The following is a 56,554-nucleotide window of genomic DNA, read 5'->3' on the forward strand; positions in this document are numbered from 1 at the left end:
GCGGCTGACCTCGGCCACCGGCTCGGCGCTGGAGGTACGCGACATCTTCGACCGGCCCTCGGTCGCCGAGCTGGCCGAACTGCTGGCTCCGTCCGGCCCCGCCGAGGCGGACGGCGCCGCGCCTGACGCCGGGCGGGACGAGGCGCCCCTGTCGCCCGCCCAGCGGCGGTTGTGGTTCCTGGACCGGCTGGAGGGATCGTCCAGCGCCTACAACACCGGCGTCATGCTGGAGCTGAGCGGCGGGCCCGTCGACCCCGAGCCGTTCCGGCTGGCGCTGCTCGACGTCGCCGCGCGGCACGCGATCCTGCGCACGGTCTACCCGCTGCGCGCGGACGGGCCGGTCCAGCACGTCCTGCCGGAGCGGGCGCTCGCCGCGCACCTGCGGGCCGACCTGGTGGACCTGCGCCCCGTCCCGGAGGCCGACCGCGAGGAGACCATCCGCGCCACCGTCAACCGGGCCTTCGACCTGGAGTCGGAGCCGCCGCTGCGGCTGACGTTCTTCAGGACCGCCGACGACACGCACCTCATGCACGTCGGCACCCACCACATCGCCTTCGACGGCACCTCGGCACAGATCCTGCTGCGCGACCTCACCGCCGCCCACGCCGCCCGCGTCCGGGGTGACGCCCCCGAGCCGGCGGCGCCCGCGCTGAGCTACGCCGACTATGCGCGGCTGCTGAACGACACGCTGGGCGACGCCGCCGACCCCGGCTCGCGCGTCTCGGCCGACCTGGCCTTCTGGTCGCGCCGGCTGGCCGCCGCGCCCCGGCGCCTCGCGCTGCCCCTCGACCGGCCGCGTTCCGAGGCCGGGGACCATGAGGGCCGGGTGCTGCGGCAGCCGCTCGACGCCGGGCTGTCGCAGTCGCTGCGCGAGCTGGCCAGGTCGCGGCGGGTGAGCGTGCTGACCGTGTTCCAGGCGGCGGTGGCCGTGCAGTTGTCCAAGGCGGGCGCGGGGGAGCTGATCCCGCTCGGCTCGCCCATGGACGTGCGTACCGAGGAACGGCTGGCCGAGGTCGTCGGCCTGTTCGTCAACACGCTCGTGTTCACCGCGGACCTGTCCGGCGACCCGCGCGTCGGCGACCTGCTGGAGCGGATGCGGGAGGGCAACCTGTCGGCGATGGAGCACGCGCGGGTGCCGTTCGAGCAGGTGGTCGAGCACCTCAACCCGCCGCGGGCGGCCACGCTGAACCCGCTCTTCCAGGTCCTGGTCTCCTACGGGACCGCGCCCGCCGTCGCCCTCGCCTTCGACGGCCTGCGCGTCACGCCCCGCCCGGTCGAGACCAGGACCACCAAGTTCGACCTGGTCTTCCACGTGTTCGACGGCGGCGCGAAGCAGGCGCTGGAGCTGTCGGTGGTCTACGCGACCGCCCTGTTCGACGAGGGTACGGCCCGCCAGTTGCTGTCCGGGGTCGCCGCCGTGCTGGCCCAGGCCGCGGCGCACGCCGCCACCCGCCTGTCGGACCTGGTCACCCCCGACACCCTCACCCCGGCACCGGCCCCGCTCACCCCCGCCCAACGCTGGCTCCTCGACAACGGCCTCGGTGAGGCGGGCACGCTGAGCACGCGCCGGGTCACCCTGCCGCCCGGCACCGGCGACTCGGCCGTCATCGGGGCGTTGCGCGGCTGTGTGCTGCGGCACGACGCCCTGCGCACCCGCGTGTGGCGCGACGGGGCGGGCCTGTGGCGGACGAGTGTCGTTGACCCGCTCCAGGCGCTGGCCCGCCCGGTGCTCGTCCCCGCGGACACCAGTCTCGACCTCACCACCGGCCACGTCTTCCACGCGACCCGCACCGGCCGGGACGAGCTCCTCCTCAGCGCCCATCCCGCCCTGGTCGACGAGCGCTCCTGGGACCTCATCCTCGAAGACCTCCCCGGCGGACAGCCCGCAGCGGCCCCGACGTCCTTCGCCGACTACGCCAGGACCCTGGCCGCCGCGCCCGGCCCCGGCGACCCCGCGGAGGCCTGGCTCGACCTGGCCGACCGCATCGCCGAGTCCGGCCCCCTGTGGCGACCGGAGGCCACCGGCCCGATCACCCGCAGCCGCGTCGAGCTGACCCAGCACCTGGACGGCGAGCCCTGGCGTCCCGTCGCCCTGGCCGCCCTGGCCACGGCACTGGCGGAGGCGGGCGTCACCGGCCCGATCCTGCTGGACGTGTACGAACCCGACCGCGAGCACGCCCCCGCCACGGTGGGCCTGCTGACCAGGGTCTTCCCGGTCCTGCTCGACGCCGACCTCATGCGACGCGACCCGGAACACCTCCTGCACGCCCTGACCACCCTGCTGCCCGCCGACCGGGAAACGGCCGTCGCCTACGGAACGGCCCGCTACGACCGCCCCGACACCGCCGAGTTCCTGGAGCAGGCGCCCCGGGCCCGGATCCTGCTCAGCCTCGGCCAGAACCCGCCCCCCGGCTACGACGTGACCTTCACCGTCCACCGCCGCCCCCAGGACACGCTCCTGGAGGCGGCCTGGACGGCCGGGCCCGCGGGCGACGTCCTGCGCGCCTGGGCCGACCGGCTGGCGGCCTGGGCGCCGGAGCACCTGCACGCCACCGGTGACGACGGCCGGGAGACGGCCGCCCCGCCCATGCTCGCCCTGTCGCCGTTCCGCCGCCGGTGGCTGGAGAACAAGACCGGCCCGCTGCGCGACGTGCTCCCGCTCTCCCCGCTCCAAGAGGGCCTGCTGTTCCACCTGATGCTGGCCGACACCACCGGCGAGGTCTACCTCACCGAGAACACGCTGCGCTTGCGCGGCCCCCTCGACCCCGCCCGCCTGGCCGGGGCCGTGCGGGCGGCGCTGGCGAAGTTCCCCAACCTGAACACCGGCTTCTACGACGTCGGCGACGCCACCGTCCAGGCGATCCCGGCCCACGTCCCGTTCTCCTGGACGGCGGCCGACCTGAGCGGCGCGCCCCGGCCCGAGGAGGCGTTCGGGGAGTTCCGCGAACGCGGCGCCGCGGAGCCGTTCGACATCGCCGACCCGCCGCTGATCAGGTTCGGGCTCGCCAAGCTGGCGCGCGAGGAGCACCGCTTCGTCGTGTGGGCCCAGCACATCCTCATGGACGGCTGGTCGATCTCGCTGTTCCTGCTGTCCGTGCTGTCCTTCTACACCGACCCGGCCGCCGAGGAACGGCGCGAGGTCTGCGACTTCCGGACCTATCTGGAATGGCTGGCCGTCCAGGACATGTCGGCGGCGGAGGAGGCCTGGCGCGGGTTCCTGTCGGGGGTCGGCGCGGCCGGGCTCATCGCGCCCCACGCGCAGGACACCACGGCCGACGCGCGCCGCATGGACGAGCTGGAGGAGGACCTCGACGCCGATCTGGCCGACCGGCTCGGCGCGGTCAGCCGCGAACTGGGCCTGACCGCGAGCGCCCTGTTCGAGATCGCGTGGGCGGTGCTCGTGCACCAGCACACCGGCGCGGACGAGGCGGTGTTCGGCCTGCTCACCTACGGCCGCCCGCCGGAGCTGGCCGGCATCGAGAGCACGGTCGGCCTGCTGTTCAACACCGTGCCCATGCGCGTGCGCACGGCCCCCGCCGACAGCCTGCGGGCGATGGCCGCCCGGGTGCGGCGCGAGCGCATGACCGTGGTCCGCCACCCCTACGTCGGCCTGGCCCGCATCCAGGAGCTGGCGGGCCGGCGCAACCTGTTCGACACGCTGTTCGTCTTCCAGAACCAGCCGAAGGTCACCCCCGACCAGCGATGGGGCCCGGACGGCGAGCTCTGGGTCGAGGGCAGGGACCTGCGCGACGCCACCCACTACCCGCTGACCATGGTGGTCAGCCCGCCCGACGGCACCGCCAGGCTGCGCATGCTGTTCCGCACCGACGTCTTCGGCAAGCACGAGGCCACGAGGGTCATGGACGCCTACGTGCGCATCCTGACGGCCTTCGCCGACGACCCCGACCGCCCGATCGGGCGCGTGGAGGCGGTCTCGGACCTGGAGCGCGCGCACCTGCTCGACGGGCTGAACCCGGCGCCCAGGCCGGTGCCGGAACTGTCGATCGCCGACCTGCTGCACGAGCGCGCGCTGCTGGTCCCGCACGAACGCGCCCTGGTCAGCGGTACGGCGGAGCTGACCTTCGCCGAGCTGGAGGCGGCCGCAGCCCGGCTGGCCAGGCTGCTGGTGAGCCGGGGCGTCGGCGCCGAGAGCGCGGTCGCCCTGGTGCTGCCCAGGTCGGAGCTGATGGTGGTGGCGCTGTTCGCGGTGTTCGCCGCCGGGGCGGCCTACGTGCCCATCGACCCCGAGTATCCGGCCGACCGGATCGCGTACATGATCGAGGAGTCCGCGCCCGTCGTGATCCTCACCACCGAGGGCCTGCGCGACCTGCTCCCGGCCGGGCGGCCCGCCGTCGTGCTCGACGGGCCGGAGGCGACGGCCGAGCTGGCGGCGACCTCGCCCGAGCCGATCCCGGCCCGCGAACGGCATGCCCCCGCCGGGCTCGAACACCCCGCGTACCTGATCTTCACCTCGGGCTCCACCGGGCGGCCCAAGGCGGTCACCGTGCCCTACCGGGGGCTGACCACCATGTACTACAACCACCTGGAGAACATCTTCGACCACGTGACCGCCCGGCAGGACGGGCGCAAGCTGCGCATCGCGCACACGACGTCGTTCTCCTTCGACGCCTCGTGGGAGCAGTTGTTCTGGCTGCTGGCCGGGCACGAGGTGCACGTCATCGACGAGGACACGCGGCGCGATCCGGCGCTGCTGCTGGACTACTTCGACCGCGAGCGCATCGACGGCTTCGACGTGACCCCGTCGTACGGGACGTTCCTCGTCGAGGCCGGGCTGCTGGACCGGCCCCGGTGCGGCGGCGACGCCCCGCCGGACGCTCCGGGGCTGGTCTTCTTCTCGCTCGGCGGTGAGGCCGTGCCCGCCGGGCTGTGGAACAGGATCCGCGAGGCCGGGGGAGTGGAGGGCTACAACCTGTACGGGCCCACCGAGTACACCATCAACGCCCTGGGCGCGGACCTGGCCGAGAGCACGACCTCGACCGTGGGCCGGCCGATCTGGAACACCCGCGCCTACATCCTCGGTCCCGGGCTGCGGCCGGTGCCGCCCGGCGCGGTCGGCGAGCTGTACCTGGCCGGCGACGGGCTGGCCAGGGGCTACCACCGCCGCCCCGGCCTGACCTCCGGGCGCTTCGTCGCCGACCCGTTCGGCGGGCCGGGCGGGCGCATGTACCGGACGGGCGACCTGGCCCGGTGGCGGCCCGACAACCTGATCGACTTCCTGGGCCGCTCGGACGGGCAGGTCAAGATCAGGGGCTACCGCATCGAGCCGGGCGAGGTCGAGGACGTGCTCACCGGCCTGGACGGGGTCGGGCAGGCGGCCGTCGTGCCCAGGACCGACGCCCAGGGCGCCGTCCACCTGGTCGCCTACCTGGTGCCCGCGGGCGGCGCCGAGGAGGTCGACGTCGAACGGATCATCGCCGATGCCGCCGCCGTGCTGCCCGGCTACATGGTGCCCGCCGCGGTCGTCACGCTCGAGCTGCTGCCGCTCACCGTGAACGGCAAGCTCGACCAGGACGCCCTGCCCGGCCCGGTCATCACCGCGCCCGGCGCGGGCGAGCCGCCTCAGGGGCCGCAGGAGGAGGCGGTCGCGGACGCCTTCCGCGACGTGCTCGGGCTGGCCGACGTGGGCAGGAACGACGACTTCTTCGCGCTCGGCGGCCACTCGCTGCTGGTGGTGCGGCTGGTCGGCCGGCTGCGCGAGCGGATCGGCGCCGTCTCCGTCCGGGACGTCTACGACGCGCCGACACCCGCCCGGCTGGTGGCCAGGTCGGCCGACCGGCGGGGCGGCACCGGCGGGCTGCGGCCGCTGCTGGAGATCCGCTCCTCGGGGCAGGAGGCGCCGGTCTTCTGCTTCCACCCGGCCGGCGGGCTCGGGTGGTCCTACACCGGGCTGGTCTCCCACCTGCCGGGGACGAACCCGATCTACGCGCTGCAGGAGCCGCTGCTGTCCGACCCGGCCGCGCCGCGGCTCACCTTCGACCAGGCCGTCGCCGGGTACCTGGACCGGATCAGGCGGGTCGACCCGCGCGGGCCGTACCATCTGGTCGGCTGGTCCTATGGCGGGCTGGTCGCGCACCGCGTGGCCACCACGCTGCGGCGGGAGGGCCACGCGGTCGCCTCGCTGACGGTCCTCGACGCCTACATCACCGAGACCGGCGGCGGCGGGGACGGCACGGGCGCGGCGCTGCGCGCGGAGGCGATGGCCTACATCGCCTCCTCCGCCGGGCTCGACCCCGCCACGCTCGACCTCACCGACAAGCGGGACCTCTACGCCCGGGTACGGCGCACCGAGAGCGTGCTGACCTCCTTCGACGACGGCGCGCTCGACCGGATCGTGGAGTCCTACCTGCGCCACAGCGAGCAGATGGGACACGCCTCCTTCGAGGTGTTCGACGGCGACATGCTCTTCATCGGCGCCTCGGCCGGCGAGCGGGAGGAGGAGGCCGCGGCCAACCGGGCGGCCTGGCGGCGGCACGTGTCCGGGCGGCTGGTGGAGAACGCGGTGCCCGTGGACCACCACACGCTCGGGCGGGCGGCGGGCTGGGCGCTGACCGGCTCCCTCATCGCCGCCCACCTCGCGGGGGAGACGGCCGGATGAGCGTCCTGAAGAAGATCACTCTCGATCTGACGCCGCTGCGCGTCTCGCGGCCGTTCCGGCTGGTGTTCGCGGCGAGGCTGGCCTCGCTGTTCGGGATCGGGCTGCTGATGGTGGCGGTCCCCGTCCAGGTGTACGCGATCACCGGCTCGGCGCTGCACCTCGGCGCGGTCGCGACCACGGCGGGCGCGTGCGTGTTCGCCGGGGCGCTCGCCGGCGGCCTGCTCGCCGACCGTTACGACCGCCGCCGCGTCATCCTGGCCGCCCGCACCGCCGCCGGGATCGGGTTCGTGCTCCTGGCCGTCAACGCGCTGCTGCCCGACCCGCCGCTGTGGCCCATCTACGCGCTGGCCGCCTGGGACGGCCTGGCGGGCGGCATCAGCTCCACCACGCTCACGGCGCTGCTGCCCACTCTGGTCGGCCGCGAGCACCTGCCCGCCACCGGGGCGCTGCTCAGCCTCACCGCCGACCTGTCGGCGATGATCTCACCGGCGCTCGGCGGGCTGCTGATCGCGACCTGGGGCGTGGCCGCCAACTACGCCGCCGCCGCGGCGGCGACCGCCCTGACCGCGTTCAGCATCAGCCGCCTGCCCTCCTATCCCGCGCCGGGAACCGGCCGGGAGCCGCCCCTGCGCGCGATGGCGGCCGGTCTCACCTTCGCGGTGCGCCACCGCACGGTCAGGAGCGTGCTGGTCGCAGGGCTGGCCACCATGCTGCTCAGCGGCCCCGTCGTCCTGCTGCCCGCGCTGGTGAAGACCCATCTCGGTGGCGGCGAGACCGTGCTCGGCCTGCTCTACAGCGCCCCCGCGATCGGCGCCGTGGCCGGCTCGCTCACCAGCGGCTGGATCGGCGCCGCCCGCCGCCCCGGCCTCGCGCTGCTGGCGTCCCTGCTCGTGATGGGGCTCGCCGTGCTCGCCACGGGGCTGAGTCCCGTCCCGTCGGCCGCGTTCCTCGCCCTCACCGGGTACGGCGCCGGCCGCGTCCTGACCGACATCCTCCGTTTCACCCTGCTGCAGCGGCACACGCCCGACGAGTTCAGAGGCAGGGTGGCGAGCCTCTGGCAGACGCAGGTCGTGGCCGCCGCCGCGGCCGGCTCCCTCGTCGCCGGCGTGCTGGCCGAGGCGTTCAGCCCCGCGACCGCCCTGATCGTGTACGGGTCGGTGGCAGGCGTGACCGTGCTCGTCCTGGCCGCCCTGCTGCCCGCCCTGCGCGAACCCGACAGCCAACCGACACCGACGTCCTAGTCACGCCCTATGTATGGAGGTTCCATGTCCAACCCGTTCGACGATGAGAACGGCTCCTTCCTCGTCCTGGTCAACGACGAGGGCCAGCACTCGCTCTGGCCCGAGTTCGCGGACGTACCGGCCGGATGGGAGGTGGTCCACGGGCCGGGGACCCACGCCGCCGCCCTCGAGTACGTCGAGCGCCACTGGACCGACATGCGGCCGCTGAGCCTGCAGCGGGCCATGGACCGTTAGGCGCCGGTGAGCACCACGACGACCCCGCGGATCGCGGGCGGCTCCGCACGGGCCGCCCGCGAACTGCTGCGCTGGTGCCTGCGCGGCGAAGCGCGGGCGATCGCGGCCGCCGCCGCCCTCACCACGCTGTGGCAGCTCGCGCTCGTGTCGCTGCCGCTGTCGATCCAGCGCGCCCTCGACGAAGGGCTCGTCGCCGCGGACCGGGTGGCGCTGCTGCGCTGGAGCGGGGTGATCGTCGGCACCGGGCTGCTCGCCTGGCTCGCCCAGCACGCCGGCCAGCACCTCGACTACATGGCCGGCGCCAAGATCATCACCCGCCTGCGCCGGCGGCTCTCCGCCCACCTGCTCACCCTCGACACCCGTACGGCCGCCGCCTTCGGCCGGGGCGACCTTCAGGCGCGCAACTCCCACGACGTGGACCTGATCTGGATCTGGGTCGGCGGCACCACGGCCCTCCCGCACCTGGTCATCGGGCTCGTCACCGTCGTGGTGGCGGTCGCGTTCCTGCACCCGCCGCTGGCCCTGCTCTGCCTGGGCTGCGTGGCCGCCGTCCTCGGCACGAACGTCGTGTTCGGCCGGGTGCTCGGCGTACGCAGCGGCGCGCTGGCGGCGGCCCAGGGGCAACGCGCCGACGTCGTGGACGAACTGGTCGGCGCGGCCCTGACCGTCAAGGGCGCGGGCGCCGAGCAGGCCCTCGTGCGCACCCACCACGACCACAGCGCCGAGGTGAGCAGGAAGGCGATGGCCGTGACGCGGGCCGGGGCGGGCTGGTCGGCGGTGTCGTCGTTCGTGCCGCTGCTGGCCATCGCCCTGGGCGTCGCCGCGGCCGCCCCCGCCGTGGCGGCGGGCACGATGACGGTGGGCGGGCTGGCCGCGTTCGCGTCCTGGATGCTCATGCTCACCGCCACCTCGACCACGTTGTCCGTGCGCGTCTCCCAGCGGGCCCAGGCGGTCGAGGCCGCCGCGCGGATCGCCGAGGTCCTGCGCGCGGGGCCCGAGTCCATGAGGGGGAGCGCCGCTCCTCCGGAACGTCCCGGCGGCGTGATCGAGGTCCTGGACCTGAGCGTCGGGCACGAGGGGCGCACGGTGCTCGGGCCGGTCGGCTTCCGCGTGGAACCGGGCGCGTTCGCCGTCGTGACCGGTCCGGTGGCCTCGGGCAAGTCGACGCTGCTGCGGGTGCTGGTACGCCTCCAGGAACCCCGCGACGGCCAGGTCCGCTACCGCGGCGTGGACCTGCGCGACCTCGACCCGGCCATCCTGCGCGAGCTGGTCACCCTGGTGCCCCAGCGGCCGGTCCTCGTGTCGGGCACGGTCGCCGGCAACCTGACCCTCGGCCTGGACGATTCGCCGGGGCCCGCGGAACTGCGTGCCGCCCTGCGCGCCGCGGCGGTCCTGGACGAGGTCGAGGCCCTGCCGGGCGGGCTCGGCGCGCTGATCGGGGAGGGCGGCGCCACCCTGTCGGGCGGCCAGCGGCGCCGGGTCGCGCTGGCACAGGCGTTGCTGCGCCGTCCCGACGTCCTGCTGCTCGACGACGTCACCTCCGCCGTGGACGAGCCCACCGAGGAACGGGTGCTGGCGGGCGTGCGCGACTGGCTCGGCGCGGGCACCGTGATCGCCGTCAGCCACCGCCCCGCCGTTCTGCGGCACGCCGACCAGATCATCCCGATCGGCCGGGCCGATGGGTGAGGCCGGGAGGCTGCGGGAGGCGCCGTCGAAACGGGGCCTCGTCCGGGCCGCGCTGCCCTATCTCCGCCCGCACCTGGCCCGGATCGGGTGCGGCGCCGGGCTGAGCCTCGCGGCGTCGGCGGCGGTGGCGCTGGTACCGGCCGCCGTCGGCGCGATCACCACGGCCGTCCTCGACGGCGACACGGACCGGGTCACGACCGTGACGCTCGTCCTGCTCGGGCTCACCCTCGTCCACCTGGCGACGCGGCAGGGCGGCGACCTGCTGCTCGGCGCCGCGGGAGAGCGGCTGGTCCGCACGCTGCGCGAGCGGGCGGCCGAACGGCTGGCAGCGGCCCCGCTGCGGTTCGTGGAGAGCCACGCGGCGGGCGAACTGGTCGGCCGGGCCACCGCGGAGATCGCCGAGCTCGCCGTGTTCGTCCGCCTGCAGGTGCCCGCCCTGCTCGCCTCCACCGGCTACCTGCTCATCGGCGGATACGTGCTGGTGAGCAGGTCGTGGCTGCTGGCCGTGGTGCTGTTCGGCGCGTTCATGCCACCGGCGCTGTTCGTCCTGCACCGCTTCCGGGTCCGCTCGGCCGGCGCGTGGGACGTCGAGGCGGACCGGCAGGCGAAGGTGGCGGCCACCTTCGCCGAAAGCCTGGAGGCCCGCGAGACCATCCAGCTCGCCGGGGCGGCCCGGCAATGGGACCGCCGCTACGCCCGCGACAACGACCGGCTGCTGGACGGCATCGCCCAGACCACCCGCGCGCTCAACACCATGACCGCCATCCAGGCGTTCGAGTGCCTGGCCATCGCCGGGGTGATCCTGCTGGGCGGGGTCCTGCTCGGCGGCGGGCCGGGCGAGGTGGGCACCGTGGTGGTGTTCGTGCTGTCGTGCCGCGGCATGTTCGACTCCTTCATGGAGCTGACCCGCCTGGTCGGCGGCGTGCAGCGGACCAGGGTCGGGCTGGCCCGCGTTCTCGACCTGCTGACCGCCGCCGAGCCCCCGCCCGCGGCCGGCGTGGACAGGCCGGGAGCCGGGCGCGGGCCGCGCGTTGACGCGGCGGGCGTGGGCAGGCCGGGAGCCGGGTGCGGGCCGCGCGTGGACGCGGCAGGCTTGGGCAGGCCGGGAGCCGGGCGGGGGCTGCGCGTGGACGCGGCCTGCTACGCCTACGTCCCGGGCGAGGACGTCCTGCGCGAGATCACGCTCGCTTTCCCGCCCGGCGAGCGCGCCGTCGTGGTGGGCGCGACCGGCGCGGGCAAGTCCACCCTCGCCAAGCTCATGGCCGGCCTCTACACCCCCGACCGGGGGACGGTCCGCCACGACGGCGCCGACCTGGCCGCCCTCGATCCGGCCGAGCGGCGTCGGCGCGTCGCGCTGATCCCGCAGGACGTGCAGACCGTACGCGGCACGATCGCCACCAACCTCGCCCTGGGCACCGGCTCCGGCCGCGCGGACCTGCGGCGGGCGATCACGCTGCTCGGCCTGGACGGCTGGCTCGACGGCCTGCCCGCCGGGCTCGACACCGAGACCGGCGCGCGCGGCGCCCTGCTGTCGGCGGGCGAACGCCAGCTCATCGGCCTCATCCGGGCCGTTCTGCTCGGCCCCGCCGTCCTCATCCTCGACGAGGCCACCGCGGACGTCGATCCCGCCACCGCGGCCCTCATCGAGGGCGCGCTCGAACGGCAGGCGGGCGAGCGCACCCTGATCGTCATCGCGCACCGCCGCGCCACCATCGACCGCTTCACCCGCCGCGTGGAACTGCGCGGCGGCGAAGTGGCCATACACCCCACACCTGAGGAGACGACGTGAGCAGCGACCTTTTCCCGGCCGAGGTCATCGGGACCCGCCACGTGACCCCGCTGATGATCAGGGTCACGCTCGGCCTGGACGGCTACGTCAGCAGCGGCGCGGCCGACGAGTACTTCAAGATGTTCTTCCCGGCGGAAGGACAGCGCGAGCCCGTGCTGCCCGAGGTCGTCGAGGGCCGCTGGGTGTACCCGGAGGGCGTGACGGAGCCGGTGCAGCGCACGTACACGGTGCGCCGGTTCACCCCGGCCACCGGTGAGATGGACGTCGACTTCGTCGTGCACGAGGGCGGCGTGGCCGCGCCCTGGGCCATGAGGGCGCGCCCCGGCGACAAGGTCGGGGTGTCGGCGGCGCACGGACTCCACCGCCCGCCGGGCGAGGCGTCCTGGCAGCTCATCGTGGGTGACGCGACCGCGCTGCCCGCCATCGGCCGCATCGTGGAAGAGCTCCCCGCCGGGATGGGCGCGAAGGTGTACGTCCAGGTCGCCGGCCCCGCGGAACGGCAGGAGTTCGACACCCGGGGCCAGGCCGACATCACCTGGCTGTACCCGGGCGACGCCGGCCTGCCGGAGATCGTCCGGCGGCACGACGTGCGCGGCGCCTACGTCTGGGCGGCGGGCGAGGCCGCGGCCATGCGGGCCATCCGCAAGCACCTGCGCCACGAGCGGCGGCTGCCCGCTGACAGCTTCGCCACGCTCGGGTACTGGCGCCCGGCCGCCGAGGAGTGGCAGCGCCGCTTCGAGCAGGTCGCCCCCGACGTCAGGGCCAGGGTCGCGGTGACCCGGGAGCGGGGCGGAGACACCGAGCAGTGCCAGGACGAGTTCGACGCGGCCCTGGAAGCGGCCGGCCTGTGAGCCAGACCGCGGAGGACCGCTACGCCGACTTCTACGCCAGGCAGTTGTCGAGCCCGACGCTGGCGAGCATCTACCGCGAGGTCTACGGCGACGACCATCCCGAGGAACTGCGCCCGTTCGGCTTCGTCACCAGGACGGATCTGGCCCGCTTCGCCGTCCTGCTGGAGCTGCGGCCGGAGATGTCCCTCCTGGACCTGGGCTGCGGCAGGGGCGGGCCGGGGATCGCGCTGGCGCGGGCGGCCGGCGCACGGCTGCTCGGCCTGGACCCCCTGGCCGTCGCGGTCGAGGGCGCGCGCGAGCTGAGCGTGTCGCTCGGCCTGCCCGGGGCGCGCTTCGCCGTCGGCGGTTTCACCGCCACGGGCCTGGAGCCGGCGTCCTGCGACGCGGTGCTGAGCGTGGACGCGCTGTGGATGGTGTGGAACAAACGGGCCGCGTTCGCCGAGGTGGCCCGGGTGCTGCGGCCCGGCGGCAGGTTCGTGTTCAGCACCTGGGAGCCGTCCTACCTCGATCACGGCGGGCTGCTGGCCGGGGCCGGGTTCACCGTGACGGCCAAGGAGGAGGCCGAGCGGTGGCTGGAGCGGCAGCTGCGGGTGTACGAGCTGGTGCGGGCGCGGGCCACGGCGCTGGAGGCGGAGCTGGGTCCCGGGGCCTCCGTCCTGCTGGAGGAGGCCAGGGACACGCCCGCGACCCTGCCGTCCAGCCCGCGCGTGATCATGGCGGCCACGAAGGCCGGGTGAGGTCAGGAGGAGGAGGCGGGGGAGCGGCGGGCCAGCAGTGAGTCGCGGATCTCGCCGGCCCTGACCGCCACGGTGGACAGCAGCGTCGAGGTCAGGCCGTGGGTGTGCTCGGTCGCCCCCTGAAGGTAGATGCCGGCCTTGACCTGCGGGGCGAGGACGATCCTGTGGTCGCGGTGCATGCGCAGGGCGTCCTCCTCGTCGCGCAGGCAGAACTTGGCGGCCTCGCCGAGCAGCGCGGCGGGGTCGTGCGGGCGGTAGCCGGTGGCGTGCACGAGCACGTCGGCGGCCAGGATCTCGCGCCGGCCGGTCGGCAGGTCCTCGACCGTCACCTCCAGGCCGCCGGCGTGCTCGCGGACGTCGTGGACACGCGAGACGTTCAGCATGCGCAGCCGCTGCCTGCCGTGCAGCCGCTCGCGGTACATGGTCGAGGACAGCGACTGGATGAGGTCGATGTCGACGACCGAGTAGTTGGTGCCGCGGTGGTAGTCCAGGATCGAGCGTTTGACCTCGGGCGGGGCGCCGAAGAAGACGTCCACGGCCGCCGGGTCGAACACGCGGTTGGCGAACGGGCTGTCGTCGGCGGGGGTGTAGCCGAACTTGCCGAACACGCCGCAGACCTCGGCCTCGGTGAACGTGCGGTGCAGCAGGCCGACCACCTCCGCGGCGCTCTGGCCGGCGCCCAGGACGAGCGCCCGCCGTACCGGCTCGCCCGATTCGAGGCGTCGCGCGATGCGGGGGAGGACCTCGCTGGTGTGCCAGACGCGGTCGGACAGGACCGTGCCCGGCGGCAGGTGCGGTTTGAGCCCCATGGCGATGGACAGGTTGCGGGCGCGCCGCCGTACCCGGTGGCCGTCGTGGCCGGTGACCACGTCGAACGCGCGTACCTCGCCGCGCTCGTGCACCGGTTCGACGGCGACGACTTCGGCGGAGTACTGGGTCAGGTGGCTCAGCCTGCCCGCCGCCCACTCGAAGTAGTCGTGGAACTCCGCGCGTAGCGGGAACAGCGTCTTCTGGTTGACGAAGTCGACCAGGCGCCCCTTCTCCCGGAGGTAGTAGAGGAAGCTGAAGTCGCTCCTCGGGTCGCGCATGGTGACCAGGTCCTTCGGGAAGGACACCTGCATCGTCGCGTCGTCGATGAGGATCCCCCGGTGCCAGCCGAACCTCGGCTGCCGCTCCAGGAATCTGGAGGTGAGCGGCGGCGCCGCCGTGTGCTCTTCAAGGGCTATGGCCAGGGCCAGGTTCGAAGGTCCGAACCCGATGCCCAAGACGTCGAGAACGGTCTCCGATTCGCAGCCGTGCATGGTCACCCGCATTCTCCTTGAGTCAGCCTCGCCCTGCCCGCCATTGGGCGGTGAGCAGAGCCACCAGATACAGCCCGCCGATCACCCCGGTCAGAATGCCCACGGGCAGTTGCACGCCGGGTATCACCCTCTGGGCGGCGAAGTCGGCGGCCACGAGCAGCAGCGCCCCCATGAACGCCGACGACATCACCCCCTCCCCGCTCGTCCGGGTGAGCCTGCGGGCCAGTTGCGGGGCGGCCAGCGCCACGAACGCGATCGGCCCGGCGGTGGCCGTGGCGGCGGCGGTCATGGCGACCGACACCAGCATCAGCCCCAGCCGGGACCGCTCGACCGCGAGCCCGAGCCCGCGCGCCTGCTCGTCGCCGAGCCCGAGCAGGCGCAACCGGCCGGCCATGGACGCCGCCGCCGGCAGCAGCACCGCGAGCAGCACGGCCAGGACGGCGGTGTTGCTCCATGTGGAGCCGTTCAGCGAGCCGATCAGCCAGCGCTGGGCGTTGGCCGCGGTCTCGACCTCGGCCCTGGCCAGCAGATAGCTGTTGACCGACACCAGGATGGAGGTGATGCCGATGCCCATGAGGATGAGCCGGTACCCCTGCACGCCCCGCTTGAACGACATCACGTAGACGGCCAGCGACACCACGCCGCCTCCGGCGAGCGCGCCGCCCGCCACCTGCGCGGAGTCGCCCGCGAGCAGCACGATCACCAGGATGCCGCCGGTGGCCGCCCCGGTGGTGAAGCCGATGATGTCGGGGCTGGCCAGCGCGTTCTGGGTCAGGCCCTGGAAGATGGCCCCGGCGGCCCCCAGCCCCGCCCCGATGAGCAGCGCGCACAGCACGCGCGGCAGGCGCAGGTCGGCGACGATGAAGCGGTCGCCGCCCGATCCGTGTCCGGTGAGCGCGGCCAGTACGTCCGGGAGCGGGATCGGGTAGTCGCCCACCGCGAGGGCGACCATGCCGAGCCCGGCGGCGGCGCAGGCCAGCAACACGCACACGGTGACCGTGCGGACGGAGACGCGGGCCGACACCCTGTCGCCGAACAGGCGTACCGTCTTGCCGGGGACGGCCGTCATGCTCTTCACAGCTTCGCCAGCCTCCTCTCGCGCACCAGCCACATCAGCACGGGCGCGCCCAGGCACGAGGTGATGATGCCGACCTCCAGTTCGCTCGGCCGGGCGAGCAGGCGCCCGGCCAGATCCGCGCCGAGCAGCAGGATGGGCGCCACGACCATGCTGTAGGGGATCACCCACCGCTGGTCGGGGCCGGTCAGCAGGCGCACCATGTGCGGCACCGCCAGCCCCACGAACACGATCGGCCCGGCCGCCGCCGTCGCCCCGCCACACAGCAATGTGATGGCGACGGCCGTGAGCACGCGCACGTGTCCGAGCCGCAGCCCCAGCGAGCGGGCGCTGTCGTCGCCGAGCGCCAGCACGTTGAGCGAGGGCGCCAGGACGAGCGCCATCGCCAGGCCGATCAGGATGAACGGCAGCACCTGCTCGACCACCTTCATGTCCCGGCCGGCCAGAGCGCCGATGGCCCAGAACCGGTACCGGTCGAAGGCGATCGGGTCGATCAGCAGGACGGCCTGGATGATCGAGGTCAGCACCACGCCGATGGCCGTTCCGGCCAGCGCCAGCCGTACGGGGGTGGCCCGGCCGCCGCCTGCCGAGCCGATGCCGTACACCAGCAGGGAGACGGTCAGCGCGCCCGCGAACGAGAACCACACGTACGAGGTGAGCTGGTCGAGCCCGAAGAACGCGACCGCGAACACCACGGCGGTGGCCGCGCCCGCGTTGACCCCGAGCAGGCCGGGATCGGCCAGGGGATTGCGCGTCATGGACTGCATGAGCGCGCCCGACACGCCGAGCGCGGCGCCGGCCAGCAGCCCGACGAGCGTCCTCGGCACCCGCATCGAGGTGACGATGAGCGCCGAGTAGGAGTCGTCGGGCGACAGCAGGGCCGAGATCACCGTGGCGGGGGACATCTGCAACGCGCCCAGTCCCACGCTGAGCAGGCACACGAGGAACAACACCCCGCAGGCCACCACCAAGGCGGCGCCGCGCAGCGCAGCACGGCCCCGGTGGCCGTCGCTCACGCGTTTCCGGCCTTTTCCAGGGCCGGTTTCATGGCGTCGAGGAGGTAGGGGATGTTGCGCACGGTGGGAGTGCGCATCGCGCCGATCTTCTCGGCGTCCAGGACCAGGTACGTGCCGTCGCGCACGGTGGGGATCTTCTTGAACAGCTCCGACTTCTCGAACGCGGTCATCTCCTCGTCGCTGAAGCCGCCGATGAACATGAGGTCGCCGTCGAGCGCGCCGAGTTGTTCGTAGCTGAGGAAGCCGGTCTCGCCGCCCTTGGCCTCCAGCGCCGTCAGTCCCGGTGCGGGGCCGAGTCCCATGGTCTGGAAGAAGCGGACGAGGTGGTCGTTGGCCTTGGCGCCGGCCTGGACGGTGCCGGGCTGGCGCAGCACGACGTACTGCACCGTCTTGCCCTTGATCCCCGGGTACGTGGTGGCGACCCCGGACAGCGACGCCTCGGCCTTGGTCACGGCGGCCTGGGCTTCGGCGCTCTTGCCCAGGACCTTCCCGACGGTCAGCAGGATCTCCTGCCAGGTGCCGTCCTGGTTGTCGGCGCCGATGATGCCGATGGTGGGCGCGATCTTGCTGAGCGCGGCGTACAGGCCCTTGTTGGAGGTCACCTGATACGAGCCGAAGATCACGTCGGGGCGCAGCTTGGCGATCTCCTCGACGGAGATGTCGGCCACGGTGTTGATGGGCGTGGTCGTGGCCTCCTTGAGCAGGTCGGCGTTCCACGGGGCGAAGACCGGCTGGGTGGTGCTCCACCGGTTGGCCGCGACCGGGACCACGCCGAGTGCCAGGGTGGCGTCGACCCAGCCGGTGCTGAGGGCGACGACGCGGGCGGGGGCCTTTTCGATGCGGCTCTCCCCGGCCGCGTGCTTGATCGTGACGGGGAAGGCGCCCGCTTGCCGGCTCGGGGGCGCCGCAGTGGGCCCGGCGCTCTGTACGTTGCCGCCGCACGCCACCAGCAGGACCAGGACCAGGCCTAACGCGGCGGCCCTCAGGGTGTTCGCGGTGCGGGGTGAGGCTTCATGCCGTGCCAAAGGACGGCTCCTTTCGACGTCATCCGACGTGGTGCACGACAAGTATGATCCCTGAAGTTAGGTTAGGCTAGCCTAACTAAAATATTGGCCGGGAATGGCGGGAAAACGCCTCAGGCGGTGAGGATCGCCGTCCAGGTGACGGCCAGCAGCAGGACGCCGAGGCCGAAGTCGAGCACCATGCAGAACTCGGTCAGGGAGCGGGTGACGACCTTGTCGCGGCGGTGGTGGATCAGGTCCCAGACGCCGTGGCCGATGGCCGCCAGCGCCGCCAGGTGGACGGCGAGGACCGGGCCGGCCGTCATCGCGATCAGCGCGATCGCGGAGTAGCCGGCGAAGGCGGCCGCCTGGATGCCGAGTTCACGCCGGTCGATCCGGTCGCCGCGCAGCAGGCCGTACACGAGGAAGAGCGCGGCGGCGGCGAGGAGCAGCACGATCGCGTCCAGCTCGGTGGCCATGCCGATGCTCACCATGACCGAGGCGAGGACGGCCACGATCCAGCCGCTGCGGCGCGAGCCGAGCGCCGCGGCGGCGAGGTAGCAGAGGGCGGCCAGGATGATGATCATGGCGGCGACGTGCGCGTCGGGGCCGGTGAGGGCGAGGACGACCAGGCCGACCGCCGTCGGCCACCGGGCCAGAAGGGCGTCGCGGTAGTGAGTGAGGGTTCGCATGGGTGACAGCGTGCGGGCATTTCAGCACAACGCACCCATGCGGATTGTCATCAGATCTTGTGCGCTCTGCGGGATCTGAGGGCCGACCACAGCTTCGCCGTACCGCTCCGCCGGCCCCAGGCGATCACCAGGGACAGCGCGAGCAGGACGAGCGGCAGGAACGCGCCGCCGCCCATGACGAGCACCTGGGTCAGCGTCGCGCCGACCATGAGCGCCGCGAACGCCAGTGCGGCGAGCCCGGCCAGCGGCGGCACCAGCAGGCCGACCACGCCCGCGACCTCCAGCGCGCCCACCAGATAGCGCAGCCAGTCACCCATGCCGATCGCGTCGAACGTGCTCGCGGCCGGTTCCGCGTCCGCGAACTTACCCAGCGCCGCCAGCAGGAACCCCGCCGCCGTGACGACCTGAAGGATCCACAGCCCGATGGTACGTATCAAGGTTGTCATGATCCCGACGCTAGGTTTCCGGCCCGGGATTCAGAATGCAGGTAACGCCCAAGCGAGGGTGTACCTGCGTGCACTGTCTATAGAGTCGGAGCATGCTCCACGCGCTCTACGCCCGCAGGCTCCGTGCCCAGGTCACCCGCGTTCCCCGCCACGTCGGACTGGTGATGGACGGCAACCGGCGCTGGGCCCGCGAGGAGGGCTTCGCCAACCCCAGCGTCGGCCACCGCTACGGCGTCGAGCACATCCAGACCGTCGCCGGCTGGTGCGCCGAACTCGGCATCAAGGAGGTCACGATCTACGTCGCCTCCTCCGACAACGTGCGCAAACGCGCCTCCGAGCAGGTCACGTTCTACATGGAGCTGATCGAGAAGGTCATCGCGGGCAGCCTGGTCGCCTCCTCGCCCCTGTGGCGGCTGCACGTGGCGGGCCGCCTCGGCGAACTGCCCGACTCGACCGCGCACGCGCTCAAGCTCGCCGTGGAAGCCACCGCGGGGCGCGAGCACGGCCACGAACTCACGCTCGCGATCGGCTACGACGGGCGGCAGGAGGTCGTGGACGCGGTCCGCGCGCTCCTGGAGACCGACGGCGCGGACCTGTCGGAGCTGGCCCGGACGCTGACGGCCGACGACATCGCCGCCCACCTCTACACCAGCGGGCGCAGCGACCCGGACTTCATCATCCGCACCAGCGGCGAGCAGCGCCTGTCCGGTTTCCTGATGTGGCAGGCCGCCCACGCCACGCTGCACTTCTGCGACGTGAACTGGCCCGGCTTCCGCCACATCGACTTCCTCCGCGCCCTGCGCACCTTCGCCCGCGGCACCCGGACCTGACCGCTCGGCCCGGGAGGCCGGCTCAGCCCGGGAGGCCGGCTCAGCCCGGGAGGCCGGCTCAGTCCGGGAGGTCGGCTCAGTCCGGGAGGTCGGCTCAGTCCGGGAGGTCGGCTCAGTCCGGGAGGTCGGCGAAGCCGTACTCCCGCGCCAGGTCCGCCACGCGCACGGTGCGCCCGGCGTGCCGGGCGACGTCGGCGTCGGCCAGCAGCGCCCGCACCGCCCGGCCGGGGAACTCGATCGAGTCACCGCCCGGCGGCATGCGATCGCCCAGGGCGGCCATGATCGCCTCCGTCCGGGTGAAGCCGGGGGAGAGGGCCAGCGCGGTGACGCCGTGCGGACGCAGGTCATGGGCGAGCGTACGGGCGAGGCGGCTCACGCCGGTCATGGCCAGGTCGTAGAAGACGTGACCGGCGATGATCTCGGCGTCGGGGTCGGCGTAGCCGGTCATGACCAGCAGGCCGCGCCGTTCGATCAGCAGGGGAGCCGCGTGCCAGGCCGCGACCAGGTGACTGCGGACGCCGACCTCCATCATGTTCCGCCAGTGCCGTAGCGGCAGGGTCCAGAACGGCCCGCCGGCGAACGGCAGCTCGTTGCCGGCGCACGCGTTGGCGACCAGGAGATCGAGCCCGCCCCGCTCGGCGCGGACCCGCTCGAACAGCGCCGCCACAGCGTCGTCGTCGGCGTGGTCCACCACGACGGGGACGCCGTGGCCGCCCCGGTCGTTCACCTGGGCGACCGTGTCCTCGACGGTGCCGGGCAGGTCGGAGTGGCGGTGGGCGCGGGACTCGCGGTCGGTGACGTAGACGGTGGCGCCGGTTTCGCCCAGCACCAGCGCGATCCCGCGGCCGACACCCCGAGCCGCCCCGGTCACGACGGCCACGAGTTCGGTGGACATGAGGGCCTCCTTCGGCAGGTGCCCTGACTCCTACCCGCTTTCCGCCTGGCCGGGCAGGATCACGTCCGACCGCTTGACGGGGTAGCGCTCCAGCGGGCGGGCCCGGCCGGTGCGCACGTCGACGGCGAAGGTGCGCAGGCCCGTCGTGCCGGAATAGGTGATGCCGATCTCCCCGGAGCTGCGCCAAGGGCCGGTCGCGGTCACGGCGCCGCGGTCGCCGGGCAGGCCGCGGACGGGCACCGTACGCAGGGTCCTGCCGGTCTTGGCGTCCAGCAGCGTCAGCTCATTGCGCAGATGGCGCTGGTGCCGGACCGCGGCGACCGTACGGCCGTCGGGGGCGAGCTCGCTGAACATGATGAACGCGCCGTCGAACCGCACCGGCTTGCCCCCGCCGGTCACCGGCATGAGCCACAGGTCGGTCTTGACGTAGCGCACCAGCGACACCACGCCGTCCTTGAGGCTGACCGGCTCGAACTTCCCCGGCACCGCCACCGTCGCGCCGGTACGCACGTCGATGACCATCCCCGGCTCCTTGCTGCCTTCACGCGGGTCGAAGGCCAGATGGCGGCCGTCGTCGGAGACGAAGAGCAGGGAGCCCACGCCGACGCGATCCTCGCCCAGCCGCGACCGCGACACCGTCCGGGTGCCGCGCACCAGGTCGTGGACCACGTGCGCCCCCTCCCGGGGGTCGTAGTAGGCGAGCATGCCGCCGTCACGGCTGATCGCCACCGGCGCGGCGAGCGTCCCGGAGATGTAGGAGGGGGCGTGCGGCAGCCGGTAGGTCCGGCCCGAGCGGGTGACGACCCGCCACTCCGACGCGGAACAGTCGAAGGTGGGCTTGCCGGCACAGGGTGTACGGAAGGCGTGGCCGAGCGGCCCCACCGCGGTGGCGGGCAGGTCGGGCGTCTTGCTCGCGCCCTCGGCCGCGACCGGGCTCACGGTGCTCTGCCACGGCAGCGTCACCACGGCTCCGGCGAGGGCCAGCGCGGTGGCGGTGGCCAGGCCGGCGACCACGCCGCGGGTACGCCGCCTGCGCCGGTGGCCCGCGATGGCCGCCTCGGCCAGATCCACGCGTGGGGCCTGCTCGGCCAGGTCGCCGAGCGCGTCACGCAGCCTCGTCATCGGGCCACCTCCTCGATCACATGTTCCGACAGCAGACCGGCCAGCTCCGGCGCCTGCGCCCGCAGGCGCGAGAGCGCGTGGTGGGTCTGGCTCTTGACGGTTCCCAGCGAGCAGCCCAGCACCTGCGCGGTCTGCGCCTCCGTGAGGTCCTCCCAGAACCGCAGCACGAGGACGGCCCGCTGCTTGGGAGTCAGCCTGGCCAGCGCCTGGCGCAGCACGATGCGGTCCAGCGCCGCCTCGTCATAGCGCCGCCCGTGCTCGGGCAGGCTGGCGCTGGGCGACTCGGGGCGGGGACGCCGCCGCCACGAGATGTACTGGTTGATCAGCGCTTTGCGCGTATAGGCCTCGGGGTTGCCGTCGCGGGCCAGGCGGGCCCAATGGCCGACCACCTTGACCAGGACGCTCTGCAGCAGATCCTCGGCAAGGTGGGCGTCCCCCGTGAGCAGGTACGCGGTCCGCATGAGCGCCTGCTGGCGGGCCAGCACGAACTCGCGGAAGCCGGCGTGAGGTTCCAAGATTCGTTTCTCCTCTCACCCCTGTCAAACGCCACGTACGGGGCGAAAGGTTGGAACCCTTATCAGATCAGTCCGGCAGGAACCGGATGCGCAACGTCTCGGGCAGGTCGGCCAGCGGCGTCGTATAGGAGAACAGGTCGAGGCCGAGCGGCTTGTGCCGGACCGACGCCCCGGCCTGGATCGTGCCCTCGGCCGGCAGCCCCGCCGGCGTCCTGACGACCATCCGCAGCCGCTGCACCCCGTGCACCGGCGCCCGCGCGCTGCCGTGGAAGACCCACGACGGCGTCCGCGTCCCGTCGTAGAGCCCCTCCACCGCCGTGCGCCGCTTCTTGCGCGCGCCGTTGACCCCGAACTCACTCTCGATCACCAGCGGCACCACCAGCTTGATCGAGTACGACAGGTCGGTGAACTCCTCCAGCATCATGGGATCCATCGAATGGGCGGTGCTCTCCTCACCTGACAACGTGATCCGCAGCCACCCCGACGCCAGCTCCGCCTCCTCCTGGGAGACGAACGTGCACGACAGCGCGGTCAGGTAGTAGTCCCAGCGGGCGGACTCCGCGGCGATGAAACCGGCCAGCTCCTCATCCGGCCCCGCGTCCGCGGCGGTCAGCCGCCGGGTCGTGGGCGTGCCGATGGCCACCTGCCCCTCCAGCAGGAAAGGGGCCGCGGGCGCCCGCCGGCCGCGCACGGTCCTCAGGCGCAGTGCCACGGGGACGTCGGCGTCCTCCGACAGCTCGATCTCAGTCATCGCCATCCCCTCCCATAAGGACGAACGCGCCCCAGTCGCGATACTGCGGGAACTGCCGGCGGGTCAGGTGCCGGACGTCGTGGAAGGCGTCCCAGATCCCCTTGCCACCGGCCAGCTCGGCGTACAGGCGCGGGAAGAAGTACGCCGCCGTCTCGTCCGAGACCGGCCACAGCGTGGCCACGATGAACCGCACCCCGGCCACGAACAGCGCGGCGGGGATGCCGCGCAGGTTGTCGGCCCGGTCGATGCGGCCGAGCCCGGTCTCGCACGCGCTCAGGGTGACCAGTTCGAGCCCGGTCAGGTCGAGGCCGAGCAGGTCGTACGCGAAAAGGGGCCCGTCGGCCAGGTGCACGGCCTGCAGGACGGGCGCGTCGATGTTGTGCGAGCCGTGCGCGGCGAGGTGGACGTAGCGGCTGCCGCGCAGCGCGGCGAGCACGGCGGCGCGGGTGGCGGCGGCGTTCAGGACGGGCGCGGTCGCGAACGCGGCGGCGCACGCGACCGCCTCGGCGACCGCCTCGTGCAGCGGTGGGTGGCCGGTGCCGAGGTAGTCGAGCCCGATGCTGGTCAGCGTGCCTTCGCCGATCGCCGCCGCGGGGCGCAGGAGCAGGTCGAGGTTGGGAAGGTAGCCGGTCTTCCAGTCGTCCAGCCACCGGCCGCGCTCGGGCCCGGCCAGGTGGAAGGGGAAGAAGTGGTAGGGGCCGTGCGGCGCCACCAGCAGCCGGTCGAGCCCGCTCTCCCGGAGCCCGGCGAGGTGGTCCAGGCTCTCCCGGCCGAACAGCAGGGGGTTGACGAGGAAGGCCAGCGCCCCGGCGGTCACGGGGGCGGGGCCGGGGTCCTCCTGCAGCAGTTGCCTGGTGCCGGCCACGTCGGTGCCCAGCGTGGACACGGTGAAGGCGGTGTCGCCGACGACGGCGATGTCGCCCGCGGGGTGGTCGTCCCAGGCCAGCCCGACGAAGGTGGCGCCGGCGGTGACGATCAGGTGGGCCAGCCCGCCCCGGCCTTCGGCGGACAGGATCGGCAGGTAGATGATCAGCGCGGTGCGCTCGCCGAGCCGTTCTCTGAGCCCGCCGAGCTTGAGCGTGGCGTAGGGCAGGAAGGCGCGGTGCGCGAGCACCTTCTCCGTGATCTCGGCGTCGAACGCGCGCTGGCGGTTGCGCAGCCGGCCTTCCTCGGAGCCGGCCGGACGGCGGTGGCGGGAGTCGGCCCAGGCCACGACCATCAGCTCGTCCAGAACCTCCTGCGCCGCCTCGGGAACGGCGAACGTGACAGGTTCGGGGTCGGCCAGCGCGGGCGGCCCGGCGAGCAGGACCTCACCCAGACGGCTGCCCTTGGCCTGGCTGAGCAGGACCCCCAGCGTGTGCTCGCTCGTGCCGGTGGTGAGCAGGCCGGCCAGGATGCGCGCGTAGAACCGCTGGAGCAGTTCGGTGGTGCCGGGGGAGGTGAGCGGGACGAACTTGGCGACCACGCCGAGGGTCGCGAGAACCTCGATGGCGTCGTCGTCGGAGATGCCGGCGCTGGCGGGCATGAGGAAGGACTCGATGACCAGCAGCGCGTACTGCGTGGCGCCCGCGTAGGTGAAGCCGTGGACGGCGGCGGTGGCGAGGCCCACCTGCTCGGAACCGTCCACGTGTTCCGCCGCGGTGGCCGACAGGCGGGCCTCCAGGAAGTGCAGGGCCTGGCGGAAGCCGCCGAGGCGCGGGTCGTCCCGGTCGACGCGGCCGAGCGCGGCCAGGCCCCGCTGCGGATCCCCGTCCTGCGCGGTGGCCAGGTCGGCCTCGGTGAGCAGCCGCCCGAGGTCGTCGTCGTGGATTCTGGCCAGGAGCTTGATCTGCCAGGAGCAGACCTGGGCGACGCCCACGCTCTCGTCGAGGTCGACGTCGGGCTCCGCGGTCGCGGCGGTGACCTTGGTCAGCAGGTCGAGGGCGCGGGCCGGGGCCGTGTCGGCGAGCAGCCGGGCCAGGGTGAGCGCCGCCGCCACGGCGGACTCGGCGCCCGCACGCTCCATGTACGCGTCCAGGTCGGCTTCCAGCAGGGCGATGGCACGTTCCGCTCCGGCGATCCGCTCGGGGTCTGAGCGCATCGCCAGCATCCCCAGGCGGCGTCCGTACGCGTCGTCGGGAAGCAACTGGAGCGCCGTCTCGACCGCGGCGTCCAGCTCGGCCTCGTCGATCGGCTCGCCCCGCTCGCGCAGCCGGTACAGGGCGGCGGCCAGCCGTCGTGCCGCCTCTCCGCGGGCCTCGCCGGTACGCAGGCCGGCCGCCCGCGCCAGATGCCCGGCGGCGGTGCGCAGGGCGGTGACGGGATCGGGCAGACGGTGGCCTTCGTGGCCGGGCAGCAGCGGTGCGGGGTCGAGGAGGAGCTCGCGGCCGCGCCGTTCCCATCCCGGGGTCGTGTACCGGCCGTAGAGCTCGAGGTGCAGTGTGCCGAGCCGGAAGGCGGCCGTACCGGCCAGAATCGCCTCGCCGCTCTCCTCCGCGAAGCGGGCCACCCACGATCCGGCCTCGTGGGCCGCCTGGTAGAGCGCGGGATCGGCGCGCCGGGAGAGCACCTCGCGCGCGCTGTCCACCAGGATGAGGCTCGCCTCGGCCCGTGCCTTGGCGAGGACCGCGTCCCCGGTCGTGTCCCGCAGCCCGGCGACCAGGAGCCTGGCCAGCCATAACGCCTGCTCGGTCGCGCCGGCGCCCAGCAGCAGCGTCGCCTCGGCGGTCTGCCTGAGCAGCGCGCCGAGCGTCGGCTCGTCGTCGGCGAAGGGCGGCATGGCCGTTTCGGCCTGCTCGATGTCGAGCGACCCGTCGGCGACGTCGGCGAGCGCGGCCTGAAGGAGCGCGGCGGCCGGTGGCTCGTCCGGGTGGCGCAGGGCCAGCAGATCGCCGAGAAGCAGGAAGTCGGCAGTACGGCGGGCCGTCTCGATGGCCTCGTCGAGGTCGTCCGGGCGGCCGGCGGCTTCGGCGCGGTGGGACAGCGCCCGCGCCAGCTCCTCCCGGCTCGTGGTGGCCAGTTCGTGCCCGTCGGACAGCGCCACGGCCCCGCGCAGGAAGCCGATCGCCGCGTCGAGCAGCGCGGGCCTGGGTTCCAGGGCGTGGCGCCATTGCAGCAGTTCGCCCAGGCGGAACAGGACGAGGAGGGGTTCGGCGCCGGTCGCGGCGCCGTAGGCGGCGAGACTGCGGTCGAGGTCGGCCGGGTTCTGGCGGCGGAGGTGGCGCAGGCGGAGCGCGGAGCCGTACATGAGGGTGGTCAGGCTGGTTCCGTCCTGTGTGACGGCCAGCATGTCGATGGCCTCGTCCAGGTCGGCGGACGGGTCGTGAAGCGCCCGTTCGGCCAGTCCCAGCCCGATGTTCCTGGTGATCTCGCGCCATTCGGGGGAGTCCCGCGGCAATTCGGGGAGGAAGCGCCGGGCGACGGCCAGCATGGCGTCCGCGTCCTGGCGGGTGGCGTGGGCGCGGAAGAGGGAGACGACGGCGACCGGGGGTGGGGGAGTGTGCCGCGTGGCCTGCTCGTAGAGCTCGATCGCCTCGTCGAGCCCGGCCGGTGTGTGGCTGAGCGCGTCGCCCAGGTAGGCGAGGAACAGGCCGCGGCGGTGCTCGGGCAGCGGGCCGTCGAGCGCCTCGCGCAGCAGCCGGAGCGCGCTCGCCTCGTCGCCGGGGTCGCCTTCGAGGTGGTGGCGGATGTCGTGGGCCAGGCCCAGGTAGCCGGTGAGGACGGGCGAGGGCGGTCGTGCCCGCAGGCGTTCGACGACGCGGCCGAAGAACCGGGGGAGTGTGGGGCTCAGGACCTCGTGGATCAGCGCCGCCGTCTCGAGGTCCAGGCCGTCGGCGCGCAGCCCTTCGCTGTCGGCGGCGAAGCGCCGCAGGGCCTCGGGGCCGGTCGTGGCCTCTTCGAGGCCGGTGGTCTCGCCCAGGTACAGGGCGCGGTACCAGGTCAGCAGGCCCGAGCCGGGCTGGGGCGCGGTCAGGTGGGCGGTCTTGCCGGTCTGCTCGAACGCCCGCAGTTCGGGGGTCGCCGGTTCTTCCTCCGGCTCCGGCTCTGGTTCCGGCGTGCCGTCGCCGAACCGGCCGGCCATCAGCCGGGAGAGCACCTGCCCGGTCTGCCGAGGCGGGTCTCCGGTGGCGTAGAGGCCGGCGAGTTCGTTCAGGACCCGGTCGGCGAGATCCTCATCACGCGAAGTCTCGAACAGGATGGCTCCGGCGTCGCAGTAGTTGAGCACGTGGACGGCCCGGTCGATGTGGTCGTCGGGGATCAGCCCCAGCACGTCCTCGTAGATCTCCACGGCCTGGACGAGCAGGGTGGGGTCGCCGGTGACGTGGTGGAGGTCCTTGACGATCGCCGCTCGCAGGGCCGAGCGGGCGGCGTGGTCGGGGTCGTCCTTCCGGGTCGCGGCCAGCGACTCCTCGACCAGTTCCAGCGCTCGCAGGAGTCCGGTCGCGTTGGCCAGGTGCTGGGCGATCAGGTGCCAGGCGTTGCCCAGGTTGAACACGTGCCGGGGGCGGCTGGGATCGTCGGGGCCGGTCGCGGCCAGCACGCGTTCCCACAGGTAGACGGCATCGGGCACGCCGTCGACCGTGCCGGTGCCGATGACCCGGTCGACCAGTTCGGTGGCGGCGCCGTCCCACATGAACCGGACGAGGCCGCTCTCCCCGGCCAGCAGGTGCCGCGGCACCGCCACGACCAGGTCGTTGACCGCGCCGGGAACCCGGTGTGGGGCGACGGTCTTCAGCAGGGAGAACAGTCCCATGGCGGCCAGGAGTTCGCCCTCGTCGCGGCTGCCCCCGGTGGTGTAGCGGGCCCAGTGCAGGCGCCCGACCGCCTCGACCGCCTTGGCGAAGTCCGCCGGGTCGACCTCGTGGTCCCCGTCGATGAGCCGCACCAGCTCAGCGGCCTCCGTCAGCGCCTCCCCGGCCCAGACGCGTTTCTTCCTGCCCCAGACGAAGACCCGACGACGTACCTTTTCCACCAGGGTGTCCAGGTCTTCCACCGAGCCTCCCCGCCGAGAGTCACACGGCACTCGCCGGAGGCGGGTCCTCCCCAAGCAAACCAGATCGATCCGGCGCGGTCAGCGGCTTTCGATCACGTCGCCGTCCAGGCCGGATCCCGGCCGATAACGCCGAGCAGGCGGTCGAAGGCCGGGGCGTCGTCCGGCACCGTCACCGGCGGTCCGAAGGCGCCGCGCTGCCGGCCCATCTCCACCATCTGGAGGGTGAAGTCGACGGACAGCGTCACGGTCTCCGGGTCCGGCTCGTACGGCTGCGCGGTGGCCTTGGCCAGGTCCCAGCCGTGGACGACCATGTCCACGAGGAACATGTGCCCCAGCACGGTCATCGGCAGGCCCATGGCGGCGCTGTCCCCTTCCCACGCCTCGGGCCGCGACCAGACGGCCAGCGTGCGCTCGGCCCGCTCGGGGAAGTCACCGGTGTAGGGGCCCTGCTCGACGTGGGGCCCCTTGGCGCCCAGCGACTCGAACAGTTCCGCGACCCACTCCAGGTGGGCGATCAGGGCTTCGACGTCGAACTTCGCGCAGGGCGTGGGTGCGGCGAACTGCTCCTGCCGTACGCCGCGCACCACGCCGGCGGTGCGTTCGGCGGCACGTGTCATCAGCGGCATCATGTGGTCCATGGCAGCGATGATGCCCCGTCCGTCTCAGGCGCGGCTTGTAGAAACGCGACAGCGTGGCTGGGTAGACCCTTATGCGGGGCTGGCGGCCTTCGACTTCACCCGGCAGGCGCCGCCGCCGGGCCTCGCGGCGTTCGTGGACCACTTCTGGGTGGTCACCTGGACGGATCTGGCCGAGCCGTACGTGCAGCGCATCGTCTCCCATCCCACCGTGAACCTGAACATCGCCCCTGACCACCGCCGGATCGCGGGAGTGATCAAGGGCGGTTTCTCCTACACGATGCGCGGAAGCGGACGTGTGCTCGGCGTCCGCTTCCGCCCCGGCGGATTCCGCACGTTCCTCGGCGGCCCCGTCTCCGAGCTGACCGGCCGTTTCGTGGAGATCAGCGACATGTACGGCGAGGCGGGCGTGGCCCTGTCCGAGCGGGTCCTGGCAGAACCCGAGGCGCGGGCGGCGATCGCGCGGGTCGAGACGTTCCTGCTGGGCCTTGGCCCGCGCGAGGATCCGCTGGCGGAGGAGGCGGCGGCGCTGGTGGCTCTGGCGGAGGCCGAGGTGCCCATGGTCAGGGTGGAGCAGCTGGCCGCCCGATCGGGCCGGTCGATGCGCTCGCTGCAGCGGCTGTTCCGGGACTATGTGGGGATCGGCCCGAAGTGGGTGATCCGCCGGTTCCGGCTGCACGAGGCGGCGGAGCGCATCTACCAGGGCCTCGACCTGGCCACGCTGGCGGCCGAGCTCGGCTACACCGACCAGGCGCACCTGACCCGCGACTTCACGGCGGCGGTCGGCATGACTCCGGCGGCTTACGCTCGCCGCAGATCTTGATCTACAAAGTAAAGGCGGTCGGTTAATGAAACTTATAGTTTCCAATCCAGAATCACCCTACGACGAGGAACGAGCGGCGTCCTCCTTGAGCTTCCGGGTGACCGCCAGGCGGATCGTGCCCGGCTCCGGTTCGTCGGCCCTCCAGACGAACCAGTCATCGCCGACAGGGGTGTCCTGTTTGTTGGGGTACATGTCATAGGGAAAGTTGCGCTCCAACTCGGCGAACCGGTCGTCGGTGGCGAGATGCGGCTCGGTGACGAGGTAGGTGACGGCGAGGCCGCGCTTCACGATCTCCGCCCGTACCTCGCCGACGGTCTTGCCCTCTGCCGGGTAGCCCTTCAGCGACGTGGCCGGCGCCGGGGAATTGGACTGCACGCGATGGCGCCTGTCGTCGGGGACCAGCACGCAGGGGGCCACGGGGTTGTGCGTGAGGATGGTGCTGGTGCTGATGTATCCGTCGACGGGTGCGACGGCCAGGGTCCAGACGAAGGTCTGGCCGGGTTTGAAGAGTTTGGTGTTGATCTGCATGCGCCAGGCCTGCGGCTCACCGGGGATGCTCGTCGGCGCGTAGTACAGGCCGCGCGGGATGTCGGTCACCGGGGTCCCGCGTTCGTCCCTGCACTTCTGGCCGGCGGGGACGTAGTCGACGATCGCGGGGACGCCCAGGCCGGCGAGTTGCCTGCTGAGTCCTGGGGCGTCGCGGAAGTCGCGTACGGTCACGTGGACGATGCCGTCGGCGTCCTTGGTGACGGCGTAGGCGGTGTCGGGGCCGCCGGGTGTGGCCACGGTGGCGACGGCGGCCACGGTGGCGATAGCCGCTCCCGCCGCGGTGGCGAGGGCGAGGCGGCGGCGTGGGCGCCTGTCGCGTTCGGTCGCGGCGCGGGTGGCGACGTGGGCCTTGAGTTCGGCGAGCCGGCGCTGTTCGAAGCCGGCGAGGGTGTCGTTCATGACGATCCTTCCAGGATGGGCTCCGCGTGGCCGGTGGCGTCGGTGGCACGGGTGGCGTCGGTGGCTTCGGTGGCTTCGGTGGCTTCGGTGGCTTCGGTGACTTCGGTGACTTCGGTGGCTTCGGTGACTTCGGTGACTTCGGTGGCTTCGGTGGCGAGGCGGCGGCGGGCGCGGTGGAGGCGGACTCTGGCGGTGCCGACGCGGATGCGCAGGGCGGCCGCGGCGTCGTTGACGGTCAGGCCGTCGACGTCGACGAGTTCGGCGATGGCGCGCAGGCTTTCCGGCAGGCCTTCGAGTGCGGTGAGCAGGGGGCGGGCGGCGCGTTCCGCGTCGATGCGTTCTTCGATGCGGGTGATGTCGTCGGGGTCGAGGTGGCGGCGTCCTGCTGCTCTGCCGGTTTTGTGGAGTTCTTTGGCGGCTCTGCGGTGTTCGGCGGCGAGGAGGTTGCGGGCGATGCCGTACAGCCAGGCCTCTTCGCTGCCTCGGTCGGGGCGGTAGGAGGCGGCGGTGTCGATGGCGGCGAGGAAGACGTCGGTGGTGAGGTCGTCGACGGTGTGGGGGTCGGTGGTGCGGCGGGCCACGAACCGGCTGACTCGTTCGGTGTTCGGTAGAAGGCTTCGAACGCGGCGGGATCTCGCATGGTCTGGCGGAGATCCTGCGATGGGCTGTCGGCCATCGTGGGGTGCCTTCCTGTGGTGGCTGGTTTTCCCCTTCTTGGTGAGGAGGGCGGTGGTTTATTACATGTGAAGATCGGTTGTCGTGTGTTTGCCGGCGGGCACTTCTTGTGATGGCTGTGCGGCGGGACATCGTGGACATGGTGGTGATCGAGAGCGCGCGGGCGGCGGGCGGTCGTCGCCTTGTGGGGGTTTTTGTGAGGGTCAGGAGTCTTGTGGGGGTCCGGGGTCGGCGAGGCGGTCGGCGAGGGTGAGGATGCGGCGGGCCTTGGCGAGTACGGGAGCGTCGACGAAGCGGCCGTCGGGCAGGGTGAAGGCGGCCTGGCCGGCTTCTGTGGCGGCTTGCACGATTTCGGCGGCGCGGGCGGTTTCCTCGGGGGTGGGGCGGAAGGCTTGGCGGATGGCGGGGATTTGCCGGGGGTGGATGGCGGTGCGGCCGAACATGCCGAGGGCGCGGCCTGCCGTACAGGAGGCGATGAGGCCTTGTTCGTCGTGGACGTCGGGGTAGACCGACATGGGGACGGGGGGCAGGCCGGCGGCGGCGGCGGCGAGGATGACCTGGAGGCGGAGGTGGTCCAGGGCGGCGGGGGAGGTGAGGGAGAGTTCGGCGGTCAGGTCCTGCTCGCCGAGTGCGAGCGCGGTGATGCGGGGGTGGGCGGCGATGGCGGCGGCGTTGAGGATGCCGGCGGCCGATTCGAGCAGGGCGCAGGCGGGGACGTCGAGGGTGTCCAGGGGTGTGGTGGGTTCGACTTTGGGCAGGCGGACGGCGGTGAGGCCGGGTGCGCCGGTGAGGGCGGCGAGGTCGTCGCGGCCGCGCTGGGTGGTGAGGTCGTTGATGCGGACCTGGGTGGGGATGCCGGGGTTGGTGTGGAGGTAGTGGAGGGCGTTGGCGCGGGCTTGGTCTTTGTGGTGGGGGGCGACGGCGTCTTCGAGGTCGATGATGATCTCGTCGGCGCCGGAGGCGGCGGCTTTGGCGAAGCGTTCTGGGCGGTCTCCGGGGACGTAGAGCCAGGTGACGGTCATGCGATGACTCCGGATTCGCGCAGGGTGGTGATCTGTTCTGGGGTGTAGTGGAGTTCGGTGAGGATGGTGTCGGTGTCGTGGCCGAGGGGGCGGCCGGGCCAGCGGATCTCGCCGGGGGTTTCGGACATGCGGAACATGACGTTCTGCATGGTGATGGTGCCGAGTTCGGGGTCGGGCAGGTCGACGAAGGTGTTGAGGGCGGCGTACTGGGGGTCTTCGGCGATGTCGGAGATTTCGTAGATGGGGGCGATGGCGGCTTGGGCGGCTTCGAAGGCGGCGATGACCTCGTGGGCGTCGCGGGCGGCGATCCAGGTGGCGACGGCGTCGTCGAGTTCTTCGACGTGCTGGACGCGGCCGGCTCCGCTGGCGAACCAGGGTTGGGCGACGAGGTCGGGGCGGCCGACGAGGGTGACGACGCGTTCGGCGACGGGTTGGGCGCTGGTGGAGATGGCGAGCCAGCGGCCGTCGCGGGTGCGGTAGGTGTTGCGGGGGGCGTTGCTGCTGGAGCGGTTGCCGGTGCGGCGGGGTGTGACGCCGAGGGCTTTGTAGGCGCTCATCTGGGGGCCGAGGAGGCCGAGGATGGGTTCGATGATCGCCATGTCGATGATCTGGCCGCGGCCGGTGCGTTGGCGGGTGTGGAGGGCGACCATGATGGCGTAGGACATGGCCAGGCCGGCGATGCCGTCGGCGAGGGCGAGGGGCGGGAGTGTGGGTGGGCCGTCGGGCTGGCCGGTCATGGCGGCGAAGCCGCTCATGGCTTCGGCGAGTGTGCCGAAGCCGGGCTGGCGAGACATGGGGCCGAACTGTCCGAATCCGGTCATGCGGGCGATGATGAGCCGGGGGTTGGCGGTCAGGAGGTCTTGGGGGTCGAGTTCCCAGCGTTCGAGGGTGCCGGGGCGGAAGTTCTCGATGAGGACGTCGGCGCTGTGGGCCAGTTGCCGGATGATCTCCTGTCCTTCGGGGTGGGACAGGTCGATGGCGGCGTTGCGTTTGTTGCGTGACAGGGTCTTCCACCACAGGCCGACGCCGTCGACGGCGGCGCCGTGGCCGCGGGAGGGGTCGCCGCGCCGGGGGTGTTCGATTTTGATGACGTCGGCGCCGAAGTCGCCGAGCATCATGGCGGCGGAGGGTCCGGCGAACAGGGTCGCCATATCGATCACCCGGAGGTCGGGCAGGCTTGTCATGATGATGTAACTTATAAGAAATAAGTCATACGTCAACCCGCGCGACTCCGAAATACGGAACAATCACGGACATGCCGCCTACGCCGCCGATGAGTAAGGCTGATTACGTCTACAGCGTCCTGCTGGACGACATCCGCAGCGCGCGTATCCCGGGGGGTACCGCCCTGCGCGCCGCCGCGGTGGCCGAGCGCCTGGGTGTCTCGGTCACCCCCGTGCGCGAGGCGCTGCGCCGTCTGGAGAAGGATCGGCTGATCAGCTACGAGCCGCACCACGGCGCGACCGTCATCGACATGGGGGCGGACGCGCTGGAGGAGTTCTATGGGGTGCGTGCGGTGGTGGAGGGGCTGGGTGCGCGGCTGGCCGCCGCCCGGATCACTCCGGAGCTTCTGGCGGGGCTGTCCGCGTTGCACGCCGAGATGATCGCTGATCTGGGCGCCGGTGCGCTGGCCGGGCTGGGGGAGAAGTCGCGGGCGTTTCATCTGTCGATCGCCGACATCGGGGGGCCTGCTTTTCTGGGGCAGCATGCCCGTGCGATTCGTAATAGTGTGCCGGTTCCGGCGGCGGCGTCGTTGTGGCTGGATCCGGTGCAGGCGCGGGCCAATCTGGATGCGCACGAGCACATTCTGGCGGCGTTGCGGGCGGCGGACGGCGACCTGGCCGAGAAGATCATGATCGATCATGTACGGCAGGCGGGGGCGTCCCGGGCGTCGTGACGGGGTTCGCCTGTCTTGGGCTCCGGCGTTTCCTCCTGGTCAGACCTTGGGCTGACGTCGTTCAGACCGTGGGCTGATGTGGCGGGGCGGCGCTCACCGCGACGCTGTACGCATGCTCCTTCACAGTCTGTTGTCCCTCGGCCTGCTCGGCCTTTTCCGTCATCGGCGTCGGTGCCCCGGCCGGGGCCGGGGCCGGGCCGCCCGGTCCGGCCTGGAAGAGGGGCGGCCGGATACGCCGGAAAGGGGCCGTGGGCTGCTGTAGCCGCAGTTCAGCGGGTTTGGCGACGTTGGGCGGGGTCTGCTTCGGCGGTGATGCGAGCGGAGGTCTCTTCGCCGAGTCGTACGTAGCGGCCGAGGCTGGCCAGGTGCTGGTGGCGGCTCGTGGCCTGCAGTTCGGGCGCTGTTCGGCCGGCTTGGGCGAGATGCTGGAGCGCCGAATGGCGGAGCTGGTGCGATGTCCACCCTTGCCGGTGCGGGTCGAGCTTTGCGGAGGCGGTCTTGAACAGGTACTCGGCGCGCGGATAGGACAGCCGGCCTCGCCCGGTGACAGGGCAGATGTCGGCGGCCGGTGGCGCGCGTTGGCCGGAGGTGGGGCGCGTTAGTCGGCCGGGAACACCGGCCCGGTGGTGCGGCCGGCCAGCAGGCGGGGCAGGATCCGGGCCGTGAAGGTGGCCCAGTGCACGTACTCGATGGCGAGTTCACGTTCTGTGTCACATGCGTCATTCTGCTGTTTTTCCTGCGGGGGATGCGTCCTCGGATCCCGCGAAAACCACGACGAGCTCCAGCCCGCCACCCAGGTTGGGATTGGCTCGCACGTCGGCCCCGTGAGCCTTCGCGATCGCCGCGACGATCGACAATCCGAGCCCGGCGCCCTGCCCAGGGGTCGTATGCAGCCGCCGGAAGGGCTCGAAGAGATCGCCGAGACGTTTCTGAGGCACGTGCGGGCCGGTGTTGCGGACCGTCAACACTCCACGGGAGAGCGTTACCTCAACGGTTCCGCCGGGATGGTTGTAGCGGACCGCGTTGTCGAGGAGGTTGGTGACGAGCCGGTTCAGCAGGACAGGGTCCCCATCGACGACGAACGGCTCTGCCCGTCCCGTCACGGTGACGCCGTTCGAACCTGTTTCCGCCAGGACGAGCTGTACCGCCTGGTCCAGGGCCACCGGACTCCTGTTGTCCAGACCGTTTTCCGCCTGGGCCAGGACCAGCAGGGCGTCGATGAGGTTCTCCGCGCGGCGGTTGTGGCGCAGGAGCGTGCCGCGGATCTCGCCGTCGTCCTCGGGGAGCCCGATTTCGATCGCCGCCCGCTGGACGGCCAGCGGGGTCCGCAACTCGTGGGAGGCGTTGGCGATGAACCGCCGCTGCCCCTCGACGGAGCGTTCGAGCCGGTCGAGCATCGCGTCGAAGGTGTCGGCCAGTTCCTTCAGCTCGTCCTTCGGCCCGGTGAGCGCGATCCGTTCGTGCAGGGTCGATAGGGACAGCCGCTGCGCGGTGGCGGTGATCCGGTGGATGGGCCGCAGGAGCCGCCCGGCGACCAGCCATCCGACGACCAACGAGACCAGTGTCAAGATCCCCACCGTGAAGGTGGTCATCTCCCACTGGTAGCCGATCACGTCGTTCACCAGCTCGGGCAGGTGTGGCGCCGGCGGCTGCGGCGCCACCGCCCCCCCGGGTAGCCGGGCGACCCGGGTCTTCAGTGCCTGGCGCAGCAGGAGGTTGACCGTGACCAGCAACACGACCGAGGTCAGCAGGAACAGTCCGGAGTAGATCAGGGTGAGCCGGACCCGGATCGTCGTCACAGCAGGTATCCCGCACCGGGAACGGTCTGAATGCAGGGTGGGTCGCCCAGCTTGACCCGTAGCCGGCTGACCAGGACCCGCACCACCGTGGTGAACGGATCGGCGTTCTCGTCCCAGGCCTCTTCGAGTAGCCGTTCGGAGCTCACGACCGTGCCGTTCGCCCTCATCAGCACCTCCAGGACGGCGAACTCCTTGAGTGACAGGTGCAGGTGCCGCCCGTCCCGCGAGGCCTGCAGCCGGTGGGGGTCGAGCACGATCCCGTGGCGCGTCAGTACCGGTGGTACCGCCGACTGGCTACGCCGTCCCAGCGCCTGCACCCGCGCGACCAGCTCGGCAAAGTCGAACGGCTTGGGCAGGTAGTCATCGGCCCCCATCCCCAAACCTGCCACTCGCTCTGGCACCGACGCCGCCGCCGTCATCATCAAGATCCGCGTACGGCTCCCGCGCGCCACCAGCTCACGACACACGAGGTCGCCGTGCAGCTCGGGCAGGTCCCGATCCAGCACGAGAACGTCGTAGTCGTGCACCGCCAATCGCTCCGTCGCGGCGCACCCGTCGTACACCACGTCCACGGCCATGGCATGGCGGCGCAATCCCACCGCCACGAGATCGGCCAGGTCTTGTTCGTCTTCGGCCACCAGAATCCGCACCCGACCTTCATACTCGAACGGGGGTTTCCTTGGCGTTAACGGATCCGTTCACGACCGTGTAACCCGCTTCAGGCCACGCTGGCGGCCATGATCAGAGCCCTCTGCGCGGCCGTCCTGGTGGCGGCCTGCTCGATGTCCGCACCCGCGTCCTCGCCCGCCACCGCCTCAGGCGATCGCTGTACCACCGCCACCGCGCCACCTCCGGAATCGGCGCCGCCGACATCGGTGAACACGCTCCGGCAGGCGTACCTCTGCGTGCTGGACAACTACTACAGCGGTCCGGCCATGGATCCGAAGGCATTGCTGAAGAGCGCCTTCGCCGCATATACCCAGGACCTGATGCGGCGCGACGCCGATCGGGCCGACCTCCGCCTGCCCGCCCTGACCGGGAACCGGGACATCGACTGGGCCGCCTTCGCCCAAGTCCTCGGCGCCGGTGACGTGTCCGCGCTGCGCGCCGCGATCACCGCGATGGTCGCCGGGTTGCACGACAACCACGCCCGCGCGGTCAGGCCGGCTCCCCAGCCGGAAGGCGAGCAGATCGGAACCGGCATCGTGGGCCTATCAGCCCGGCAGGGCCGGCAACTCGACCCGGCGGCCAAGCCGCCGTTGTTCATCACCGGCGTCCTGCCCGGCAGCCCCGCCGCCAAGGCCGGCATCAGACCCGGCGACATCATCGTCAAGGCCAACGGCGTGCCCGCGTTCGTCGGGAACACCGTGAACCAGAGCATCGTCGAAGCCTTCGCCACCAACCCGGTGAAGCTCACGCTCAAGCGCCCCACGACGGGACGGACCCGCACCGTCGACCTCAAGGAGGGGCCCATCACGAGGCAGTCCCCGGCGGTGACATCGAAGACGCTTCCCGGCGGCGCCGTCCACGTCCAGCTGCCCGGATTCTTCGAAGGCGCCGCCGACCAGGTCATCGCCAAGCTGAAGGGCAAACCGAAGGCGGTGGTCCTCGACCTGCGCGGCAACGGCGGCGGGTCGCCCCGCGAGGTGACGCGGCTGCTCGGCGCGTTCGCACACGGCAAGGTCACCAGCTACTTCTGCCCACTCAAGGGCGACTGCGTGCCCAATCGGACCGACGACACCGTCGCGCTGGTCGGCTCGCGCCTGCTCGTCCTCACCGACCGGGGATGCGCCTCGGCCTGCGAGGACTTCAGCGCGGCCGTCAAGGACAACAGACTGGGCACCTTGATCGGGACCCGCACCGCGGGAGCCGTCTCCGGTCCCGCCGAAGCCTACGTCCTCAATGACGGCAGCCTCCTGCTGCTGCCCAAGGTCCGGCACCTCGGGCCCGCCCGCGAAACCATCGACACGATCGGCGTACCGGTCGACCACCCCGCTCCCATGACCGCGCTCGACCTGGCTACCGGGCGCGACCCGGGTGTGGCCAAGGCGCTGGCGCTTCTTTGACGCTTGCCGCAGCGGCTGAGCCGGCCGTCCCTTTCACCATCGCCGGCACCCAGCGCGCCGCCATGGCCGAGCCGGCTCCAGACCTGTAAGGAGAACGAAGGAGTGGATTGTGAGCAATGCCGCCGGCACGCCCGTACTGAGCGCCCGCGGGCTACGGAAGGAGCACGGCAAAGGGGAAGGACTGGTGCGCGCTGTTGACGGCGTCGATCTCGACGTCAGCGTGGGAGAGACGGTGGCGATCATGGGACCGAGCGGCTGCGGAAAGTCGACGCTGCTGCACCTGCTCGGCGGGCTGGATCGGCCCTCGGCCGGAGAGGTGTGGCTGAACAGCCGGCGCATCGACAACATCAGCGAGAAGACCCTGGCCGGGATGCGGCGGACCGACGTCAGCTACGTCTTCCAGTCCTTCCACCTGATGGAGGAGCTCACCGCCGTGGAAAACGTCGAGCTGGCGGCGCTGCTGGCCGGACGCTCGCCGCGCGTCGCACGGCGGCGCGCGGAGGAGCTGCTGGATCAGCTCGGACTCGCCGGCCGGGCGCGGTTCCTGCCCTCCGCGCTCTCCGGCGGCCAGCGGCAGCGGGTCGCGCTCGCCCGGGCGCTGAGCAACGAGCCGCTGGTCGTCCTCGCTGACGAACCGACAGGAAACCTGGACAGCGCCGCCACCCTGGACGTCCTCCAGCTCTTCGAGGACCTGCACGAGTCCGGGCAGACGCTGGTCATCGTCACCCACGACGCGCGGATCGCGGACACCGCGGACCGGAAGTTCTCGATGCGCGACGGCGCTCTCGTGGACGAGAGCCGCCTGATCGGCGGCACCACCGGGCAGCTCGTCGGGCTGGAGGGCTGACCGGCATGGGCCGCATCGTCCTCGTGGTCCGCCTGGCCCTGCGAGACCTCCTGCGTCGCCGTACCGAGGCCGCGCTTCTGCTGCTCGCCATCCTGGCCGCCACCACGACGCTGACGCTCGGGCTCGTCCTGCGCGAGACGGCCGGCGACCCGTACCAGAGCACCCGGGCGGCGACCAACGGACCTGACGTGGTCGCCAACGCCAACCTGGCCGGCCTCGCGGAGCTCGGGAAACTGGCCACCGCCTCCGGCGTCACCGAGCACAGCGGACCGTACCCCGTCATCGCGGGTGAGCTCGAGGCGTCCGGCCGGACGTCGGATGTCCAGGCCATGGGGCGCGACGCCGCTGTCGCGGCGGTCGATCAGCCCGAGGTGACCCAGGGCAGTTGGGTCAGCGACGGAGGCGTGGTGCTCGAGGCCGCCTTCGCCGACTCGCTCGATGTGGGCGTCGGTGACCCGGTCACCTTGGGCGGTAGGTCGTTCAAGGTCGTCGGCGTCGCGGTCACCGCGGCCATGCCGCCCTATCCCGGAGCGTCCTGCATCGTCTCGGCCGGCTGCATCAACGGCGCCATCCCCGACGACCGGAAGCTGCCGGCGGGGTTGCTGCACAATCCCGGGCTGGCCTGGCTCACCCAGGCGGACGTGCTGAGCCTCGCCTCGGACCAAAGCTCCCGGTCGTACGTGATGAACCTGAAGCTGGCCGACCCGGACAAAGCCCAGGCATTCGCCAACCGGAACGGTGACGGCGATCACGGCGGCGCCATACCCATGCAGACCTGGGAGAGCATTCTCGCCGACGCCACCGACCTGGCCCGAGACTCCCAGATCCTGCTGCTGATCGGCGCCTGGCTGCTCGGCCTGCTCGCCGTGGCCAGTCTCTCGGTGCTGGTCGGCGGGCGGATGGCCGATCAGAGCAGGCGTATCGGGTTGCTGAAAGCAGTCGGCGCCACACCGGGACTGGTCGCTGCCGTGCTGCTCGCGGAGTACCTCCTGGTGGCCGTCGTCGCGGCAGCGGCCGGGCTGACGATCGGAGCGCTGAGCGCTCCGTTGCTCACCGAGTCCAGTGCCGGCCTCGTCGGCGGCGCGGGGACGGCGTCGTTGACCTGGTCCACGATCGGTCTGGTGACTGCCGTGGCACTCGGCGTCGCGGTCGTGGCGACCGCTGTTCCGGCCGTGCGCGCGGCCCGCTCCAGCACCGTCAGCGCACTGGCCGACGCGGCCTGCCCACCTCGCCGCACCGGTTGGCTGATCAGTCTCTCGACGCGACTGCCCGTCCCGCTGCTGCTCGCTCTGCGGGTCGCCGCCCGCCGGCCCCGACGGGTGGTGCTGGGCGTGGTCAGCATCGCGGTCACGGTCAGCGGCATCTACGTCCTGCTGGTGCTCAACGCCTTCCTCGGCGACCAGCCAGGCACCGGTGCGTACACCGAAGCTCAGGTGGCGGTGCTGCGGTACGTGCTCCTTGTCTGGACGGTCATCCTGCTCTCCCTGGCGGCGGTCAACGCCATCGTCATCACCTGGGCGACGGTGCTCGACAACCGGCATGCGTCGGCGCTTACACGCGCCCTCGGCGCCACCCCGCAGCACGTGACCGCCGCCCTGGCCACCGCGCAGGTGCTGCCCACGCTCCTCGGCGCCGTCCTGGGGATCTTCCCGGGAGGCTGGGCGCTGCTCGCCGGAATCAACACGATCACCGGCGGCGACAGCGACAAGGTGACGCTTCCCGCACCCTGGCAGCTGATCGCCCTCGTGCTGGCAACCGTGCTCGTGGTGGCGGCGCTCACCTCTGTTCCCGCCCACCTTGGCGGCCGCCGTCCCGTGACCTCGACTCTCTAAGCCGACCACCACGGCAAGCGTGATGATGCCGCATCGATCCGTTCCTTACGCCGCTCACCTCGGCGTACCGGCCACGGACGTTGGGGACGCAAGGACGGGATTCGCGACCTGCCGTCGAGGATCTGGACCTCCTGGCGTGGTGTGTAGCGACCAAGAAGCGCACCACCCGCTGGAGGTCCTCGTCCCCACCGGTCGCTTGCGGCATCTCGTGAGCGGATCAGGCCAGGGCCGCGGCGAACAACACTCGTGGCTCCAGATCCAAGGGAATCGATGTGCTGGTAGCGGGTGCAGGGAGCGGGCCGGTAGAAGATCAGGTCGTGCCAGTTACGGATACGGGGGAGCAAAGCGTCAGCCGCTTGTCCTCGTTGGTGATCTTCTTCATGTCGGCGACGTCGGGGACCCGCGCCTCCCCGGCGAAATGAGCGATCTTCCCCGATGGCGCGCCTTCCAGCCACGGAGGGGCGGTTACGTGTCGGTGAGGATGAGGTGGAGGGCGGGGCGGACGGTGGAGGCGGGGGTGCCGTCGGCGACTTCGAGGAGGGCGGCGCGCCAGGCGGCGGCGAGGATGGGGGCGGCGCTGGTCAGGTGGTTCTGCAGCAGGTCGCGCAGGAGTTCGGTGATCGGGTCCTTGCGTGGTTCGGGGGGTTGTTCGGCCAGGATGCGGCAGGTGCCGAAGTGGACGGCGGTGTCGAAGGCGACCAGCAGGGCCGCGCGGACGGGGGCGGAGCCGGCGGCGGCTGCTCCGTGCATGCGGTCGATGACGCGTTGTTCGAAGTCGTCGCGGATGACGCCGTAGAGGCCGAGTTTGGAGCCGAAGTGGTGGTAGAGGGCGCCGGTGGTGACGCTGGCCTTGGCGGCCAGGTCGGTGACGTTGACGGCGTCGTAGCCGTCGCGTTCGAAGCGGTGGAGTCCGGCTTCGATGAGCCGTGCCTTGGCCGAGCCGGGTACCGGGATGGATGGGCGCACCACGCCATCGTAGTTGATTGACGGGATCACGTAAACGGATTATGTTCGAGCGTATGAAGCTTATCTTCCTGTATCAGCCGGTGACCGATCTGCAGGAGTCGGCGGCGTTCTACCGCGACGTGCTGGGGCTCGATGAGTCGTGGCGGGAGGGCGAGACGACCGTGGCGTTCCACCTGCCCGGCACGGAGGTCGAGCTGATGCTCGACATCCCGCCCACCGACGGGCCGGAGTGGGGGAGGGGCGGCGGGTTCATGGTCGACAGCGTCGACGACTACATCGCCGCCCATCCCGGACTGAAGTGGGTGGGTGAGGTTTTGGAACTGCCCGACGGTAAGAGCGCGGCGTTCCTGGACCCCTCGGGTAACCCCATCCACCTGTTCGACCAGAGCACGGCGGGACCGCAGTAGGTCCTACGCCTTCGGCTCCTGCTGGATGCGTACCAGGTTGCCCGACGGGTCGCGCAGGGCGCAGTCGCGGGGGCCCCAGGGCTGTTCGATGGGCTCCTGCAGGATCTCGGCGCCGGAGGCGCGGGCGTTCTCGAAGGTCTTGTCGAGGTCGTCGGTGCGCAGGACGATCATGGGCATGACGCCCTTGGTGAGCAGTTCCTGGATGGCGTCGCCGTCGGCCTGGGAGCGGCCCGCGTGGGGTTCCGACAGCACGATCTCGGTGCCGGCCTGGGCCGGGGTGCCGAGGGTGACCCAGCGGAATCCGCCGGAGGCGACGTCGTTGCGTACCTCGAAGGCGAGGGCGTCGCGGTAGAAGGCGAGGGCTTCGTCGACGTCGTTGACGGTGACGTGGCAGTACTGAAGTGCGATGCTCATGCCGCCCACGTTAGGCGGCGGCCTCGCGTTTGGCTTCTTCGATCCTGCTCGGCGCGTCGCGGGTGGGGCGGGTGCGCAGCCGCGCCACGCACGGGGGCATCGCGGCCACGGCGCTGTGCTCGCGGGCGCGGTAGGCGCTCGGCGTCTCGCCGAGCAGTTCGGTGAAACGGGAACTGAAGGAGCCGAGTGAGGTACAGCCGACGGCCATGCACGCGTCGGTCACGCTGACGCCGGCGCGCAGCATGGCCATGGCCCGCTCGATGCGGCGGGTCATGAGGTAGCTGTAGGGCGTCTCGCCGTAGGCGGCCCGGAACTGGCGGGAGAAGTGCGCCGGTGACATGAGCGCGTGGCGCGCCATGGTGGGCACGTCGAGGGGCCGCGCGTATTCGCGGTCGATCAGATCCCGCGCCCGCCGCAGGTGCGCGAGGTTGGCCAGGTCTTGCGGGGTCATGCGGGCAGCGTAGCACCGGCGGCTGACAAAGTGCCCCTGACCTGCGCTCGGGCCGCGTCCGGGCCGGGGGCTGTGCGGCGGGCGGTCGCACCGGTAGTCTCATCGCATCTCACGAGTCGTGTCCCCCGCCCGGCTCGCGTCCTCGGCTCGTGTCCCCCGAGCCATGCCGGCCTGACGGTGAACCCCCATGACGCTGCCCCGCCTGCTTCCCTCCGCCTACCGGCCGGTGCTGGCCAACCGGGTGTTCCGGCGGCTGATCGGCGGCTTCGCCGTGTCCTATCTCGGGGACGGGATGAGTTTCGTCGCGGTGGCGTGGCTGGCGATGGAGCTGGCGCCGCCGGGCAGCGCGGGGTTGTGGATCGGGGGCGCGGTGGCGGCGTACACGCTGCCGGGGGTGGTGGGGGCGCTGGTGCTCGGGCGACGGCTGCGCCGGGTGCCGGCGCGGCGGCTGCTGCTGGCCGACAACGTGGTGCGCGGGGTGTTCCTCGGGCTGGTGCCGCTCGCGTGGCTGGCGGGGGTGCTCACGCCGTGGGTGTGCGTGGCGCTGCTGGCCGTGTCCTCGCTGCTGCACGCGTGGGGCAACGCGGGCAAGTACACGCTGCTGGCGGAGTTGCTGCCGCCCGAGCAGCGGCTGGCGGGCAACACGGTGGTCAGCACGCTCAGCTTCGCCGCCACGATCGCGGGGCCCGCGATCGCCGGTGTGCTGGTGACGTATGTGAGTGCCGCGCTGGTGCTGGGCCTGGACGCGCTGACGTATGTCTTCCTGGCGGTGCTGGTCGCGCGTACCCGGCTGCCGCGGGTGGGGCAGGTCTCGCCGGTCGACCGGGCGGCGGCGCGGGGCGGGCTCGCGTTGCTGCGTTCGCATCCGGAGTTGCTGGGGTTGCTGGCGCTCACCTGGTTCTTCAATCTGCTGTACGGCCCGGTCGAGGTCGCGCTGCCGCTGCACGTGAGCCGGGATCTGGGGGCGCCGGGCACGCTGCTGGGGCTGTACTGGATGCTGTTCGGCATCGGGGCGGTGGCCGGCGGGCTGGCGGTGGGGGCGCTGCGCCGGTTGCCGTTGTGGCCGGTGATGGTGGTGATCGTGGCCGGGTGGGGGGTGTTGCTGCTGCCGTTCGGGTTCGATGTTCCGGTGGCGGTGACGGTGGCGTGTTTCACGCTGGGGGGTGTGGTCTATGGGCCGTTCGTGGCGTTGTCGGTGACGCTGATGCAGACGGCTTCGCCGCCGCGGCATCTGGCCGCGATGCTCGCGGCGCGCAGCGCTGTGCTGCTGACGGCCTCGCCGCTGGGTACCGCGCTGGGCGGGCCGCTCACCACCGCGCTGGGCCCGCGGGTGACGCTGGCCGGCTCGGGCCTGGTCACCGTGGCCTTGGGGGCGCTCGCGTGCGTGCTGCTGTTGCCGGCCCGCCGGACAGCCTTGACCAGACCAAGCAGGAATGGAGAAGCATCCGGTACGGCGCCGCCCCTAGCGTGACCCGAGGGACACACGCGCCGAAAAAAACCGACTTATAGCTAGAAACTGCTTAAATCTACACGGCGGGCCGCACGGGACCCCGCGGACAACACGAGGGAGACACGATGCCGCACGCTGCCGACACCCACGACCTGATCCGCGTGCACGGCGCGCGCGTCAACAACCTCAAGGACGTCAGTGTCGAGATCCCCAAGCGCCGCCTGACGGTGTTCACGGGCGTGTCGGGCTCGGGCAAGAGCTCGCTGGTGTTCAACACGATCGCCGCCGAGTCGCAGCGGATGATCAACGAGACCTACAGCGCGTTCGTGCAGGGCTTCATGCCGACGCTGGCGCGGCCGGAGGCCGACGTGCTCGACGGGCTGACCACCGCGATCATCGTCGACCAGCAGCGGATGGGCGCCGATCCGCGCTCGACCGTCGGCACCGCCACCGACGCCAGCGCGATGCTGCGCATCCTGTTCAGCCGGCTCGGGCAGCCGCACATCGGCTCGCCCCAGGCCTTCTCCTTCAACGTCGCCTCGATCAGCGGGGCGGGCGCGGTCACGCTGGAGCGCGGCGGGAACACGGTCAAGGAGCGGCGCGACTTCAGCATCACCGGCGGCATGTGCCTGCGCTGCGAGGGCCGGGGCAAGGTCTCCGACATCGACCTGACCCAGCTCTATGACGACTCCAAGTCGATCTCCGAGGGCGCGTTCACGATCCCCGGCTGGAAGTCCGACAGCTTCTGGACGGTGCGGATCTACGCCGAGTCGGGGTTCGTCGACCCGAACAAGCCGATCCGTGACTTCACCAAGCGGGAGATGCAGGCCTTCCTGTACAAGGAGGCGACCAAGGTCAAGGTCGACGGCGGCAACTACACCTACGAGGGGCTGATCCCGAAGATCCAGAAGTCGTTCCTGTCGAAGGACCGCGAGGCGATGCAGCCGCACATCCGGGCCTTCGTGGACCGGGCGGTCACCTTCGCCTCCTGCCCGGAATGCGGGGGTACGCGGCTGAGTGACCTGGCGCGGTCCTCGCGGATCAAGGGCATGAACATCGCCGAGGCATGCGCGATGCAGATCAGCGACCTGGCCGAGTGGGTGCGCGGCCTGGACGAGCCGACGGTGGCGCCGCTGCTGGCCAAGCTGCTGCACACGCTGGAGTCGTTCGTGGAGATCGGGCTGGGCTACCTGTCGCTGGAACGGCCGGCGGGCACGCTGTCGGGCGGCGAGGCGCAGCGCGTGAAGATGATCCGCCACCTCGGCTCCTCCCTCACCGACGTCACCTACGTCTTCGACGAGCCGACCATCGGCCTGCACCCGCACGACATCCAGCGGATGAACGAACTGCTGCTGCGCCTGCGCGACAAGGGCAACACGGTGCTGGTCGTGGAGCACAAGCCTGAGGCGATCGCGATCGCCGACCACATCGTCGACCTCGGCCCCGGCGCCGGTACGGCCGGCGGCACCATCTGCTACGAGGGCACCATCGAGGGCCTGCGCGCGGCCGGCACGATCACCGGCCGCCACCTGGACGACCGCGCCCGGCTGAAGGACTCTGCCCGCACGCCCACGGGCAGGCTGGAGATCCGCGGCGCCACCCGCCACAACCTCCAGGACGTCGACGTCGACATCCCGCTCGGCGTCCTGTGCGCCGTGACGGGCGTGGCGGGCTCGGGCAAGAGCTCGCTGCTGCACGGCTCCATCCCGGCCTCGGCGGGTGTCGTCTCGGTCGACCAGGCTCCGGTACGCGGCTCGCGCCGCAGCAACCCGGCCACCTACACCGGGCTGCTGGAGCCGATCCGCAAGGCGTTCGCCAAGGCCAACGGCGTCAAGCCGGCCCTGTTCAGCGCCAATTCCGAAGGCGCCTGCCCCAACTGCAACGGCTCCGGCGTCATCTACGTCGACCTCGGCATGATGGCCGGCGTCGACACCCCGTGCGAGGAGTGCGAGGGCAAGCGCTTCCAGGCCTCGGTGCTGGAGTACCACTTCGGTGGCCGCGACATCAGCCAGGTGCTGGCGATGCCCGTGACCGAGGCCCTGGAGTTCTTCGCCGCGGGCGAGGCGAGCACCCCGGCGGCGCACGCCATCCTCGGCCGCCTGGCCGACGTCGGGCTCGGCTACCTGAGCCTCGGCCAGCCGCTCAACACGCTGTCGGGCGGGGAGCGGCAGCGGCTGAAGCTGGCCACGCACATGGCCGACAAGGGCGGCGTCTACCTGCTCGACGAGCCGACCACGGGCCTGCACCTGGCCGACGTCGAGCAGATGCTCGCCCTGCTGGACCGCCTGGTCGACTCGGGCAAGTCGGTGATCGTCATCGAGCACCACCAGGCGGTCATGGCGCACGCCGACTGGATCATCGACCTCGGCCCCGGCGCCGGACATGACGGCGGCCGGATCGTCTTCGAGGGCACCCCGGCCGACCTGGTCGCCGCCCGCTCCACCCTGACCGGCGAGCACCTGGCCGACTACGTCGGCGCCTGAGCGCTCAGGACCGCCTCCGTCAGCGGCTGAGCGCTCAGCCGCCGCAGCGGCTCAGGCGGCGCAGCGCTCAGGCGGCGTAACGGCGCAGGAACGTCTCCACCCCGTCGGTGATCAGCCGGTCGGCGAGGTCCGGGGGCAGGGCGGCGCCGATGGAACCGGCGATCAGGTGGGGGTAGACGGTCAGGCTGAAGAACTGCAGCACGGCCAGCTCGGTGTCGTCGATCTCGAGCTGGCCGCGCGCGCACAGGTCGCCGAACAGCGCGCCCAGCTCGTGGGCCGAGCGGGACGGGCCGTGCTCCTGGTAGGCGCGGGCGAGCTCGGGAAAACGGCGCAGCTCGCCGGTGACGAGGTTGCGCAGCGCCAGCCTGGACGGGTCGGTGGCGGCGCCCACCAGGGCGCGGGCGGTGTGCAGCAGTGACGCGCGCGCGTCCCCGGTGCCGGCCAGCTCGGTTCTGACCTGGGCCATCGTGGCGTGCGCCTCGCCCATCGCCAGGCCGATGACCTCGGTGAACAGCTCTTCCTTGCTGCCGAAGTGGTTGTAGACGGTCACCTTGGACACGCCGGCCCGGGCGGCGATCAGGTCCATGCCGGCCTCGAAGCCGTCGCGGGTGAACATCTCGCGCGCGGCGGCCACGATGGCCTGCCGGTTGCGTTCGGCGCGCTTGCCCGTCGGCGCCGCCGTCCTGGTGCTGTCTGTGCCCACGTCCCGCATCCTACCTCTAACTGAACCCTTAAGTACAGGAGTAGCTGTCCTGTACAGTTCAGTTCAGTTACCGAGGAGGGGGAGACGTGAACGAGATCTGGCCCGCGGTCCACGCCGAACGCCAGGCGCTGATCCGGGACCTGCAGGACGTCCCCGCCGAGCGGTGGGCCACGCCGTCCCTGTGTCCCGGCTGGGACGTCCACGACGTCCTGGCCCACCTCATCGACGACGCCAAGACCACCCCGGCCACCTTCATGCTGCGCCTGGCCGCCGCCCGCTTCGACTTCGACCGCTACAACCAGGCGGGCCTGGCCCGCGAGCGCGCCGACGACCCGCGCGAGACGCTCGCCGCCTTCCGCGCGGTCAGCCACCGCACCACCGGCGCCCCGGCGCCGAAGGCCACCCGGCTGGTGGAGGCGTTCGTCCACGCCGAGGACATCCGCCGCCCGCTCGGCCTGACCCGCCGCTACCCGCCCGAGCCCGTCGCCGCCGCGCTGCGCTACCAGCTGCGCACCAGCGTCGGCCAGGGCGGCGGCCGCCAGCGGGCCGAGGGCCTGCGCCTGATCGCCACCGACACCGACCTCGACGCCGGCGACGGCCCGCAGGTGCGCGGCAGCGCCCTGGCGCTGCTGCTGGCCGTCTCCGGACGCCCCACCCGGTCGCGGGAGCTGACCGGGGCCGGCGTCGCGGCCCTGACCCACGACGGAGGAACCCACCATGGCTGAGCCCATCGACACCACCTTCACCGCGCCGGTCGTCGCCGACTCCAACAGCGGCTGGCCCTGCGTGCGGATGCCCGGCTCGGCCGCCCTGTTCGGCACCGGAAAGGCCGTCAAGGTGGCCGGCACCGTGGACGGCCACGCCTACGAGGCGACCCTGCTGCCGATCGGCGGCGGCAGCCACATGATGCCGCTGCGCGCCCCCTTCCGGAAGATCATCGGCAAGGGGCTCGGTGACGAGGTGAGCGTGCACCTGACCCGCCGCCTGTCCTGAGGGCCCGGACGCGCGGGAGGCGCGCGTGATGCGTATCACCCGCGGGGGCGTCACGTCCGCCCGCCCTGTTTCGTCAAGGTGATGAGACGAGACGAGGGGGCTTCCATGCGTCTGTTGCCGGCCAAAGGCCGTACCTTCCAGTTCTCCCACTGGACCTTCATGTTCGCCGAGATCGCCATCTGGTCGTTCGTCGTGCTGCTGGTCACGGGACTTTTCCTCATGGTGTTCTTCGATCCCAGCAGCGCGCGCGTGCTGTACGACGGCGTCTACACCCCGCTGCGCGGCATCCCGGTCAGCAAGGCGTTCGACTCGACGATGCACCTGAGCCTGGAGGTGCGCGGCGGCCTGCTGGTCCGCCAGGTGCACCACTGGGCGGCGCTGGTGTTCGCCGCCGCCGTCGCGCTGCAGCTGTTGCGCATGTTCGTCACCGGCGCCTTCCGCCACCCGCGCACCGCGCAGTGGCTGATCTGGGTGACGCTGCTGCCGCTGGCCATGGCGGCCGGTGAGACCGGGCACATCCTGCCCGACGACATGCTCTCGGGCGGCAGCCTGTGGCTGATCAAGTCGGTGCTGCAGTCGATCCCCGTCGTCGGCTCCTACGGCATGTACCTGCTGTTCGGCACCGAGTTCCCCGGCGAGAACGTCATCACCGTCCTGTACTGGGCGCACGTCCTGGTGATCCCCGCCGTCATGATCGCGCTGCTGGCCGTGCGCGCCCGGCTGCTGCGCCGTAACGGCCACACCCGCTTCGCCGACGCGGCCCCCGGCCGCCGCCGCGCCCGCCCGATCATGGCGCTGACGACCGTCGGCGTGCTGCTCGTGCTCGGGCTGGCCTTCCAGGTCGCCCCCATCTGGCTGTACGGCCCCGCCAACCCCACCCACGTCTCGGCCGGATCGGTGCCCGACTGGTATATGGGCTTCCTCGACGGCGCCCTGCGGCTCATGCCCGCCTGGGAGGCCACCGTCTTCGGTTACACCCTCAGCCTCGCGGTCCTGGTGCCGACCCTGGCCGTGCCCGGCGTCTTCTTCACCGTCCTGGCCGGCTACCCCCTGCTGGAGCGCCGCCTGGCCGAACGCCGTACCCGGCGCGATGCCGAGGGCCGCCCCAAGACCAGCGCCCGCGTCAGGAAGGGCAGGGCCCGGCACGACATCCTGCAGCGCCCCCGCGAGGCCGCCGTGCGCACCGCGCTGGCCGCCGCCGGCGTCACCTTCTACGGCCTGCTGTGGGCGGCCGCGTCCAACGACCAGCTCGCCCACCAGTTCCAGCTGTCGCTCGAGGCCGTGACGGTCGCCTTCCAGGTCGCCGTCGTCGCCGGTCCGATCCTCGCCTTCGCCCTCACGCGCTGGATCTGCCTGGCCCTGCAGCAGGGTGATCGCCGCCTGGTCGCGAACGGCGTGGAGACCGGGATCATCACCCGTTCGGCCGACGGCGGCTTCCACGGCGCGACCAGCCACGAGGAGCGCGTGCCGCTCGGCCGTTAGCCCCCGGGCAGGAGGGCGGCCAGCAGGTGCTCGCGAAACTGGCGGGCCGCGGCCGACAGATACGCCCGCTCCCGCCAGATGAGCCGCTGGACGCGCTCGCAGCCGGGCGCGTCCAGGCGCAGCAGGACGATCGGCGGGCCCGCCGGGTTGGCGGCCGACCAGGCCGGGACGAAGCCGATGGCCAATCCGGCGCTGACCAGCTCGACGACGGCGTAGGCCTCGTTGGCCTCGCACGCGTACACCGGCTCCATGCCCGCCGCGGCGAACAGCCGCTCGATCATCGTGCGCTGCCAGTGGCCCGGGGGAGTGGTCGCGACGCGCTCACCGCGCAGGTCGGCCATCGTGGCGTGGGTACGCCCGGCCAGCCGGTGGGAGGGCGACACCGCGAGCAGCACCTGCTCGGCGGGAAACACCCGCTCGCCGAACCCGGCGCCCTCCAGCGGCTGTGAGGTCAGGCAGAGGTCGACCTCGCCCTCGCGCAGCCGTTGCGCCATCGTGTCGGTGTCGGACTGCAACAGGCGCACGCCGACCCCCGGGTGCGCGGCGATGAAGCTTTTGACCGGCTCGACGAGCATGATCAGTGTCTCCGAGGCCACCGACACGCTGCCCCGGGTCAGGCCCGCGGCGTCGGCCAGCTCGCGCCGCCCGTCCTCCAGCTCGCCCAGCGCCCGATCCACCCGCCGCAGGAACGCCGCGCCGAACCGGTTGAGCCGCACCCGGCGCCCCTGCCGGTCGAACAGCGGCACCCCGAGGTCGGCTTCGAGACGGGCGATGGTCCGGCTGAGCGACGGCTGGGCCACCCGCAGTTCCTCGGCGGCGCGGCTGATGTGCTCGTGCCGGGCCACGGCCTGGAAGTAACGCAGCGGCAGCAGATCCATTATGCCTCTAAAGCTATGAACTGATGGATATTTCGGTCTTGGACAGCATATGCCGAGGTTGCCTACGGTCGGCGGCGTGGACATCTTGGATCTGGCCCGTCTCCAGTTCGCCCTCACCACCGGCGTGCACTGGCTGTTCGTCATTCTCACGCTCGGCCTCGTCCCGCTGGTGGCGCTCATGCACACCTCGGCGGTACGCGCCCGCGACCCGCAGACCAAAGCCGCCCGCGAGCGCATGACCCGGTTCTGGGGCCAGCTCTATGTGATCAACTACGCGCTGGGCATCGCGACGGGGCTGGTGATGGAGTTTCAGTTCGGGCTGAACTGGAGCGGGCTGAGCAAGTTCACCGGCAATGTCTTCGGCGCCCCGCTGGCCCTGGAGACGCTCATCGCCTTCTTCGCCGAGTCCACCTTCCTCGGCATGTGGATCTTCGGGTGGGGGCGGCTGCGGCCCTGGCTGCACGCGGGCATGATCTGGCTGGTGGCGCTGACCGCCTACGCCTCGGCGTACTGGGTGCTGGTCGCCAACGGCTTCATGCAGGCCCCCACCGGATACGTCATCCGCGACGGCGTGGCCTACCTCACCGACTTCGCCGCCCTGCTGACCAACCCCAGCGCCCTGGTCGCGCTCGGCCACGTGATGGCCGCGGCGCTGCTGACGGGCGGCGTCTTCGTCGCCGGGATCAGCGCCCACCACCTGCTGCGCGGCCGGCAGGAGTTCCGCCGCCCGCTGCGCCGGGGCGCGCTGGTCGCGGCCGTGGCGAGCCTGGCCGTCTACGTCGTCGGCGCCCTGCAGTACCCCCTGCTGGCCGCGACGCAGCCGATGAAGCTCGGCCTGCTGTCCGGCGGCGCGGGCGTGGCGCAGTTGCAGAGCGCCATGCGGGCCGCCCACGGCCCCGGCGACTACGTCCCGCCGCACTGGGCCGTGTGGGGCCAGTACGCGATGCTCTGGCTCGGCTACGTCCTGGGCCTCATCGCGCTGTTCGCCGTCATGATCGTCTTCCGGGAGCGCCTGACCCGGCGCGCGCCCGTCGCCGTCGTGGTCACCCTGCTGGCGGCGCTGCCCGCGGGAGAGTTCGCCGGCGGCGTCGCCTTCGGCGAGGCGGGCCCCCACCGGCTGCCCATCTACGCCGGCGTCGCGCTGCTCATGGGCGCCGCCCTGCGCTACGGCGGGCGCCTGACCCGCCCGCTGCACCGGGTGCTGATCGTCGCGATCCCGCTGCCGTTCCTGGCCTCGGTGGGCGGCTGGGTCCTGCGTGAGACCGGCCGCCAGCCGTGGGTCGTCTACGGCGAGCTCACCACCGCCCAGGCCCTGTCGCCGGGCGTCGGCCACGGCGCGATGCTCACCTCGCTGCTCAGTTTCGCGCTCGTGCTGGGCGCGCTCGCGGTGGCCGACTGGACGCTGATCATCCGCCACGCCCGCCGCGGCCCCCACGCCGCCGACCTCGGGCAGCCGGCCCAGGCGCGTCCCACCTTCTGAGAGGAAACGGCTCCATGGACATTCTCTGGCTGGCGATCCTGGGCTTCCTGCTCACCGGATACTTCATCCTCGGCGGCTACGACTACGGCGTCCAGCTCGCGCTGCCGTTCACCGGGCGTGAGGAGAGCGCGCGCCGTCAGACGCTCGCCGCCCTCGGCCCGTTCTTCTTCGGCAACGAGGTCTGGCTGATCGGCGCCGCGGGCGTGCTGTTCGGCGCCTTCCCCATCCTCGAAGGAACTCTGCTGTCGGGCGCCTACCCGCTGATCGTGGCGCTGCTGCTCGGCCTGGTCGCCGGCAAGAGCGCGCTCCAGCTGCGCGGCCGTGGCGGCGGCGCGCCGGGCAGGCGCGTCTGGGACGTCCTGCTCACCGCCGGCGGGCTCATCCCCGCGATGGCGCTCGGCATGCTGATCGGGCTGCTGCTGACCGGCGTTCCGCTGCACGGCGGCCACAGCTTCACCCTGTCGGCGGGCGAGGTCCTGCACCCCTTCGTCCTGCTGTGCGGCCTGACCACTGTTCTGGTCTTCGCCGGGCACGGCGGCGCCTTCCTGGCCCTGCGCGCCGGCGGGCAGGTGGCCGCCCGCGGCGCCGCCTTCGCCCGGCGGGCGGCGGCGTGGGCGATGATCGCGTCGATGGCGACGGCCGCCGCCGCGCCGGCGCTCGGTGTCCGGCCGGCCAACGCGGTGCCGGCCGTCGTGGCGGCCCTGGCCCTTCCTGCCCTGCTGGCGGGCGCCCGCGCCGCCCTGGCCGCCGCCCGGCCCGGCCTGGCCTTCACCGCCACCGCGGCCGCCGCCGGGCTCCCGGTCGTGGCCACGGGCCTGGCCAACTACCCGTACCTGCTGGTCTCCTCCGTCACGCCGGGCGCCGGCCTGACGCTGGCGGAGTCGGCGGCCGACGGCGCGACGCTGCAGATCCTGACCGGCTTCGGCGTCGTGATCGTCCCGGTCATCCTCGGCTACCAGGTCTTCCTGTGGTGGGCCTTCCGCGGCCGCGTCGCCCGGCCCGGCTACTTCTGACCCCGTCCGCTTCCGGCCCGCCCGCGCTCGACGCCGCACGCGGTGAGGGAAAACGCGCGCTGGTACGCTCGGCCACCACCGCCGGAGGGGGCTCGCGCCTGCCGGGGGCCCGGTGGTATGCAGGGGGATCTGCACGAAGATCCCTCTGCCGCGGAAAGGTCCCCATGACCGGCCCCTTCGCCGGCCGTACCATCGACGGCCTCGCCCAGGACCTGCGCCGGGCGCGCACCACGTCGGCCGAGCTCACCGAGCTGGCCCTGGACGCGATCGCCGGGCCCGGCGCCACGCTCAACGCGTTCGTCACCGTCGATGCCGCGGGCGCCCGCGCCGCGGCGCGGCGGGCCGACGACGAACGGGCCGCCGGAACCGATCGAGGGCCGCTGCACGGCGTGCCCGTCGCGGTGAAGGACCTCATCGGCGTGGCCGGACTGCCGCTCACCATGGGATCGCGGCACTTCGCCACCCACCGCGCGCCCGCCGACGCCACCTGCGTGAAACGGCTGCGCGCGGCCGGGGCGGTCATCGTGGGCACGACCACGACCCACGAGTTCGCCTACGGCCCCACGGGCGACGTGTCGGCCACCGGCCCGGTGCGCAACCCCCGCGACCCGGCGCGGATGACCGGCGGCTCCAGCGCCGGCAGCGCGGCCGCGGTGGCGGCGGGCCTGGTGCCGCTCGCGCTGGGCACCGACACCGGCGGATCGGTCCGCATCCCGGCCGCGTTGTGCGGGGTGGCGGGATTCAAGCCCGCCTACGGCGCGATCCCGGCCGACGGCGTCTTCCCCTTGGCCCGCTCCTTCGACCACGTCGGCGTCCTGGCCGGTTCGGCGCGCGAGTGCCTGCTGGCCTACCGCTGCCTGACCGGCGACGGCAACGCCCCGGCAGACGAGGGCGGACGGGCGGATGACAGCGGACGGGCAGGTGACGGCGGACGGGCCGGGGCCCCGCGCGTGGCCTGGCTCGACCCGTCCGGGCTGTCCGCGCTCGACCCGCGGGTGGTACGGCTCGCCCGCGAGGCGGCCGGCTCCCCGCCGGAGATCGGCTGGCCCGAAGGCCTCGCCGACGCCCTGCGCGAGACCTACGCCGCCATGCACAGCTGCGAGGCGGGCGCCGTGCACGCCGGCCGCCTGGCCGCCGCGCCCGAACGCTACGAACCGGAGACCCTGGAGCGCCTGCGCGCCGCCCTGGAGATGCCCGGCTGGCGCTACGTCCGGGCGATGGACGCGCGCGCGGGCCTGGCCGAGGCCGCACAGGCGCTGTTCGAGCACCACGACGTGCTGGCCCTGCCGACCGTGCCCATCACCGCCCCGCTCATCGGACAGCGCGAAACCGACGTCGGCGGCCGTCCGGCGGCCGTCCGCGCCACACTGCTGGCACTGACCAGCCCATGGAACGTGCTGGGCCTGCCCGCCCTGTCCCTCCCGGCGGGTACGGCGGCCGGCCTGCCCGTCGGCCTGCAACTGATCTGCCGTCCGGGCGAGGAGGCACTGCTCTTCCACCCGCGCGCCTGAGGCCCTGGTTCAGCCGACGGCATACCCCCAGCGAGTCCGCAGCCGATCGTGCGCGGCGCCCAGAAGGATGACGGGTGTCGATCCACCAACGATGAGGAGCCGATGATGTCGACGCGCATGACGACGGACGAGCGGGAGAGCTTCCTGGCCGGCACGCACATCGGGGTGCTGAGCGTGGCCGACGCCGACGGCGCCGGCCCGATGGCGGTGCCCATCTGGTACGGCTACGAGCCCGGCGGCGAGCTCACCTTCGCCACCGGCCCGGACAGCCGCAAGATGGCCCAGATCCGGGCCGCCGGACGGGTGACGTTCACGGTGCAGCAGGAAGAGATGCCCTACAAGTACGTCACGATCGAGGGGCCGGTGCTCGGCTACGAGCCGGTCGACCTGCGGGAGTACCGCCGCTGGTCGATCCGGTACCTGGGGCCCGAGGCGGGGGAGCGGTTCTTCACCTCGGCCGAGGGATACATCCGCTCGATGCAGACCGTCCGGGTACGCCCCGAGCGCTGGCTCACCTACGACTGGGGCAAGGAGTTCACCGCCTGAATTGACGAAATATGTAGACCGGTCTAGTTTGTGCGGTATGGGACACAAGGGGGCCGAGACGCGCGAGCGCCTGCTGGACGCGACACAAGACCTCGTCGAGGCCGCCGGATACTGCGGCGCCGGGCTCAACCAGGTCATCGCGCTCAGCGGCGCCCCCCGCGGCTCGCTCTACTTCCACTTCCCCGGCGGCAAGGACCAGCTGGTCGCCGAGTCGGTACGGCGCGCCGGCCAGAGCATCGGCGAGGCCATGGACCACCTGGCCGCCACCAGCCCCACGGTGGCCGAGTTCGCCGAGGGCATGCTGCGCCACCTGGGCGACCGGCTGGAGGAGTCGGGCTGGAGCAAAGGCTGCCCGGTGGCCACCGTCGCGCTGGAGACCGCCGCCAGCAGCGACCCGCTGCAGCAGGCGTGCTCGCAGGTCTACCGCTCCTGGGAGGCCGCCCTGCGCGCCCGGCTGCAGGGCCGTCCTGACGCCGACGACCTCGCGCTCACCATTCTCGCGCTCGTCGAGGGCGCGCTCCTGCTGGCCAGGACACACCGCGACAGAGAACCGCTGAACCGCGTCTCCCGCCAGATCGCCGCCCTGCTGCGCTGAACTCGCCCGCCGTGGACCCGGCGGGCTCTTTACCGGCCAGAAAATATGTAGATCGATCTATTCAAGGAGTGTTGTGGACGCGATCGTCTTCGGCGCGAGCGGCTTCATCGGCCGCCACCTGGTCGCCGAACTGCTGGCAAGGGGGCAGCGGGTGGCGGCGGCCGTACGCGAGGACACCCTCACGGCGTGGCTGGGCGCCCGCGGCGCCGGCACGGGCGGGCTGAGCGTCGTCACCGCCGACATCACGCGGCCCCTCTCCGGGCTGCCCGCCGCGCGCGACGTCTACAACACCGCCGGGCGCTACGCCTTCGGCCTCACCAGGCAGGCGGCACGGGCGGCCAACGTGACCGGGGCGCTCAACGTGCTCCACTGGGCCGCCACGCTGCCGGATCTGCGCCGCCTCGTGCACGTCAGCGGGTACCGGGTGAGCGCGGCGAGCGGGCCGCCGGACTACGCGGCCCTCGGCGCGTACGAGGCCTCGAAGATCGAGGGCGACCTGGCGGTGCGCGCCGCCGCCGCGCGGCTCGGAGTGCCGCTGACCATCGCCAACCCCAGCGCCGTGATCGGGCCCGGCCAGTACATCGGCCCGGCCACCCTCGTGCGGGACCTGTGGAACGGCAGGCTGCCCGCGCTGCCCGGCGGCACCGCCACCTTCGTCCCGGTCGTCGAGGCCGGATACTTCGCGCGGTTCCTGGCGGAGATCCCGGGCGGTCCCGCGGGCGAGCACTACTGGGTGCTCGACGACGCCACCCCGCACCTGCCCGAGCTGATCGGGCTGATCGCCGCCCACCTCGGGGTGCGGGCGCCCCGGCGCTCCATCCCGGCCGGGCTGCTGCGGCGCCTGCCGCGCGCGCTGACCGGGGCCGAC

General features: G+C 72.3%; 49 protein-coding genes (2 of these 49 only partly in view). 25 read left to right on the forward strand and 24 right to left on the reverse strand.

Annotated elements, in window-relative coordinates:
* The 7 genes in view from ACIBKY_RS26110 to ACIBKY_RS26140 are tightly spaced (at most 24 nt apart) and all read left to right on the forward strand, a layout consistent with a single transcriptional unit that may run on beyond the window.
* On the forward strand, positions 1-6,616 hold the 3' portion of the coding sequence (locus tag ACIBKY_RS26110; RefSeq protein ID WP_397100302.1) for an amino acid adenylation domain-containing protein. The gene continues 9,131 nt to the left of window position 1, outside the view; the window shows 6,616 of its 15,747 coding nt (coding positions 9,132-15,747); its start codon lies off the left edge, out of view; it ends in the stop codon at positions 6,614-6,616.
* Complete coding sequence (gene entS, locus ACIBKY_RS26115; protein ID WP_397100304.1) at positions 6,613-7,857, forward strand: enterobactin transporter EntS; 1,245 nt, start codon at positions 6,613-6,615, stop codon at positions 7,855-7,857. The genes ACIBKY_RS26110 and entS overlap by 4 nt, the downstream gene beginning before the upstream one ends.
* Before the next feature lie 24 nt (positions 7,858-7,881).
* On the forward strand, positions 7,882-8,091 hold the full coding sequence (locus ACIBKY_RS26120; RefSeq protein WP_397100306.1) for an MbtH family protein: 210 nt from the start codon (positions 7,882-7,884) through the stop codon (positions 8,089-8,091).
* A gap of 6 nt (positions 8,092-8,097) precedes the next feature.
* Positions 8,098-9,777, forward strand: coding sequence for an ABC transporter ATP-binding protein (locus ACIBKY_RS26125; RefSeq protein WP_397100308.1), 1,680 nt, complete (start codon positions 8,098-8,100; stop codon positions 9,775-9,777).
* A complete protein-coding gene (locus ACIBKY_RS26130; RefSeq protein WP_397100310.1) occupies positions 9,770-11,566 on the forward strand; it encodes an ABC transporter ATP-binding protein in 1,797 nt (598 codons plus the stop codon). Before ACIBKY_RS26125 ends, ACIBKY_RS26130 begins: the two co-directional genes overlap by 8 nt.
* Positions 11,563-12,417, forward strand: a complete 855-nt coding sequence (locus ACIBKY_RS26135) for a siderophore-interacting protein (protein WP_397100312.1) — start codon at positions 11,563-11,565, stop codon at positions 12,415-12,417. Before ACIBKY_RS26130 ends, ACIBKY_RS26135 begins: the two co-directional genes overlap by 4 nt.
* Positions 12,414-13,154, forward strand: a complete 741-nt coding sequence (locus ACIBKY_RS26140; RefSeq protein ID WP_397100314.1) for a class I SAM-dependent methyltransferase — start codon at positions 12,414-12,416, stop codon at positions 13,152-13,154. Before ACIBKY_RS26135 ends, ACIBKY_RS26140 begins: the two co-directional genes overlap by 4 nt.
* 2 nt (positions 13,155-13,156) lie before the next feature.
* On the opposite strand, the gene ACIBKY_RS26145 is transcribed toward ACIBKY_RS26140, so the two are convergent.
* The 6 genes from ACIBKY_RS26145 to ACIBKY_RS26170 form a co-directional block, all read right to left on the reverse strand.
* A complete protein-coding gene (locus ACIBKY_RS26145) occupies positions 13,157-14,455 on the reverse strand; it encodes a lysine N(6)-hydroxylase/L-ornithine N(5)-oxygenase family protein (protein ID WP_397100502.1) in 1,299 nt (432 codons plus the stop codon).
* 22 nt (positions 14,456-14,477) lie between these two features.
* A complete protein-coding gene (locus ACIBKY_RS26150) occupies positions 14,478-15,524 on the reverse strand; it encodes a FecCD family ABC transporter permease (RefSeq protein WP_397100316.1) in 1,047 nt (348 codons plus the stop codon).
* A 5-nt stretch (positions 15,525-15,529) separates the two neighbouring features.
* Positions 15,530-16,546, reverse strand: a complete 1,017-nt coding sequence (locus ACIBKY_RS26155) for a FecCD family ABC transporter permease (protein ID WP_397100317.1) — start codon at positions 16,544-16,546, stop codon at positions 15,530-15,532.
* Positions 16,543-17,571: an ABC transporter substrate-binding protein gene (locus tag ACIBKY_RS26160; protein WP_397100319.1), complete on the reverse strand. Its 1,029-nt coding sequence runs from the start codon at positions 17,569-17,571 to the stop codon at positions 16,543-16,545. Before ACIBKY_RS26160 ends, ACIBKY_RS26155 begins: the two co-directional genes overlap by 4 nt.
* Before the next feature lie 110 nt (positions 17,572-17,681).
* Positions 17,682-18,239, reverse strand: a complete 558-nt coding sequence (locus tag ACIBKY_RS26165) for a hypothetical protein (protein WP_397100321.1) — start codon at positions 18,237-18,239, stop codon at positions 17,682-17,684.
* 50 nt (positions 18,240-18,289) lie between these two features.
* A complete protein-coding gene (locus ACIBKY_RS26170; protein WP_397100323.1) occupies positions 18,290-18,685 on the reverse strand; it encodes a DoxX family protein in 396 nt (131 codons plus the stop codon).
* Between the two features lie 92 nt (positions 18,686-18,777).
* Between ACIBKY_RS26170 and uppS the strand changes: the two genes are divergently transcribed.
* Entirely contained in the window at positions 18,778-19,515 is a 738-nt protein-coding gene (uppS, locus tag ACIBKY_RS26175; RefSeq protein WP_397100325.1) for a polyprenyl diphosphate synthase, read from the forward strand.
* Between the two features lie 112 nt (positions 19,516-19,627).
* Here the strand turns inward: uppS and ACIBKY_RS26180 are convergent, their stop codons facing one another.
* From ACIBKY_RS26180 to ACIBKY_RS26205, 6 genes are all read right to left on the reverse strand, one after another.
* Positions 19,628-20,410 (reverse strand): SDR family oxidoreductase, encoded by a 783-nt coding sequence (locus ACIBKY_RS26180; RefSeq protein ID WP_397100327.1) that lies wholly within the window; start codon positions 20,408-20,410, stop codon positions 19,628-19,630.
* A 30-nt stretch (positions 20,411-20,440) separates the two neighbouring features.
* Positions 20,441-21,532 (reverse strand): hypothetical protein, encoded by a 1,092-nt coding sequence (locus ACIBKY_RS26185; RefSeq protein WP_397100329.1) that lies wholly within the window; start codon positions 21,530-21,532, stop codon positions 20,441-20,443.
* Complete coding sequence (locus tag ACIBKY_RS26190; protein WP_397100331.1) at positions 21,529-22,047, reverse strand: SigE family RNA polymerase sigma factor; 519 nt, start codon at positions 22,045-22,047, stop codon at positions 21,529-21,531. Before ACIBKY_RS26190 ends, ACIBKY_RS26185 begins: the two co-directional genes overlap by 4 nt.
* Positions 22,048-22,114: 67 nt before the next feature.
* Complete coding sequence (locus ACIBKY_RS26195) at positions 22,115-22,798, reverse strand: hypothetical protein (protein ID WP_397100333.1); 684 nt, start codon at positions 22,796-22,798, stop codon at positions 22,115-22,117.
* On the reverse strand, positions 22,791-27,770 hold the full coding sequence (locus ACIBKY_RS26200; protein WP_397100335.1) for a CHAT domain-containing protein: 4,980 nt from the start codon (positions 27,768-27,770) through the stop codon (positions 22,791-22,793). Before ACIBKY_RS26200 ends, ACIBKY_RS26195 begins: the two co-directional genes overlap by 8 nt.
* A 92-nt stretch (positions 27,771-27,862) precedes the next feature.
* Positions 27,863-28,408, reverse strand: a complete 546-nt coding sequence (locus ACIBKY_RS26205) for a TIGR03086 family metal-binding protein (protein WP_397100337.1) — start codon at positions 28,406-28,408, stop codon at positions 27,863-27,865.
* Here ACIBKY_RS26205 and ACIBKY_RS26210 point away from each other — a divergent pair.
* On the forward strand, positions 28,407-29,228 hold the full coding sequence (locus ACIBKY_RS26210; RefSeq protein WP_397100339.1) for a DUF6597 domain-containing transcriptional factor: 822 nt from the start codon (positions 28,407-28,409) through the stop codon (positions 29,226-29,228). The genes ACIBKY_RS26205 and ACIBKY_RS26210 overlap by 2 nt on opposite strands.
* A 57-nt stretch (positions 29,229-29,285) precedes the next feature.
* Here the strand turns inward: ACIBKY_RS26210 and ACIBKY_RS26215 are convergent, their stop codons facing one another.
* The 4 genes from ACIBKY_RS26215 to ACIBKY_RS26230 all read right to left on the reverse strand — a co-directional run bounded on the left by ACIBKY_RS26215 (position 29,286) and on the right by ACIBKY_RS26230 (position 33,057).
* Positions 29,286-30,176 (reverse strand): hypothetical protein, encoded by an 891-nt coding sequence (locus ACIBKY_RS26215; protein ID WP_397100341.1) that lies wholly within the window; start codon positions 30,174-30,176, stop codon positions 29,286-29,288.
* Positions 30,173-30,757 carry an RNA polymerase sigma factor gene (locus ACIBKY_RS26220; protein WP_397100343.1) on the reverse strand — a complete coding sequence of 195 codons (585 nt, stop codon included), beginning with the start codon at positions 30,755-30,757 and terminating at the stop codon, positions 30,173-30,175. Before ACIBKY_RS26220 ends, ACIBKY_RS26215 begins: the two co-directional genes overlap by 4 nt.
* A 297-nt stretch (positions 30,758-31,054) precedes the next feature.
* Positions 31,055-31,873, reverse strand: a complete 819-nt coding sequence (locus tag ACIBKY_RS26225; RefSeq protein WP_397100345.1) for an HpcH/HpaI aldolase/citrate lyase family protein — start codon at positions 31,871-31,873, stop codon at positions 31,055-31,057.
* The gene (locus tag ACIBKY_RS26230) at positions 31,870-33,057 is read right to left on the reverse strand and encodes a CaiB/BaiF CoA transferase family protein (protein ID WP_397100347.1); all 1,188 of its coding nucleotides are present in this window, start codon (positions 33,055-33,057) and stop codon (positions 31,870-31,872) included. The genes ACIBKY_RS26225 and ACIBKY_RS26230 overlap by 4 nt, the downstream gene beginning before the upstream one ends.
* Positions 33,058-33,128: 71 nt before the next feature.
* Between ACIBKY_RS26230 and ACIBKY_RS26235 the strand changes: the two genes are divergently transcribed.
* Positions 33,129-33,770, forward strand: coding sequence for a GntR family transcriptional regulator (locus ACIBKY_RS26235; protein ID WP_397100348.1), 642 nt, complete (start codon positions 33,129-33,131; stop codon positions 33,768-33,770).
* A 269-nt stretch (positions 33,771-34,039) separates the two neighbouring features.
* Here the strand turns inward: ACIBKY_RS26235 and ACIBKY_RS26240 are convergent, their stop codons facing one another.
* From ACIBKY_RS26240 to ACIBKY_RS26250, 3 genes are read right to left on the reverse strand one after another with little or no spacing between them, the layout of a single operon-like run.
* Positions 34,040-34,447, reverse strand: a complete 408-nt coding sequence (locus tag ACIBKY_RS26240) for a tyrosine-type recombinase/integrase (protein ID WP_397100504.1) — start codon at positions 34,445-34,447, stop codon at positions 34,040-34,042.
* 42 nt (positions 34,448-34,489) lie between these two features.
* Positions 34,490-35,569 carry an ATP-binding protein gene (locus tag ACIBKY_RS26245; protein ID WP_397100350.1) on the reverse strand — a complete coding sequence of 360 codons (1,080 nt, stop codon included), beginning with the start codon at positions 35,567-35,569 and terminating at the stop codon, positions 34,490-34,492.
* Positions 35,566-36,219 carry a response regulator transcription factor gene (locus ACIBKY_RS26250; protein WP_397100352.1) on the reverse strand — a complete coding sequence of 218 codons (654 nt, stop codon included), beginning with the start codon at positions 36,217-36,219 and terminating at the stop codon, positions 35,566-35,568. The genes ACIBKY_RS26245 and ACIBKY_RS26250 overlap by 4 nt, the downstream gene beginning before the upstream one ends.
* 87 nt (positions 36,220-36,306) lie before the next feature.
* Here ACIBKY_RS26250 and ACIBKY_RS26255 point away from each other — a divergent pair, with 87 nt between their 5' ends.
* From ACIBKY_RS26255 to ACIBKY_RS26265, 3 genes are all read left to right on the forward strand, one after another.
* Positions 36,307-37,635, forward strand: coding sequence for a S41 family peptidase (locus ACIBKY_RS26255; protein ID WP_397100354.1), 1,329 nt, complete (start codon positions 36,307-36,309; stop codon positions 37,633-37,635).
* Positions 37,636-37,744: 109 nt separating this feature from the next.
* Positions 37,745-38,482, forward strand: coding sequence for an ABC transporter ATP-binding protein (locus ACIBKY_RS26260; RefSeq protein WP_397100356.1), 738 nt, complete (start codon positions 37,745-37,747; stop codon positions 38,480-38,482).
* Positions 38,483-38,487: 5 nt separating this feature from the next.
* Positions 38,488-40,314: an FtsX-like permease family protein gene (locus tag ACIBKY_RS26265; RefSeq protein ID WP_397100358.1), complete on the forward strand. Its 1,827-nt coding sequence runs from the start codon at positions 38,488-38,490 to the stop codon at positions 40,312-40,314.
* A gap of 465 nt (positions 40,315-40,779) precedes the next feature.
* On the opposite strand, the gene ACIBKY_RS26270 is transcribed toward ACIBKY_RS26265, so the two are convergent.
* A complete protein-coding gene (locus ACIBKY_RS26270; protein WP_397100360.1) occupies positions 40,780-41,280 on the reverse strand; it encodes a TetR family transcriptional regulator in 501 nt (166 codons plus the stop codon).
* 53 nt (positions 41,281-41,333) lie between these two features.
* Here ACIBKY_RS26270 and ACIBKY_RS26275 point away from each other — a divergent pair, with 53 nt between their 5' ends.
* Positions 41,334-41,687 carry a VOC family protein gene (locus ACIBKY_RS26275; RefSeq protein ID WP_397100362.1) on the forward strand — a complete coding sequence of 118 codons (354 nt, stop codon included), beginning with the start codon at positions 41,334-41,336 and terminating at the stop codon, positions 41,685-41,687.
* A gap of 3 nt (positions 41,688-41,690) precedes the next feature.
* Here ACIBKY_RS26275 and ACIBKY_RS26280 read toward each other — a convergent pair whose 3' ends face one another.
* Positions 41,691-42,101, reverse strand: a complete 411-nt coding sequence (locus ACIBKY_RS26280; RefSeq protein ID WP_397100364.1) for a VOC family protein — start codon at positions 42,099-42,101, stop codon at positions 41,691-41,693.
* Between the two features lie 10 nt (positions 42,102-42,111).
* Positions 42,112-42,552, reverse strand: a complete 441-nt coding sequence (locus ACIBKY_RS26285) for a helix-turn-helix transcriptional regulator (RefSeq protein ID WP_379635988.1) — start codon at positions 42,550-42,552, stop codon at positions 42,112-42,114.
* Between the two features lie 187 nt (positions 42,553-42,739).
* On the opposite strand from ACIBKY_RS26285, the gene ACIBKY_RS26290 reads away from it, so the two are divergent.
* Together ACIBKY_RS26290 and ACIBKY_RS26295 are read left to right on the forward strand one after the other, a co-directional pair.
* Positions 42,740-44,023, forward strand: a complete 1,284-nt coding sequence (locus ACIBKY_RS26290) for an MFS transporter (RefSeq protein WP_397100366.1) — start codon at positions 42,740-42,742, stop codon at positions 44,021-44,023.
* A 104-nt stretch (positions 44,024-44,127) separates the two neighbouring features.
* Positions 44,128-46,485, forward strand: a complete 2,358-nt coding sequence (locus tag ACIBKY_RS26295; RefSeq protein ID WP_397100368.1) for an ATP-binding cassette domain-containing protein — start codon at positions 44,128-44,130, stop codon at positions 46,483-46,485.
* A 67-nt stretch (positions 46,486-46,552) separates the two neighbouring features.
* On the opposite strand, the gene ACIBKY_RS26300 is transcribed toward ACIBKY_RS26295, so the two are convergent.
* Positions 46,553-47,188, reverse strand: a complete 636-nt coding sequence (locus tag ACIBKY_RS26300; protein ID WP_397100370.1) for a TetR/AcrR family transcriptional regulator — start codon at positions 47,186-47,188, stop codon at positions 46,553-46,555.
* 86 nt (positions 47,189-47,274) lie between these two features.
* Here ACIBKY_RS26300 and ACIBKY_RS26305 point away from each other — a divergent pair, with 86 nt between their 5' ends.
* The 3 genes from ACIBKY_RS26305 (at position 47,275) to ACIBKY_RS26315 (ending at position 49,663) form a co-directional block, all read left to right on the forward strand.
* Positions 47,275-47,913: a maleylpyruvate isomerase family mycothiol-dependent enzyme gene (locus tag ACIBKY_RS26305; RefSeq protein ID WP_397100372.1), complete on the forward strand. Its 639-nt coding sequence runs from the start codon at positions 47,275-47,277 to the stop codon at positions 47,911-47,913.
* Positions 47,906-48,181 carry a DUF1905 domain-containing protein gene (locus ACIBKY_RS26310; protein ID WP_397100374.1) on the forward strand — a complete coding sequence of 92 codons (276 nt, stop codon included), beginning with the start codon at positions 47,906-47,908 and terminating at the stop codon, positions 48,179-48,181. Before ACIBKY_RS26305 ends, ACIBKY_RS26310 begins: the two co-directional genes overlap by 8 nt.
* Before the next feature lie 105 nt (positions 48,182-48,286).
* On the forward strand, positions 48,287-49,663 hold the full coding sequence (locus ACIBKY_RS26315) for a cytochrome bc complex cytochrome b subunit (RefSeq protein ID WP_397100376.1): 1,377 nt from the start codon (positions 48,287-48,289) through the stop codon (positions 49,661-49,663).
* On the opposite strand, the gene ACIBKY_RS26320 is transcribed toward ACIBKY_RS26315, so the two are convergent.
* Positions 49,660-50,541: a LysR family transcriptional regulator gene (locus ACIBKY_RS26320; RefSeq protein WP_397100378.1), complete on the reverse strand. Its 882-nt coding sequence runs from the start codon at positions 50,539-50,541 to the stop codon at positions 49,660-49,662. The two genes, ACIBKY_RS26315 and ACIBKY_RS26320, sit on opposite strands and share 4 nt — an antisense overlap.
* 76 nt (positions 50,542-50,617) lie before the next feature.
* Here ACIBKY_RS26320 and ACIBKY_RS26325 point away from each other — a divergent pair, with 76 nt between their 5' ends.
* The 6 genes from ACIBKY_RS26325 to ACIBKY_RS26350 form a co-directional block, all read left to right on the forward strand.
* Positions 50,618-52,021 carry a cytochrome ubiquinol oxidase subunit I gene (locus tag ACIBKY_RS26325; protein ID WP_397100380.1) on the forward strand — a complete coding sequence of 468 codons (1,404 nt, stop codon included), beginning with the start codon at positions 50,618-50,620 and terminating at the stop codon, positions 52,019-52,021.
* A 14-nt stretch (positions 52,022-52,035) separates the two neighbouring features.
* A complete protein-coding gene (gene cydB, locus ACIBKY_RS26330; RefSeq protein ID WP_397100382.1) occupies positions 52,036-53,034 on the forward strand; it encodes a cytochrome d ubiquinol oxidase subunit II in 999 nt (332 codons plus the stop codon).
* 164 nt (positions 53,035-53,198) lie between these two features.
* Positions 53,199-54,545: an amidase gene (locus tag ACIBKY_RS26335; protein WP_397100384.1), complete on the forward strand. Its 1,347-nt coding sequence runs from the start codon at positions 53,199-53,201 to the stop codon at positions 54,543-54,545.
* Positions 54,546-54,650: 105 nt separating this feature from the next.
* Positions 54,651-55,091 carry a pyridoxamine 5'-phosphate oxidase family protein gene (locus ACIBKY_RS26340; protein ID WP_397100386.1) on the forward strand — a complete coding sequence of 147 codons (441 nt, stop codon included), beginning with the start codon at positions 54,651-54,653 and terminating at the stop codon, positions 55,089-55,091.
* A gap of 37 nt (positions 55,092-55,128) precedes the next feature.
* Positions 55,129-55,686: a TetR/AcrR family transcriptional regulator gene (locus tag ACIBKY_RS26345; protein WP_397100387.1), complete on the forward strand. Its 558-nt coding sequence runs from the start codon at positions 55,129-55,131 to the stop codon at positions 55,684-55,686.
* 73 nt (positions 55,687-55,759) lie between these two features.
* Positions 55,760-56,554: the 5' portion of an alpha/beta fold hydrolase gene (locus ACIBKY_RS26350; RefSeq protein WP_397100389.1), read on the forward strand. It continues 879 nt past the right edge of the window; 795 of the gene's 1,674 nt are visible here — the first part of the coding sequence; the start codon lies at positions 55,760-55,762; its stop codon lies off the right edge, out of view.

Origin of the sequence: Nonomuraea sp. NPDC050394, assembly GCF_044459065.1 — a bacterium.
Lineage (GTDB): Bacteria > Actinomycetota > Actinomycetes > Streptosporangiales > Streptosporangiaceae > Nonomuraea.

What these genes read in the sequence shown, in the direction of transcription:
- cydB (WP_397100382.1), top strand. Translation starts at nt 52,036, where the DNA reads ATGGACATTCTCTGGCTGGCGATCCTGGGCTTCCTGCTCACCGGATAC.
- ACIBKY_RS26210 (WP_397100339.1), top strand. Translation starts at nt 28,407, where the DNA reads ATGGCAGCGATGATGCCCCGTCCGTCTCAGGCGCGGCTTGTAGAAACG.
- ACIBKY_RS26335 (WP_397100384.1), top strand. Translation starts at nt 53,199, where the DNA reads ATGACCGGCCCCTTCGCCGGCCGTACCATCGACGGCCTCGCCCAGGAC.
- ACIBKY_RS26310 (WP_397100374.1), top strand. Translation starts at nt 47,906, where the DNA reads ATGGCTGAGCCCATCGACACCACCTTCACCGCGCCGGTCGTCGCCGAC.
- uppS (WP_397100325.1), top strand. Translation starts at nt 18,778, where the DNA reads ATGCTCCACGCGCTCTACGCCCGCAGGCTCCGTGCCCAGGTCACCCGC.
- ACIBKY_RS26205 (WP_397100337.1), bottom strand. Translation starts at nt 28,408, where the DNA reads ATGGACCACATGATGCCGCTGATGACACGTGCCGCCGAACGCACCGCC.
- ACIBKY_RS26255 (WP_397100354.1), top strand. Translation starts at nt 36,307, where the DNA reads ATGATCAGAGCCCTCTGCGCGGCCGTCCTGGTGGCGGCCTGCTCGATG.
- ACIBKY_RS26120 (WP_397100306.1), top strand. Translation starts at nt 7,882, where the DNA reads ATGTCCAACCCGTTCGACGATGAGAACGGCTCCTTCCTCGTCCTGGTC.
- ACIBKY_RS26225 (WP_397100345.1), bottom strand. Translation starts at nt 31,873, where the DNA reads ATGACCGTCACCTGGCTCTACGTCCCCGGAGACCGCCCAGAACGCTTC.
- ACIBKY_RS26170 (WP_397100323.1), bottom strand. Translation starts at nt 18,685, where the DNA reads ATGACAACCTTGATACGTACCATCGGGCTGTGGATCCTTCAGGTCGTC.
- ACIBKY_RS26215 (WP_397100341.1), bottom strand. Translation starts at nt 30,176, where the DNA reads ATGAACGACACCCTCGCCGGCTTCGAACAGCGCCGGCTCGCCGAACTC.
- ACIBKY_RS26265 (WP_397100358.1), top strand. Translation starts at nt 38,488, where the DNA reads ATGGGCCGCATCGTCCTCGTGGTCCGCCTGGCCCTGCGAGACCTCCTG.
- ACIBKY_RS26285 (WP_379635988.1), bottom strand. Translation starts at nt 42,552, where the DNA reads ATGACCCCGCAAGACCTGGCCAACCTCGCGCACCTGCGGCGGGCGCGG.
- ACIBKY_RS26295 (WP_397100368.1), top strand. Translation starts at nt 44,128, where the DNA reads ATGCCGCACGCTGCCGACACCCACGACCTGATCCGCGTGCACGGCGCG.
- ACIBKY_RS26320 (WP_397100378.1), bottom strand. Translation starts at nt 50,541, where the DNA reads ATGGATCTGCTGCCGCTGCGTTACTTCCAGGCCGTGGCCCGGCACGAG.
- ACIBKY_RS26235 (WP_397100348.1), top strand. Translation starts at nt 33,129, where the DNA reads ATGCCGCCTACGCCGCCGATGAGTAAGGCTGATTACGTCTACAGCGTC.
- ACIBKY_RS26290 (WP_397100366.1), top strand. Translation starts at nt 42,740, where the DNA reads ATGACGCTGCCCCGCCTGCTTCCCTCCGCCTACCGGCCGGTGCTGGCC.
- ACIBKY_RS26130 (WP_397100310.1), top strand. Translation starts at nt 9,770, where the DNA reads ATGGGTGAGGCCGGGAGGCTGCGGGAGGCGCCGTCGAAACGGGGCCTC.
- ACIBKY_RS26195 (WP_397100333.1), bottom strand. Translation starts at nt 22,798, where the DNA reads ATGACTGAGATCGAGCTGTCGGAGGACGCCGACGTCCCCGTGGCACTG.
- ACIBKY_RS26340 (WP_397100386.1), top strand. Translation starts at nt 54,651, where the DNA reads ATGTCGACGCGCATGACGACGGACGAGCGGGAGAGCTTCCTGGCCGGC.
- ACIBKY_RS26180 (WP_397100327.1), bottom strand. Translation starts at nt 20,410, where the DNA reads ATGTCCACCGAACTCGTGGCCGTCGTGACCGGGGCGGCTCGGGGTGTC.
- ACIBKY_RS26165 (WP_397100321.1), bottom strand. Translation starts at nt 18,239, where the DNA reads ATGCGAACCCTCACTCACTACCGCGACGCCCTTCTGGCCCGGTGGCCG.
- ACIBKY_RS26275 (WP_397100362.1), top strand. Translation starts at nt 41,334, where the DNA reads ATGAAGCTTATCTTCCTGTATCAGCCGGTGACCGATCTGCAGGAGTCG.
- ACIBKY_RS26345 (WP_397100387.1), top strand. Translation starts at nt 55,129, where the DNA reads ATGGGACACAAGGGGGCCGAGACGCGCGAGCGCCTGCTGGACGCGACA.
- ACIBKY_RS26185 (WP_397100329.1), bottom strand. Translation starts at nt 21,532, where the DNA reads ATGACGAGGCTGCGTGACGCGCTCGGCGACCTGGCCGAGCAGGCCCCA.
- ACIBKY_RS26150 (WP_397100316.1), bottom strand. Translation starts at nt 15,524, where the DNA reads ATGACGGCCGTCCCCGGCAAGACGGTACGCCTGTTCGGCGACAGGGTG.
- ACIBKY_RS26230 (WP_397100347.1), bottom strand. Translation starts at nt 33,057, where the DNA reads ATGACAAGCCTGCCCGACCTCCGGGTGATCGATATGGCGACCCTGTTC.
- entS (WP_397100304.1), top strand. Translation starts at nt 6,613, where the DNA reads ATGAGCGTCCTGAAGAAGATCACTCTCGATCTGACGCCGCTGCGCGTC.
- ACIBKY_RS26280 (WP_397100364.1), bottom strand. Translation starts at nt 42,101, where the DNA reads ATGAGCATCGCACTTCAGTACTGCCACGTCACCGTCAACGACGTCGAC.
- ACIBKY_RS26145 (WP_397100502.1), bottom strand. Translation starts at nt 14,455, where the DNA reads ATGCACGGCTGCGAATCGGAGACCGTTCTCGACGTCTTGGGCATCGGG.
- ACIBKY_RS26315 (WP_397100376.1), top strand. Translation starts at nt 48,287, where the DNA reads ATGCGTCTGTTGCCGGCCAAAGGCCGTACCTTCCAGTTCTCCCACTGG.